This window comes from Helicobacter turcicus (genome assembly GCF_019711685.1).
GTDB classification, from domain to species: Bacteria; Campylobacterota; Campylobacteria; order Campylobacterales; family Helicobacteraceae; genus Helicobacter_D; species Helicobacter_D turcicus.
Window position 1 is genome coordinate 57672 of the sequence record NZ_JAIGYQ010000005.1, and the last position, 57671, is coordinate 115342.

The window sequence follows — 57671 nt, forward strand, 5'->3', positions numbered from 1 at the left end:
CAAAGCTTAACAAACAAAGTTTCATCAATTCCCCAAAAGCAGCATTCCAAGCCTTGCAAGATTGTATCAAAGAGGAATTACATAAAAACTTGCTCCAATCTGTAAGCTATGATTTCTCACAAAATACCTTTAGTAATGAAAGGTTTGACCCCCTTTATACCCCAGATAAGCACCCAAGGCAGAGCATTGAGAAGCACATGCTAGGCAAATATATAAGCAAAAATATCCCAAGTGATAATTATCTCTATGAAAAGGCTGTGTGTGATTCTAAGATTGAAGAGGAAATAACTTTAGACACGCTTAAGCTAAACGACTACCAAATACAAGTATTTGCCAAGCTCCCCAAGCTTAGTATCCCCACACCTTATAAAAGCTATGAGCCAGATTTTGCCTATTTGTTAAAAGACGCAAAAGGGCAAAAAATCTTTTTTGTCTGTGAGAGTAAGGGTTATGATAAAGAGAGCGATATACCCGCTCAAGAGCGCAAAAAGATTGATTATGCAGAAAAGTTTTTTGAAAAACTAGGCGAGAGTATGCAGAATAAAAATATCAAGGTATATTTTCATACGCGCATAAACAAGCAAAATTTACTACAAGTCTTAGAAGAAGTTTTACAAAGGAGCGACAATGATAGATAAAGACAAAGCACAAGCATTAGGATTTCACATTTTAGATTCTAAGAAAGCGCAAAACCCCCTTTATGAGAATCTTAAAAGAAACTTTCCCCAAACCATTAATGCCGATGGCGCAGTAAGCCTTAAGGCTATCGCCACACTTTTAGGCATAAGCGAGAGGGCAGATGTGCAAGGCTATGAGCTAACCTTTAGCGGCAAAGGCTTAGCAAATGCCCTCTACTCTACTCCTTGTGCTAAAGAGCTAAAACTAGAAGAGATGTTTTGCCCTACTTGCGATTCTCAAGATTCTAACCCTCATTCTGAGGCTTTAGCCGAAGAATCTCAAAATCAATCGCACACAAAGACAAATACTATTATTAAGGGGGATAACTTAGATGTGCTAAAGCTCTTAAAATCCGCATATAGCGAAAAAATCAAAATGATTTACATAGACCCGCCCTATAACACTAAGAATGATAATTTCATTTACCCCGATGATTTTAGAGAGGATTATCAAGAAATCCTTAAAGAAGTGGGCTTGTTGCTTGAAGATGAAAAGGGCAAATGGATAGAATCTGAAGAGCTAAAATTTTTCCGCAATATCACAGGGAGCAAAAGCCATAGCGGATGGCTAAGCTTTATGCTTCCGCGACTCAAACTTGCAAGAGATTTGCTAAAAGAAGATGGTGTGATATTTATCTCAATAGATGATAACGAACAAGCAAATTTAAAGATTCTCTGTGATGAGATATTTGGGGAGGAGAATTTTGTAGGGGATTTGATTTGGAATAATAAATATACAACTTCAAATGACACAGATATTTCTTATCAACACGAGCACATCTTGATATATTCAAAAGACAGAAGTAACTTTAAGTTGGGCTTATTGCCTAGAACAGAAAAACAAGATAAAGATTATAAAAATAGAGACAATGACCCAAAAGGTGCATGGAAACCAACACCGATTCACGCTAGAAGCGGTAATGCAAATAGCTTGTATAAAATTATTTTTCCAAATGGGATTGAGTGGCAGGCACCAACAGGGCGTTACCCTAGATATTCGGAGGAAACTCTTTTACGACTTTATGAAAATGGGGAGCTTTATTTTAATTCAAATGGTGGCATAGATAAAAAAACATATTTAAATGAAGTAAGGCAAGGCATTACTTGTGGCACAATGTGGAGTTATAATGATGTTGGACATACGCATGGAAATAATGAAGAGATTGCAGAAATTTTAGGAAAAGGTATTTTTAGCGACCCAAAAGGAACTATTTTATTGAAAAGAATTATAAGGCTTTCAACTTCTGCAGATTCGAATGAACTAATCCTTGATTTTTTCGCTGGCTCTGGCACCACCGCCCACGCAGTGCTAGAACTCAACGCAGAGGATAATGGCAATAGGCAATTTATCTTAGTGCAAATTGATGAGCCTATAAAAGAGGATAAAAGCAAAACAGCCTATGATTTTTGTAAAAATGAGCTAAAGAGTGAGAATCCAAGCATTAGCGACATTACCATAGAGCGCGTAAAAAGAGCGGGGAACAAAATCGCCAAAGAACACAAAGACTTCAAGGGTGATTTGGGCTTTTGCGTGTATAGTTTGTATGATAAACCTAGCCTAGTGTGTGATAAAGAGGGGCATTTGAAGCTACTTAGTGGCAGAGAGGGAGCAAGCCCTAGTGATATTGCTAGAAACCTTGCAATGCATGGTGGCAAGGGCTTAGAAAGTAAGCTAGAGTGCATTGTAGAATCTAAGCTATATAAATGCGATGATGTCTATTGTGTGGTGGAGTGTGATAAAGAAGTGCTAGAGATTCTAAAAAAGACCAAGAATGAATATATTTTCATAGACGGCTATGCTGCTTTAGAGCTAGAAGCATTTCTAAACCTTAAAAATAGCGCAAACATTGACTCACGTCTAAGGATAGTGTATTAGCAATAAAATAACATCAAGGTATAATTTTGCAAAATTATACCTTCTTCATTAATCTAATAAGCTAATTTCTATTTTTGCAATAATAAAGAAAAGAATTGTAACTTTTCTCCTTAAAGTGCTTTTTCTAAATGCCCATAAGGCTTTTACCTTATTGCGAGAAATAATTTATTACAAGCAATAAAAGATTTACAAATGAGGACTTAATTTTTTTAAATTTATTTGATTAGATAGACAAAAAGCCTTATGTAGTAGCAAATCTTACTTAAAGCCGCAGAATCTACACAACAATATTTGCTATAATAAAAGCATTTTATCCCAAAGGCACACAATGCAAGTATTTTTGTTTTATGTAGTTTTTATGCTCTCCTCTTTGCTTTATGCAAAAACTACGCATACCCCAAATACACAAACTTCAAATGCTCAAGTTATCCAAAAATTAGCACAACCTCCTAAAGATAAACCTATTGCAATTACGACTACTTCTAGCCCTCAAACTCAATGCCTAAGCCCTATTTTTAAAGACAATGAGGCTTATGTGGGCTTAAGCAATTGCGATAAGGCAGTTTCTGCACGTTATGATGTTTTTAGTCGTTTAGCGTGGAATATAAATCATACTTGGGTATGCCTTAGCACCCCTAATCAGTCCTACGTACAAGATACAAAACTAGTGCTACGCCCTTGTGTGCTTAATGACAACACGCAAAGTTGGGTAGTCAAAAATAATGCTTTTTATAGCCCTAATTTAGAATTTATAGCCGAGTTAAAAAATGGCTATCTCACTTTAGAATCTAACTCTTTAAAAGATATGCATGGAACGCAAAAAAATAATACAACAACTCAAGCAAAGCCTAGTCCTACATATGCATTGCATTCTATGCAGCAATGGCTTGATACCATAGCCACGCCACCAACTTTAAGCCAAAAAAGTTTTATCGCTTGGAGTTTTATCACCGCAGAAGGCTTTGATTTATACTATATACGTAATGACTTATCCATAAAAGATGAACCACAAGATTTATATTTTAACCCAGAAAATGGTTATATTGCGCAATATAATCCCGCAAATGCGCAAATGCTTTGCCTCACCTCCACACAAAACAAAAATCAAGATTGGAATTGGGTAAGTTGGGAAACGTGTAATTTCCACGCCCAAAACAATCCTGCAAATCCAAAAACTTGGAATCTTTTTATGCTTGCTGATAATAATGAGGCAGTGCTTAAGGATTATTTGGGTAATTTTTTACGTGTTACAAAATACGGGGTGCATTGGGGAGTGCCTTATAGTGCAAAGCCAGACTTTCTAGCTAAAGATATGGATAAAGACCAAACTTCATTTTTTAGATTCTCAAATGACATAACAAATTGGCAGAGATTTTTATATGCGAACTTTTCAGATTCTCTGCCTTATTGCCCAGCAAAGGGCACATTTTTGCAAGAAATCCCGCACAATACAACTCAAAATGGCTTTTTTACAAGCTTATTTAAAAACCCTAAAAGCCTAAGCAAAACACCCACATATACAGAACACATACAAAACACTACAACACTTCCTCCTAATTTTGTGTTAAATGAGGCATGGAGAAAGCGGTTATGGCAGATTGTAACTACCACTGATGGGGTTTTGCTCCGTGCGGGGGATTGCGGAGTGTGTTTATTGCATAGCTATCAAATCATTGCTGAAATGAATACATACACTAACACCCCTTTAGATTCTGGAGGCTTTTTCTTTGATACTGCTTTTGGAGTAAATCCTTTTTACTCCTTTAGAAATCGCTATCCGGATCTAGCTAGAGCTTTAGAGCCATATCAAGCCTCAAACATACCGCATGGGCTTCCACGCAATACAGCTTTTGCCTATGCAGAACAAATGTATCGCTCCATTGCCTTAAGCCTTTTCCCCGGGCATTTTTGGATAAGCTCTGATTTTGCTACCACAGATATACAAATACGAAGCGCATTAAGGGATTTGTTTGAGCAGCCAATAGGCACAATGTGGGTTATGCACATATTTTTTATTTCTCCTCAGGGTGTGCGCAGCGGGCATGCAATCCCTGCTCTCCGCACAAATGAAGGTGTGCAGTTTATTTCCACAAACTTACATAATGTTGATTATACGACTTTTAGGCAAGATTTAGAATATTCTTTAGCGCACAATTTGCCTCAAGCTTTAAATACCATTACACAAAATGGCACATTGCGAATTTATATGCTTTTTTCCTTGCAATTAAGAGAAGTGTATCATAACCCTCTTAGCGCGTTTGTGTCAAGCAATAATTGTAGTGGCGAGGGAGAAAGTAGAAGAGGTAGTGGTTCTTTACCTATAAGCAGTATGATTAATCAATGCGCTAGTGGTAGATGTCTAATACAATAGCCTCCAACTTAAAAAATACAATTACACTATTTAAAAGCAAAGGATTTAAAACATTCATAAAGAAATAATAATATAATTTCTCCGCTAGGTTGTGTTTTTTACACAATGGCTGAACTTAAGCTTTCAAGGATTTCAAATGGACAAGGTAACAGAGAAAAAGATCTTGAATTATTTAGAGAAAAAGACGCTCAATAAAAGTGAGTTGCACCAATACACTGAACAAATCGGCTATATGCTAAAACTAGGAACATCTTTAAGGAACATTTATGGTTTTTTACAAGAGGAATACAAAATCAAAACAAGTTATAGCAACTTTCACAATTTTGCTAAAAAGAATTTTAATTTTAGCAAACACAAGAGAAAAAAGGAATCTTAACCCAAAAAAAGGATTCTGGCATTTCTTGCTAGAATTATCCTAGTCAATTAACTTTCAAAATGCTCCTAGCAAATATTTCTCTAAAACTTTTACATTTAAAATTGCCAATTTTGTGCTTTTTCTAAAATTACTTTTGCACCCTGCTTTAGAAAAGATTCCGCTAAAGTTATTCCAATATATTCGCAATCCTTAATACTTGCGACCTCACTCTCTAAACTCTCTTTTAAAATCTCACTTCCATCTGGCAACCCAAGAATTGCACGTACTTTCAAACTTCCTTCTTGATAGCTTGCATTAATCCCAATAGGCACTTGACAACCACCATTTAGCGCACGTACAAAAGCCCGCTCACAATGCGTTTCAAACACAGCATTTTTGTCATTTAAAAAATTTAAAATCTCTACGCATTCGCTATCCTCTCTACACTCAATCCCAAGTGCTGCCTGCCCCATTGCTGGAATCATAAATTCCAAAGGTCTAATATATGGAATCCCTTTTAATTCTAAACGATTTACTCCCGCTTGCGCTAAAATAATCGCATCAAACTCCCCATTTTCAAGACGTTGCAAACGAGTTTGAACATTTCCACGTAAGCTTTGGCAATCTAAATCCTCCCTTAAAGCATTAATTTGCATCACGCGCCTTAGTGAAGTTGTGCCTACTCTAGCACCTCTTTGGAGAGATTCTAAGCTTTCATATTTAAAGCTTAAAAAACTATCACGCACATCTTCTCTCCTTGTAATCGCTGCTAATCCAAGCCCTTCTACAAAATCCACAGGTACATCTTTTAAGCTATGCACCGCTAAATCAATGCTCCCATCTAATAGCAACATTTCAAGTTCTTTTGTGAAAAGTCCTTTACCTCCAATTTTTGCTAAAGGAACATCTAAAATCTTATCACCCTTTGTTTTGACGATTTTTAATTCTACTAGAAGTGTAGGATATTGCGTCTCTAAAAGATTCTTAATATGATTTGCTTGCCAAAGCGCAAGCACACTTCCGCGCGTTCCAATGGTAAGTTTTTGCATTATTTCCCATCCCTATTCACTAATAATCTAAATGTATCTTTTGTCATTTTGTTGATCCATCTTTTTCAATCACTTCTACATCAATAACTTCACTTTGACTTTGTCTATTTTTTGAACTTTGTGATACATTAACATCCATTGTTTTTATAAAAGGCTTTACAAACATAAAACCTACTATACTAAATTGCATAAGGATTCCAATAATATCTGTAAGGGCACCGGGCAAAATCAGCAAAATAGCTCCCAAAATCCTAAAAATATTTGACCCTACAAAAGCCTCATAGCTTAGTTGCCTCTCTCTAACGCGCATTAGTGCATCACCTAAAAATAAGCGAAAATTCACCAAAATAAAAAAACCAAAAAATGCTGTGATAATAATCTCTAGCACAAAGCCTAAAACACCGATTATATCAATAACTTCATAACTTACAAACACTTCTAAGAAGAGATACAAAAAACCTAAAATTAATGGCATTTATCAACCAATGTCTTAATTTCTGCAACAAGTGCCACAAAATCTGAGATTTTTAGCACCTCTCTGCTTAAATCCCTACGCTTTATAATCTCAATTTCACCTTTTTGAAGCCCTTTTCCAACTACGATTCCAAAAGGCAATCCAATAAGCTCAAAATCTGCAATCTTAACCCCATAACGTTCTGCCCTATCATCTAACAAACACTCAATCCCTTGTGCTCTTAGTGCTGTATAGATTTTCTCACCCATTGCTAATTGTGCGGAATCTTTAATATTAGAAACCATAATATCAACGCTAAATGGCGCAGTTGCTGAAGTCCAAATCATTCCGCGCTCATCATGATGTTGCTCAATCACAGCAGAAAGCAATCTAGAAACCCCGATTCCATAACAACCCATAATAAAAGGCTGTGCCTTACCCATTTCATCTAGAAATGTCGCTTCCATAGCACTAGAATATTTTGTTCCTAACTGAAAGATATGTCCAACTTCAATTCCCCTTGTAAAATACAGCTTTCCACCATTGCTTTCTCCACACATAGGACACAAATCTCCTGCTTGCACCTCCACTAAATCCTTGTATTCTATCCCTTCAAAAGTGCTCAAATCCACGCCAACAAAGTGATAATCTAGCGCATTTGCTCCACAGATTAAATTACCTGCATCTTGTAATTCGTTATCAAAGTAAATATAAGGACTGCCTGTAAGATTCCGTAATGCAAAAGGTCCAATGAATCCCGGTATCAGTCCTGCTGCTTTAATCTCTTCTTCACTTGCTTCAATGAGTGCATTTGCCCCAGAAATTGCATTGAGTGCCTTTGTAGTATTAAGCGTATCACTTCCGCGTAAGAAAAAATACACAAGTGCGCTTTTGCCCTCATCAAAAATAGCCTTTTTAACCACGGCTTTTAGTGTCCAAAACGACGTGATTTTAAAAAACTCTGCTAAGGCTTCTATGTTTTTAACACCCGGTGTGTGAAACTTCGCAAACTCTGCTTGTGGGGCTTGAGTATTTGGCGCAATCTTAATACGTGTTGCAGCTTCTAAATTCGCTCCATAACTACAAGTATCACACACACAAATGGTATCCTCCCCACTCTTTGCAAGCACCATAAATTCCTTACTCCCACTTCCACCAATTGCTCCGCTATCAGCAAACACTACACGAAAATCAAGTCCCAAACGCGTAAAAATCCTACTATAAGTTTGTTCCATCAAATCAAATTCTCGCTTTAAATCCTCAAAACTTGAGTGAAAACTATATCCATCTTTCATAATAAACTCACGCGCACGCATAAGCCCAAAACGCGGACGCATTTCATCGCGAAATTTTAGATTGATTTGATAAAGGTGTAGTGGAAGTTGCTTGTAGCTTTTAACATTTGCCTTAACAAGCTCTGTAATCACTTCCTCATGTGTTGGTCCTAGCACAAAAACATTGTCTTTTCTATCACTAAAGCGCAGTAGCTCCTTACCATAGCGCTCAAAACGCCCACTTTCTTTCCAAAGACTAGCAGGAGTAACAAAACCTAAAGCCACCTCATTTGCTCCAGAATTATCCATTTCTTCTTTCACAATACTTCTAATCTTATCAAGCACACGTTTCCCAAGTGGTAAGAAATTGTAAATCCCGCTTCCAATTTGCTGTATAAATCCCGCACGGATTAGGTATTCATGACTTTTTAACACGACATCTTTTGGAGCTTCTTTAAAAGTTGGGATAAATGATTTTGAAAATCTCATAGGTTTCCTTAAGATTGAGATATAGCTCTATCTTGTGCGTATTCACATTTATAGGATTCTAACATTTTATCTTCAGATTCCTCACCAAATAAAAAACGCAGACTCTCTACCACACTATCGCCCTTTGGCGTATTAGAAACAGATTTTAGATTAATTGTTAAGCGGTGTAAAAATGTGTTAAATGCATTGTGCAGGGTTTTTTCAATATTTTTTTCATAATCTTTTGGCAAATAACCTTTTATAATTCCTTTTTGCAACTCTTTAAGTGCAGAATCCTTAGCTAAAGCGCGAATAGTCTTAATAAGCGGTTCAACATTTAACGTTTGCAACCAATTAAAAAACTCCTGTGTACAACGTCCTACAATCCCATAAGCAATCCTTGCTTGCTCTTCCCTTAGAGCTAAGTTTTTGCGCACAATATCTTCTAAATCATCTACCGCAAAAATTTGCACATTACCTTGCACATCCATAATATCATGAGCAATATCACGAGGCATTGCTAAATCAAACCAATAGCGATTCCAATCCTTCTTCACTACCATATCCAATGTAATAATCGTATGCGGTGCACCTGTGGCACTAAAAAGAAGTGGAATCGTATTGATATACTTCCCTATATCTTTAAAGCTCTCCACTCTAATCTTAGCATTTTGATTACCCTCAATAACACTTTTGCAGATATTTTCGGCATTTTGAAAATCACGATTTATTAAAATTACTGCACAATTTGCACTAGCTAAATGTTTCGCACAAATCGCGCTCATCTCTCCTGCGCCAATTACTAGTGCTTCTCTGCCTTCCAAACTTCCTAGAATCTCTTTTGCTTTTGCCACAGCCGTGCTTGCCACAGATACAGAGTTCTGCGAAATACTTGTAGAGTTTCTAACACTTGCTGCACAACGGAATGCAAAGTGAATTGCGCGCGATAAATACAGCCCACAACAGCCCGCTTCATAAGAAAACTTAAACGCACTCTTTAGTTGTCCAGCAATCTGCGTTTCTCCTACAACTAAGCTATCAAGTGAACTTGCCACACTAAATAGATGGTGAATTGCGCTAACATTTTCATAACTATCCGCATGTTCTTTTAGATTCTCTAGTGCAATTCCAGAAAAAACACTTAGCTTATCAAGCAAGAACTCCTCAGCTTTTGGAGAATTTTGAACATTCAAAATAAACTCTATACGATTACAAGTAGATAAAATCACTGCTTCTGTAATGAATTTATTGCTCACTAAATCTTTCAAAAACTCCGCAGTCTTAGGGTTTTTTATATCTAAACTTAACTTCTCACGCGTAGCAATATCCGTGTTTTTGTGAGAATAACTTAAAATATAATAATCCATACTTTCCGCCTAAAAATCGCGCTCTATCATTGTACGCATAATTTCTGCAAGTTTATCACAAGATTGATTAGTAATTGCTTCAACTCCCACTCTTCCTAAATGTTTTGCAAGTTCCACACTCTTTTTTATCGCACCACTTGTGTGCAATTCTCCTAAAATCCACTCTTGCTCATCTACGGATAAATCTTTGCCAAAAGCATTACGCAAACGCACTTTCCCCACCTCATCTAAAATGTGATACAAGTATAAATACGGCAACGTTGTCTTACCTTCTTTAAAGTCATTTAATGTCGGCTTTCCCAAAGTTTTAGAATCTGAAATGATATCAAGCACATCATCAATAATTTGAAAAGCCACTCCAAGATTACGCCCATAAATTTGGAATCGTTTTGCATTTTCTTCATCTTTACCAGCTAAAAATGCCGCCGCATAAGCAGTTGCTTCAATAAGAGCTGCAGTTTTATGTTCAATCATTGCTAAATACTTTGCCTCATCTGCATTAAATGCGCTTGATAGCACCACATCTTCCATCTCGCCAATAGCAAGTGTGGTAACTGCATTTGCCACAATGCGTGGAATCTGCGGATAATTAATTGCAAAACTAGTTAGCTCACTAAAAGCTTTAGAATACAGCACATCGCCTAACATAATGGCATTTTTATCACCAAAAAGCGCATTGACAGAAGGCTTATTACGTCTTGTAGTAGCTTCATCAATCACATCATCATGAAGCAAACTTGCACTTTGAATCATCTCAATAATCGCACACAAATGCACACACTCCTTGCTATCCCCAGCAATAGTTAGAGCAAGTTTTGAACGTAACATTTTGCCACTTTGGAGACTCTTACTAAGCTCTAAAACCAAAGGCGATTTTAACTCTTCTAAAAACTCCTGCACTTTTGCTTCAATACGCGTTAAAGCCACCATTTGGAACTTTCCTTTCGTCTATGATATTAAAATCTCGACTGCCCTCATAAATATAAAATTTTAACGTTGCAATCTTTGTTGTACGATGATAATCTTTAAAACACAGCATAAAAAATGGCTCTCTTGTGTAATAGCGCTGGTCTGCTTTCCATAAAGGAATCTCATAACAAGTGCGCTGATAATCTTGATAAAGAACAAATTGATGCGGAAAGGAATCATAATTTAAATGCACAACCAAGCCTTCATTCTTTAGCAAAGTCCAACGAAAGAACAATGTCTTTTGTGAATCATCTGCTTGAAGTGTCAAAACATAAAATTCGTCTTTTTTAAGCTCTACAAAACGTTCTGCTTTCCACTCTGGCGGGGCAAAAAGCAATGCAATTCCACATAATGCGCTAAAGAGTGAAACAAAAATTAGCGTTAAAACAATGCGCATTTAGCTATTCATTTTGCGTAAGAATATCTTGCATTGAAATAATAGCTAAATCCTGCGTTTTGTGATGAATTTCATCAGCACTTTCCTCGCTATTTTGGAGATATGCAAGCTCTTCTTCCCACATTTCACCAAGCCGCTTTTCTAGCAAAACTTCCATTGCTGCTTGACGCTCAAGCATTCTTGTAAGTTCTCTTGTCGCAAGTCCGCGTGAAGCATTAAAAATAATATCTATCCACTTATCTTGCGGCAAACCTTCTAAAATATGTTCCATTTTTACTTCCTTAAAATAATTTTAATCGTATGGACACTGCATTTTGGTGCGCGTCTAAACCTTCTGTATGGGCTAGGATTCCACATTCTTTACCCAATTGCATAATTCCTTGTTTTGAGAAAGAAATTATAGAACTTTTTTTCATAAAATGCTCTGTTGAAAGCGGAGAGAAAAACTTCGCACTACCACCTGTTGGCAAAGTATGGTTAGGTCCTGCAATATAATCCCCAATAGGCTCAGGAGTATTCTCTCCAATAAAAATTGCCCCTGCATGTTTAATCTTTGGTAAAATCTCCAAAGGATTATCCACAAACACCTCTAAATGCTCCGGAGCAATTTTATTCATTAATTCTAAAGATTGCTCTAAATTTTGTGTAACAATGATTGCACCGCGCTCATTAATGGATTTTGACGCAATTTCTTTACGTGGCAATGTTTTTAAAAGCCTATCAATCTGCTTTGCTACCGCTTGTGCAAAGCTCTCATTTGTTGTAATTAGAATCGCACTTGCCATCTCATCATGTTCAGCTTGCGAGAGTAAATCCCACGCGACATACTCAACATTGCCCTCTGCCTTATCTGTGCTTTCATGCAAGATTCCAATCTCGCTAGGTCCTGCAATCATATCAATATTTACTTCACCAAAAACAAGTTTTTTAGCTGTTGCAACATAGATATTTCCCGGTCCTGTGATAACATCAACCTTTTGGATTCCATCTTGTCCGCTCACCCCATAAGCAAGCGCACCAACTGCACTTGCTCCACCAATCTTATAAGACTCTTTGATTCCACATAAATGCATCGCTGCTAATAGAAGCGCGTTTGGTTTATTTTCTGGAGTTGGTGTGCAAACTACAATTTCTTTTACCCCTGCAACAAGAGCTGGAATCACATTCATCAAAAGTGAGCTAGGATACGCAGCCTTACCTCCCGGAATATAAAGTCCAGCGCGATCAACCGGTGTTACTTTTTGCCCTAAAATGTTACCATTGTCTTCAAAGTCTAACCAAGTTTTTGGTTTTTGTTTTGCATGAAATGCGTAAATACGTTCATAGGCTAGTTGCAATGCATTCTTTAATGCGGAATCTAAATTGCTGTATGCGCACTCCATCTCCTCTTGTGTGATTTTAAGCTCTAAAAAGCTTTTTGGATTCCAATTATCAAAACGCGCCACTTGCGCAATCACTGCTTCTTGTCCCTGCGTTTTAATCGCATTTAATAGCTCTTTAACGCGCCCTTCTACATTATTAATATCCATAGCACCACGCATTAAAAGTGCATCAAAACTTTCTTTAAAATTACTTTCACTACTTTTTAATAGAGTAATCATTTTAATCCTTTTTATAGGGGATGTATTTTATCGCTTTAATGTTTAATTTAATTTTATAAGCAAATATGCTTTGAAAAAAATGCTACGCCCAAAATTCTGCTATACTTTGCGTTTTAGTTTTTTAAAAAGAGTAGTAATGAAAATCTATGATAGCCACAAGAAAGAGAAAGTGCAATTTGAACCCATAATCCCTAATGAAGTGCGCATTTATGTGTGCGGACCTACCGTGTATGATGATTCACATTTAGGGCACGCAAGAAGCGCAATTGTATTTGATTTACTCCGCAGAGTGTTAATAGAGAATGGCTATAAAGTTACCTTTGCTAAAAACTTCACCGATATTGATGATAAAATCATTAACAAAGCCACCCAAAGCAACTGCTCAATTGAAGAAATCACACAAACTTACACAAAACGTTATTTAGACGAAATGGAAGCTTTAGGCGTAATGCGAGCGGATATTGAGCCAAAGGCAACAGAAAATCTTGAAGCAATGTGCATAATGATTCAAACTCTACTTCAAAAAGGCTATGCTTACCAAACACAAAATGGCGATGTGTATCTCTCCGTCAATAAAGATAAAGCTTACGGAAACTTAAGTGGGAGAATCGCAGAGCTAGAATCCCAAAGTCGTGTGCAAAATAGTGAGCAAAAGCACGATAGTAAAGACTTTGCCCTTTGGAAAAGCTATAAAGGAATCGGTGATGTGGGTTATGATTCCCCTTTTGGCAAGGGGCGCCCAGGTTGGCATATTGAATGTAGTGCAATGATTAAGAAACATCTAGCCTTAGAAGGTGAGTATGCTATTGATATTCATGGGGGTGGGGCAGATTTACTCTTTCCTCACCATGAAAATGAAGCTTCCCAAACGCGTTGCGCAGAAGAACAAACACTTGCAAAGTATTGGATGCACAATGGCTTTGTTACAATTAATGGTGAAAAAATGGCAAAATCATTAGGAAATAGCTTTTTTATTAAAGATGCACTAGCAAACTATGATGGAGAAACTTTGCGATTCTATCTTTTAAGCACACATTATAGGGCTGGATTAAATTTTGCAGAAGAAGATTTACTTGCTAGTAAAAAACGCTTAGACCGCCTTTATCGCCTAAAAAAACGTCTTGCACTATTACCCAAAAAAGAAATTTCAACTGCGCTAGATAATGCTTTTAAAACAACTTTTTTGGAAGCTTTAAACGATGATTTAAACATCTCAAAAGCCCTAAGTGTGCTTGATGATTTCATCACCACAGCAAACGAACAACTAGATTCTAAGCAAAACGATAAGACACCACAAATTAAAGCGAATCTTGAACTTGTTGCAAAAGTTCTAGGAATTGGCACTAAGGATTGTTTTGAGTATTTTAAATTAGGCGTTAGTGATGCACTAAAAACAGAAATTGAAGAACTCATTGCAAAACGTGCAGAATTTAAGAAAACAAAGGATTTTCAAAATGCTGATAAAATCCGCGAGGAACTGCGCAAAAAAGGGATTGAGATAATGGACACACCAAATGGCTGCATGTGGGAGAAAATTTAATTAAAATCTAAAAATATGGATTTTAAAACTAGAATTTGAGGAAATACTTTGGAACATCTTGATTTAATTGGACTTTTTATGATTGCTCTTTTAGGGGGCTTTGGACACTGCATTGGAATGTGCGGTGGAATTGTTTTAGCATATAGTGGAAAACTAACAGATAATACCATTACGCAAAAAAGGCAACTCATCGCCTACCACACACTTTATAGTCTAGGACGCATTACTACTTATGTGCTTTCAGGAGCGATTGTAGGGACACTTGGAAGTATGTTTAATATTAATGGCACACTGCGTGGCGCACTTTTTGTATTTGCTGGAGTCGCAATGATTCTAGCAGGACTCTCACTCTTTGGTAAAATCACCTTTCTAACGCGCCTAGAACATTCTATCCAAAACTCCAAATGGTATCAAAGTAGATTCCAAAAAGCCCTAAGTCTAAAAACACCTTTTAGTTTATATCTACTAGGAATTCTAAATGGCTTACTACCTTGTGGCTTTGTGTATGCCTTTCTCTTTAGCGCAGCGGGATTTGCTAGCATTCCAAAGGCAATGCTTATTATGTTAATTTTTGGGATTGGAACGCTACCATCACTCTTTCTTTTTGGTTTGCTTGCAAACACAGCATTTTATAAGCCTAAATTTAGGAAGATTTTAATGAATGTTGCCGCTATTGCAATTATTATTTTTGGAGGATTAATGGTGCAAATAGGAGTTAAGTTTTTGCAAAACCCACAGATGGGCAATAAAGCACATATGAAAATTGATGCAACAAATGCTAGTAATAGCAGCACCGGCATACACGGCGCAAAAAATATGGAATCTAAAATGCACTCCCATTAAGTATTTCATTTTCTTGTGCAAAATCTTTATGGAATCTTTTTTAAAATTTATCGCAAAAGGCTATTATTTAAGCCAAAATTGCTTATCATTACGCTTTGTGTAAGTTTAGCTTTGGAGTTACTATGAATCTTTCTAGGCTTATCCGCCCACTTTTTCCAACAATAATTGTTGGCATTGAAATTGACCATAAAATCTGTAATGTCGTGGCACATTTCTATAAGAGTGGGCAGCTTGTCTCTAGCCAAAGCAAAGAATTTCGCGCAAATCCGGGTGAGCTTCCTATGCAAGCAGTGCGCTTTATCCAAAAAATCCGCGCAAAAGATCCTTTTACTTACATTTCCGTTCTTCCCTGCTCCATTATACAAGGGGTTTTAAACACTGACAAAGAAGAGGAATTTAAAAACTTCGGTGTGAATTGTGCTGAAGTTGCTTATAAACGCTTTGATAATAACTGGTCAGTATTTGTCGCAAATGAAGGAATTGCGGAGACTAAAAAGCGCTTTTTAAAACTAGGAGCGGATTTTGTGATTTCTCCTTTTTTAGTGCTTTACCGCCTTGCTAAAGACACTTTTCAAGATAGCTGTAAGCTCTATGTACTTTTTCAACACTCTAATATTACAATGCTTATAACTAAGAGAAATTGTGGTGCGCTTTTTGGTGGATATTATGTGCTTGAGAGTGAAATTGACTCAGAGCTTACAGTAGTTAGAAATTCTTTAAGTGAAGATGATGATGACATTCAAAAAACTAACATTGAAAAAGACTTACAAGATGAGCTAAGTGATATTGAAGAAGTAGATTTAAGCAACGATGCAACCGATGATGAACTTATTGAAGTGCTAAAAAATAATGAAGAAGATGACGAAAAGTTACATACAGAGAGTGAAAATAGTGAGGATTTAGACGATTTCTCGCGTGTTAATACCGCTGCAAAATTTATACAATCTGCACTCAATGAATTTTATAGCAATTCTCTATACAATAGCGAATTTATCAGCGAAGTAGTGATTTTTAATCCGCACAATATTAGACAAGAAACGCTCCAGCAAATCCAGCAAATCACAATGCTTGAAGTAAGTATCTTTAGTTGCGACATTGCACAAGAGCTAGCTAATTTAGGTTATGACTCCTATCAAGTGTTTGAAGCTAAGGGGGAAGTATGAATTACAGCTTTACTCAACCTGGCAAAAAAACATTCTTAAAGAAAGTTTCACGCATCTGGTGGGGTTACATCTTATTAACTCTTTTTATTTTTATGGGATTTGTAGTGATTTTGAAAGTACAAGGGCATTATATGCAAAAAAATACACAAACTGCTTCTCAAACACAAAAAATCCTACTAGATGAGATTAAAAAACTACAAGAGCAATTAATACTTGAGCAAGAAAAAGTGCAATTTGTAGAATACATCACACACCAAAATGAGCTTTTAAAAGAGAGTGTAGAGAATCTTTTTGATTTGATTCCCGAGCAAATCACACTTAACAAAATCCAAATGGAACAATACCAACTAACCCTTTATGGCACAACACCATCAAAGCAAATTTATACTTTCTTGCTAGAAGTACCTTTGCGCTCAATTTTTCACCAAAGTCGTGCGGATTTTTATATGTTACCTAATGGTTGGTATAATTTTGTCTCTATTAGCAAACTTGAGGAAACTGGGCAATGAAAGCATTTTTCGCACAAATTGACTGGATTCGCAACACTTTTTTCTTTGTATTCTACTTCTTTTTGGTAGCCATCATTTTCTTAAGCGTAATCCAACCCGCCCTTAATACCTTTCGTCAAACCAATGTAAAATACCGCAAAGAAGTTTATGTTCAAAAGCAAATCCAAGCGCAGCGAGATGCAGAACTTAAAAATCTCCAAGACTATCAAGCACAAAACGCACAAACTCTAGGATATTTTAAGCACAAAATTACACAAAACGAAATTGAAGAAAAATTAAAAATTATCTTTGAAAATGCTGGTGTTGTTGCAGATGGCGATCCAATGCAAGAGGGTAAATATTTCAAACAACGTTACATTATTAGTGGAAAACTAGAAAATATCGCTAAACTTAAAGATGCGCTTATCTTAACAAAAACGCTCCCCGGAATTGCGCGTTTTAATTTTCCAATTCACATTGAACGAGAGAAAGATAGCATTATCTTTTCTTTTCGTTTAGATGCATATTTCAACTAAGAAATAACGTAATCTCATCGCCTAAAAAATAGTCTTTTGCGAACACACGCTCACCCCTTTGAATCAGTAGGTTTTCATATAAAAGCAACTCTAGATTCTTTTGGTTTGAAATCTTTTTTATCTCCACACCCACACAAGAACGGAATCCCAAAAACAAATGTTCTAATTTTCTATTTTCTTCTGTTAGAATCTCTTTTTGCTCACTAAACTTCTCTAAAAATTTCTCAATACTATTTGGCATACTTGTGCGCACACCATCAATGCACCCAATCGCTCCAGCTCCAATTCCTATATAATTGCCCCCTTTCCAATAATGCAAATTGTGTGCAGAGATTTTCCCATAATTACTCACCTCATAGTGCAAAAATTTTCCTAAATGCGATTTCACAAAATGTCCAATACTTGAAAACCCACCAAATTCTCCTGCTAAACGCTTTTGAGATTCCATATACACCTGCTCTTTTTCCTTATAAAAGCGACTCCCCAAATCCAAGCTTAAATGATAAGCAGAAATATGCGTCAAAGGAAGCTCTAAAGCAGTTTTTAATTCCCTCTCTAAAAGAGATTCTGAACATAAAGGTGTGCCATAGATTAAATCAATACTTAGATTCTTAAAACCAACATTTTGCGCATAATCAATAGCTAAAAATGTGTTTTTATTATTGTGTTCGCGTTCTAAAAAAGTGAGTTTTTGCACATCAAAACTCTGCACTCCAAGACTTAAACGATTTACCCCAAAAGCTTGCATAGCACGCAACCACTCTAGACTTAGATGATTAGGATTTGCCTCAATACTAACTTCTGCTCCACTTTTTAAAAAAGGCAAAAACTCTCTAAAAACATCTACATACAAATACGATTCCACAGCACTTGGTGTCCCTCCACCAATATACACTGAAACAATTTGCACTTCTCTACCCTCTTGCAAACTCTTTAGTTTATCACGCAAATACACAGCCAATTTTTGCATATAAAGTGGCTTTAGATGGTTCTTGTCAATTTTAGAATTAAACGCACAATACCCACATTTACTATCACAAAATGGAATATGTAGGTATAGACTTAAATTCTCACTTTGCATTTTTGATTTGTTTAACTTCTTCTAAGCGACTACTTAAACTCTCAAACCACTGACTATATCGCTCTAATTGCTCTTTTTCTTTATCATTTGGTTGATTCAAAATTAAAAGTGCGCGATAGCCCCTTTTAAACTCCTCTACCATCCACTCTAATCGTAAAAACTCTTCTGGACTTAAGCTCCCGTCTTTTAAAATTCCAAAAGCATTTTCTTGATTTTCTTTAGAGTTTTCTAGGAATTTTTGGATATTCAAACGTTGTCTTGATTGGTTCTCAACTCCATAAGCTAAACGATTATAAGGATCTTCCTTTAATGCTTCTAGGGCAAGCGTGTGTGCTTCTTTAAAATTTCCTTTTTCTAGCTCTCTGTTTGCCTCTCTGCCTAACTGATAAGATGAGGAAAAATATACGATTCCAACTAGCGCGCATAATAATGCAACTCCAATACCTAAAAAACGCATACGTCCTCTTCCATTTTTTCTTTCACAAAAGCCCTTGCCACTTCAAGCTCCAAAGATTCTAACGTTAAAGGTTCTTTAATGATAAATACTGCCTTGCTAAAAGGCTTTGGAATCCTAAATTTATCCCAACTTTTAAACTCCCACGCATTGCTAAAAAAAATCCTAGACACTACCACAGGAACATTTGTCTTTTGTGTTAAAAGCACCACACCATCTGCAACACTATGATAAGGACCACGCGGACCATCAGGAGTAATTGCAATATACTCTCCGTTCTCTATTTTTTTAATAGCATGATACAAGGCTCGGATTCCCCCCTTTGAACTAGAACCCCTTAGCACACCAATACCAAAGTAGCGCACGACATTGCTAATAATTTCACCATCAAAATGTTTGCTAATTAGCACCCAAACTTTTTTTTCACGCACATATTTTTGAAATAAAAAAGGCTGTAACAACAACTCTCCATGCCAAAAGACAACCACAAAAGGCTCATTTTTGCTAATTTTCTCTAAAGTTTTTGGGGAGATTCTAAACTCAAAACGTACAAAAAATACTAAAAAACGAATAATTCCAACAAGAAAAAAAGGTAAAATCTTCGCTAAAACTTTGTGTTTAAACTCTCTAACCCCTTCTTGATTTACCACATTAACCTACACTAACTCGCCCATTAGTTGCGCACCTTTAACCTCTGTGATTTTTACATCACACATAGCACCAATGAGATTTTTATCTGTTCGTATCCGCACGAGTTTATTTGTGTTACTGCGACCCTCTAACCATAGGTTTTGCACATCATAGTTTTCTACTAAAACTTGATGGATTTTTCCAATTTGCTTTGCATTATCCTCTGTTAGAATTTCTTTGTGGCGATCCTTTAGACGATTTAAACGTTCCTTTGCAATATATTCATCTACTAGATGCACCTGCTCTTCTTCTAGCCAATGATGTGCTTCAGTGTGAGGACGACTTGAATAAATAAAACTATACATCGTATCAAAACGTACTTTTTCAAGCATATCTAAAGTATCTAAAAAATCCTCCTCACTCTCTGTTGGAAAACCTACAATAATATCTGTGCCAATGCTAAGCTCTGGGACTAGCCCACGCATTTTCTCCACACGATTTAAAAACCACTCTTTGCTATATCCACGTCTCATCTTGCGCAAAATCTCATTAGAGCCACTCTGTAAAGGCATATGAATGGCTTTACAAATTTTTGGATTCTGCGCAAACTCTAAAATAAAGTTATCATCCATATGCAAAGGATGAGGTGAAGTGAAACGGATTCTCTCTAACCCATTAATCTGCGACATTTCATTAAGTAATTGTGTAAAATCTATCGCCCTATGTGCGCTTGAAAAACGCTTACCATAATTATTTACATTTTGCCCAAGAAGCAAAATCTCCTTTGTCCCACTATCCACCAAACGTCTTGCTTCCTGCAAAATCAAATCTGCTGGAATTGAAATCTCATTACCCCTAGTGTGCGGCACAATACAATAGGTGCATTTTTTATCACAACCTATAGAAATATTAATCATTCCTTTAAGCGCAGAGTGTTGGTTTTGACTAAAAACATAAGTGCTATCATCATAATCAATATCCACCCAAGCCACACGCTTTTGATGAATAATTTGAGAGATTTTTGACACATTGCGGGCACCTAACACAAAATCCACCGCTTTAGAACGTTTTAGAATCTTATCACCTAAATGGCTTGCTGTGCAACCGCACACACCAATCTTTGCGCCTTGTTTTTTAATCTTTACGTATTGACCAATCTCGGAGAAAAGTTTTTTTTCAGGTTTTTCACGCACAGAACAAGTATTAATTAGAATTAAATCCGCCTCTTTTGGATTATCTGTTAAACTATAAAACTCCTTTTCCTCAAGCTCTGCGATCATATGCGCACTATCACGCTCATTCATAGCGCAACCAAGTGTTTCAATATAAAGTTTTTTGGACATACTTATAACACATGGATCTCATACATATAATCACCCTCGTCCAATCCATAGCGCACTTCTCTAAAGTATGCACGCTTACCCTTTTTCTCAAAATATTCCAACAAAGCTTGCATATCTTTGTGGGAATTTTCTTTATCGCAATAAAAAATGTCGGATTTCTTTTCCTCTAGCATCTCTTCTAACTTCTTTACTGTAATTTTTGCTGGTTTTTCATTAATGTGTGTGCGTGCTAACTTAATATCCATTTTTTACCCTTACTTTATTTAGAAAATTAGAAAAATGGGCTATTATAATGACTTTTTGCTTAAAAAACAATTTTAATTTGTGTATTCCACACAAGAGTTTATTATTCAAGAAATTCCATTTTGGATTCTATAAATTTTTAAAGAGATTGAAAGAAAGTTACATTGAGTAAGCCCTTATAAAGAAAATTTCAATTAAAATGCGAAGTTTGTTAAAATTCTTCACCCGCAAATTTTTAAGGATATATTTTGGAAAAAATACTAGACATTATTGAAGGAATTGCTTATGAAAAAGGGCTACCTATAGAAAGCGTAACAAATGCAGTCAAAGATGCCGTGATAAAAATTGCCAAAGAAAGTTTAGATTCTACAATCAATTACGATATTGAAATTGATAAAAAGAACAAAACCCTACATTTATACCAAGTTATCAGCGTTTGTGAAAATTCTGACGATCTAGACGCTAAAAATGCAATTCCTTTAAGTGATGCTAAAAAACACGACAGCGAAATCAAAGTGGGCGATGAATTGCGCTATGAGCTAAGTTTAGAGGATATGAGTAGAAGTGCGGTTAATGCCCTATTTAAAGAGCTAGAGTTTAAAATCCAACGTCTAATCGAAACACAACTTTTTGATAAATACAAATCTCAAATTGGAAAAATTGTCAGCGGAAATGTTGTGCGCACCGATCATCTAGGCAACACTTATATTGAAATTGATGAAATTAGAGCAATTTTACCGAAAAAAAATCGTATTAAAGGAGAAGAATTTAACATAGGGCAGGTTGTAGGAGCAGTATTAAAACATGTTGGAATTGACCGCCAAAATGGTATTATGATTGAGCTAAGTCGCACCACGCCAAAAATGCTTGAAGAGTTGCTAAAACTAGAAGTTCCAGAGATTAAGGATGGCGATGTTGAGATTGTAAATTCTGCTAGAATACCCGGCGAGAGGGCAAAAGTTGCCCTAAGAACAGATTCTACAAAAATTGACCCTGTGGGTGCTACCGTGGGCGTAAAAGGTGTTAGAATTAACGCTGTTTCAAAAGAATTAAAAAATGAAAGTATTGATTGCATAGAATACTCCACTCAACCTGAAATCTACATTGCGCGCGCACTTTCACCTGCCCTTGTAATTAGCGTCGCCATAGAGGATAAAAAAGCAATTGTTAGTATCACAAGCGAACAAAAACCAAAAGCAATTGGTAAAAGCGGAATCAATATCCGCCTAGCCTCAATGCTAACAGGTTATGAAATTGAACTAAAAGAAATCAACAATGGGACACAACAAAACACAAGCAACAATGCTCAAGAAGTGCCAAAAAGCAACAATATTGATATTCTCTCTTCACTTTTTAAAGAATCGTGAAAGTAGAGTTTAGTGCTTTTAAAGGTTTTTTAGGTAGAATCGCAGATTTTTTAAGTGTGTTTTAAAATTATAGAAATAATTAGGATTTTGGAGTTTTAAATGATTGGTTTTATGCAAAAGCACAAAAAATACTTAATAATCACCATTTGGATTAGTTCCATTGCATTTTTGGGTGCTGGATTTGTAGGTTGGGGAACTTATAGTTTCTCAAGCACAAGCAATGCAGCAGCCATTGTGGGCAATCGCCAAATTACCATTGATAGACTGCAACGTGAGTATGCAAGACTTTATAATGTGTATAATCAACTCTTTAATGGCACTTTAGATAACGAACAAGCTAAAAAACTAGGGATTGAAGAACAAGCTCTAAACACTCTAATCTCACGCGCTTTAATGCTAAATTATGCACATGATATGGGCTTACGCGTTAGCAAAGAAGAAATTATCCACACACTTACTACAATGGATGCTTTTCAAAATAATGGAAAATTTGATGAGATTATCTATAAACGCTTATTAGCTGACAATCAAATGCGACCAAAAGATTTTGAAGAGGAACTAAGTGAAGGAATTTTACTACAAAAACTTGACGCACTCTTAGAGATTCCACTCACTCCATTAGAAATTCAGGCTATTGGTGAAGCAGTATTTAGTGAAGATCATTTGAGAATCCAAATCTTAAATCAATCTACAATCACTTTTAATCCCACAGAAGAAGAGATTAGAAAATACTGGGAGGAAAATAAAGACATTTATCAAACAGAGCGTGGCTATGAAGTGCTAAAAGTCTCTGTTAATTCTGATTCCATTTTAACAGACGATGAAGCACTAAGAAAACATTATGAAGATTTTAAAAATCAATTCTTAGATGAGAATGGGCAATTGTTACCTTTTGAAAAAGCAAAAGATAAAGTTACCGCACATTACAAATCCTCCCAAGCAGAAAAAGAATCCTTAAAAGAATATATTTCTTTGCGCAAAGGCGAGAATAAAAAAGCAGAATCATTAGTGATTTATGAGGGTGATTCCAATTACGATACGGAGTTTTTAAACTTACTAAGCCAAGCCAAAGAACAAGAAACTCTAAAACCAATCAAAACAAAAGAAGGATTTATCACACTTAAAGTCCAAAAGATTATTCCAAGCGAACCAAAGAGCTATGAAGATGCTAAAAAAGATGCAACAGAAGATTTTACAGCGCTTAGAAAAACCCAACTTTTAGAAGAAAAAGCGACTGCGCTACTTGCGGATTTTAAAGGCATTGACATCGGCTATGTTTCACGCGAAAATGAGAAAGCATTAAATGGATTAAATATGCAAGAGAGCCAAGATTTTATCGCACAGCTTTTTAGAAAAAATGAAGCAAAAGGTTATATTTTATTAAAAGATAAAGTAATTTTATACGAAATCCTTGACCAAAGGTTAAAAAATTCTGATATAATCACGCAAAATTTAGACTTCCTAAAACGCAATGGGGAGCAGGTGAAGTCTAGACTTGTAGAAATTGCCTTTATGGAACATTTATTAAATCTTTATAAAATTGTTAGAAAAATCTAAGGCACAAGACAATGGAAGAGAATTATAAAAGGGGTAAGGATTTGGAGCAAACCATCTTAGGAATTGATGTCGGTTCTACGAAAATTTGTGCAATTATCGCAAATTGCAAAGATGGGATTCCGCATATCATCGGAACTGGATTTCACAAATCATCTGGACTAAAAAAGGGTTCTATCACAAATATTGAACAAGCAAGTCGTGCAATTAAAGATGCGCTAAATGATGCAAGACGCGTGGCTGGGACAAATATCAACAAGGCAGTAATTTCTATCTCTGGGGCTTATACAAAAAGCACGGATAGTTCGGGAATTGTAAATATTCCAAACAATGAAATCGGAATCAAGGAAATTAATCGCGTTATTCAAACTGCACTTTATAATGCTTCAATTCCCAGTGAATATGAAGTTATCCACATTCTACCTTATAACTTTAAACTTGATGATCAAGATTTTATTGACGACCCTATGGGAATGAGTGGCAGTCGTCTGGAAGTCTCTGTGCGTATTATCACCGCGCAAAAATCAAGTTTAGGTAATCTTAAAAAAGCCATTAGAAGTGCTGGTGTTGAGATAGAAAACATTGTGCTAGCTTCTTATGCATCTTCTATTGCCGTGTTAAGTGATGATGAAAAAAATCTAGGTGTTGCTTGCATCGATATGGGTGGAAGCACTTGTGAGTTAATGATTCATGTGGGTAATTCCCTGCGCTATAATGATTTCTTAGGTGTTGGTTCAAACCACATCACAAATGATTTAGCAATGGCTTTGCATACACCACAAGGAATTGCTGAACAAGTCAAGGTTAAATACGGTGGCTTCCCAAAAACTATTGAGGATACAGAGAATCTTATTGAAATCCCAAGCATTGGTGGAGAAGATAGTGGCAAACATCAAGTTGCCCTAGCAACCGTGCATAATGTCGTGTATGCGCGTGTTGAAGAAACACTAATGATTCTAGCAAAATCACTAGAACGTAGTGGGCTAAAAGAGCAATTAGGCAGTGGCGTGGTGCTAACAGGAGGAATGGTGCAACTTGATGGCATTAGAGACTTAGCAGCAGCATTATTTAATATGCCCGTGCGCCTTGCAAAACCTGTAGAAGTTGATGGACTATTCACAGACTTAAAAGGACCAGAGTGTTCAACTGGAATCGGACTTGTCCTTTATGCCTCTGGAAAATATACAAATTACGAAATTGATTCTGAAAAAAGAATCCGTTATTGTAATGAAAAATTAGAAGATGAAACCTTACATTTTCACAAAAATATCCCTTTAATAAACCCTTTGCAAGATAAACCACAAAATATCACAAGTCCGGTAAATAGTGTGCCAAAAAGTGCAGCAGACATTAAGCAAGACTTAAGCAACATAACAGAAATTAAGAAAATTCCTGTGCAAAATGGTAATATGCTTAGTCAGCTATGGAATAAACTCACTCAAATGTTTTAAAGATTAAATTTTAGAAGGAGTAAAAACAATGTTAAATATTCAAGAAGCAAGTTTAAATGTTGGAGCAAAGATTAAAGTTATCGGTGTTGGTGGTGGCGGAAGCAATATGATTGAACATCTTATTCAAACAGGAACACATGAAGGAATCTCTCTTGCAGTTGCAAATACAGATGCGCAAGCAATTAGCACTTCAAGTGCACCTGTTAGAATCCAACTAGGAGCAAGGCTAACAAAAGGTCTTGGTGCTGGTATGCGTCCACAAGTTGGAAAAGACGCCGCACTTGAAAGCTATGAAGAACTAAAGCAGTTTTTAGAAGACACTGATGTTGTGTTTATCTCTGCGGGACTTGGTGGCGGAACAGGAACGGGGGCTGCACCAGTAATTGCAAAAGCTGCAAAAGAAGTAGGGGCACTCACAGTATCTATTGTAACAAAACCATTTCGTTGGGAAGGTGGAAAACGTGCAAAACTTGCTGAAGAAGGTTATAGAGAGCTTAAAGCCGAAAGTGATTCCATTGTCGTTATTCCTAATGAAAAACTCCTTACTATCATTGATAAAAATTTAGGCTTAAAAGACAGCTTTAGAATTGTTGATGATGTCCTTGTTTGTGCAGTCAATGGAATGAGTGGTGTAATTTTATCACATGGGGCAAACGATATTAATGTGGATTTTGCTGATGTGCGCACTGCAATGAGCCACAAAGGAATGGCTCTTATGGGGATTGGAGAATCTACAGGTGCTGATGCTGCTAAAGAAGCAGTTAAAATGGCAATTGAATCTCCATTGTTTGATAATATGTCTATTCATGGTGCAAAAGGTGTGCTTGTGCATTTTTATATTAGCCCAGAATATCCGCTTGGTAGTATTTCTGATGCTATGGATATTGTTAATGAGAATGTAGATGAAGATGCAGATGTTATCTTTGGGACAACAACAGACGCTAATGTAGAACGTGATAAAGTTAGAATCACAATCATTGCCACAGGTTTTGACCGCACTCCAACAGAATCCACTCCAGCACAAACGCAAACACAAAGCAATAATGATTCTACATTAAAACTTGTCAATCCAAAAGATATGAGTCAAAGAATAAACCAACAAGAAACCCTAAGTGCCGCTAGAAAAAAAGTAAGTGGTGGAGAATTTACAAACGACGAAGTTTTGGATATCCCTGCCTTTTTGCGTCGCCAAATGGATTAGGAAGCATAAGCGTAAAAACGCTTATGCATGTAGTGAATTCATATAGAAATCAACAGACTTAATTCCTTCTTTTTTTGCCCACTCTAAAGACTTTGAGACAAATTCCCAATTGATATGGCTAAAGAATTTCTCCAAATATGCTGGACGCGCATTTCTGTGGTCAATGTAATAAGCATGTTCCCACACATCTACAACAAGTAGCGGAACAGCACCTTCTGTTATAGGAGTCTGTGCATTACTTGTTTGCTTAATTTCTAGCTTTCCATTGTTATACACAAGCCAACACCAGCCAGAACCAAATAACGTTGTTGCGGAATTTAAAAATACTTCTTTAAACTTCTCTATACTTCCAAATGTTGTATTTAGAGCCTCCTCTAACTCTACACTCCTAGTGCTAGTATTAGGACTAACACAATCCCAATAGAAATCGTGGTTATAGATTTGTGCAGCGTTATTAAATACCCCACCTTGTGCTTTTGTTACAATCTCAAAGAGACTTTTATTTTCAAATTCAGTTCCACCGATGAGATTATTTAAATTATTAACATAAGTTTGATGGTGTTTTCCATAGTGAAATTCGCAGGTTTCTTTGCTAATAAATCCCGGAATCTCCGTAAATGGTAATGTGCGTAATTTAAACATTGTATTCCTTTAAAAATGTAATCCAAAACCAAAAAGTTTTGCAAAAAGATTCTAACGCACAAACACAAAATTTACACTTTAAAGCCCAAAATTAATTTGCAAATTCTACTTTTTGCATCACAAATTTTCGCACAATGCATAATATATTAACATTCATTGCTAACGTAACATTCCATATTCTTATATTCTTTGAATCCCATTTTTATTTGTAAATTCTTTTAATGCGTCAATCTCTCCTGAAATGTGCTTTATGATTTTCTTTAATTGGATTGTTGCTTTTGTATCTTGTGTGAAGTTAAGTTTAAATACTAATGTTTTTTCATAAATAATATCTTAGACACATAGACTTAGATTTTTTTACTAAATCCTAAATTTTTAACTAAAAAATTATTGCGTGAAACAATGTATTCTCTAAAAATTTTAAAATTTCTATTCCTATCAAACAATCTTAAGCATTCTTTACAAAGGATTTTATTTCTCCAACTAGCTTCTAAACTTCTATGCATTCTTGCTAAAACAAGATGTTTCTCAAATTCAACACGCAAAAGTGAGATCCTAATTTTAAAGCTTTGACACTCTTTTAATAATACCTCTATGCTCTCTTATAAAGACTTCTCTCTATTTTAATGATGCAATTCTTTGCCTATAATCTCCGCTAAAAACATAACTCCCAGCTACTACAATATCTACCCCAGCTTCTCTTAAATCTTTAATATTTACATCACTCACGCCACCATCAACTTCAATAAGACATTTTGGATTCCGTATTTCAATCCTATCTTTTAAAAGCTTAATTTTCTCTAGCACATTTGGGATAAACTTCTGCCCACCAAAGCCGGGATTTACGCTCATTACAAGCACCATATCAATGTATTCTAACAAATAATCAATACACTCAATTCCTGTATGTGGGTTCAACACCACAGCAGGACGGATTCCAAAGTTACGAATCTTTTGGGTTAGACGATTTGCATGTTTTTCCTCTTCAATGTGAAAAGATATAAATTCTGGCTTAAAGGGTGCGAATAAATCCACAAAAAAACTATTATTTTGCACCATTAAATGGATATCAAGAGGTTTTGTGGCTGCCTTTGCTACGGATTTTACTACCACTGGTCCAAGCGTTAGATTTGGCACAAAATGCCCATCCATTACATCAATATGCACTAAATCACAATCTGCGGCACAAATTGCCTGCACTTCTGCTTCTAATTTTCCAAAGTCTGCTGAGAGAATACTAGGGGCTACTTGCATAAGATTCCTTACTTTAAATAAAAACACCAACAAATCCTAGAATTGTAGCAAAAAACGCACTAACTTTACTTAGTTTCCAAAGTAAATTAGGTTATAATAGCAAAATTTTTATAGGAGTTAGCCCTTGTTTAAACCCCACACAAGCACAACATTACAGCAAGATTTGGAATCTATTTTTACAAGCATTAAACAAGCGAGTTTAGACATTTATGCTATGCTACAAAAAAACTTAGGTGAATACACAGAAAGCACCAATGTTACGGGAGATACGCAACTACAAGCTGATGTGCAAGCAGATATAATTTTACAAGAAGCTTTCAAAAATATTGTTTGCATAAAGCAAATTTGTAGTGAGGAACAAGAAAATGCGATTCCACTCCACAAAAATGGCTTATATTCCATTGCGTATGATCCTCTAGATGGTTCATCTTTAATGGGAGCAAACTTAAGTGTAGGTAGTATTTTTGGAATCTATGCGGGTGATTTTCTCCCTCAAAACCTCGTAGCAAGTGCGTATGTTGTGTATGGAATGGTAGTTGGAATCGGATTTGCTTCACTTCTTAAAGAAGGCGTGGATTACTTTACCTACAATGGCAAGGAGTTTGATTTGCAAAAATGCTTAAGACTCTCCAACAAAGGTAAGCTAAATGCCACAGGTGGCACACAAAAAAACTGGAGCAAGGCACACAAAATGAAGATAGAATCCCTTTTTAATGCAGGTTACCGACTACGTTATAGTGGCGGCATGGTGCCAGACTTGCATCATATTTTGGTAAAAGGCGGTGGGCTGTTTTCTTATCCTGCAACAAGTGATGCACCAAATGGTAAGCTTAGAATGCTTTTTGAAGTCTTTCCCTTTGCTTTCATCTTTGAGAGGGCTGGAGGTAAGGCAGTTTTTATAAGCGAGTTGGAATCCAAAACCACTGCTACACCACTTTTAGAACTCCAACCTAAGCATTTACACGACACCACGCCTTGTTATTTTGGAAGCACTTGGGAGATAGATTTTGTTAGCCACTAAAGTTGAAATTGAAAGCGCACTAAAAGCCCTAAAAGAGTGCCAAAAACGCGAGGGTGTGACAAGTTGTATTTTATGCGCACATGCACAAACTTGTAACCAAAAAGAAGCATTTGCTAATAAAACACAAGAAAATCTAAACCAAAAACAAGAAGCACTCAAAGCTTGTCAAAAATCTATGGGCTTAAGTAGTTGTGGAAAATGCGCAAAAATCTTAGAATGCACCATTAGAAACAGCTATGTGAGTGCTGTATATTTAAGTATGAACAAAGGAAATGGAGGAAGCTTTGAGTTCTAAATTTTATATCACATCACCAATTTACTATGTCAATGATATTCCACACATCGGACACGCCTATACAACAATTATCGTTGATTCTCTAGCAAGATTTCACCGCTTAAAAGGCGATTTTGTATTCTTTTTAACCGGCACAGATGAACACGGACAGAAAATTGAGCAAAGTGCACAAAAAAAAGGACAGAACCCAAAAGATTATGTGGATTGCATTGCTGAGCGCTTTAAGAGTCTTTGGAATGAATTTGAAATAAACTATGATTATTTCATTCGCACCACAGATTCCACGCATCAACAAAGTGTGCAAAATGCGTTTTTAAAAATGTTTCAAAAAGGTGATATTTATAAAGGCGAATATGAGGGAAATTACTGCATTTCTTGTGAGTCATTTTTCTCAAAATCCCAACTTGTTAATGAAAAAAATTGCCCAGATTGCGGCAAAGAAACAACACTTTTAAAAGAAGAAAGTTATTTTTTTAAACTCGGTGCTTATGCAGACAAACTTCTAAAATTCTATGATGAGAATCCAAATTTCATTTTGCCAAAATCCAAACGAAACGAAGTAATAAACTTCGTAAAAGCTGGCTTAGAAGACTTATCAATCACACGCACAAGTTTTCATTGGGGAATTAAACTTCCAAAAGAGCTTTTAGAAAACGATAAAAATAACCAAAAACATGTAATGTATGTGTGGCTCGATGCACTTATAAATTATCTAAGTGCATTAGGATTCCACAATGATTTACCAAACAAAATGGATTTTTGGCCTGCGAACTATCACATTGTTGGCAAGGACATTTTACGATTCCATGCAGTTTATTGGCCAGCGTTTTTAATGAGTCTTGAATTGCCTCTTCCACGCCATATTGCCGCACATGGCTGGTGGACAAAAGATGGATCGAAAATGAGTAAAAGTGTAGGTAATGTCGTTAATCCCAAAGAAGTTGTAGAAGCTTATGGGCTTGATGCTTTTAGGTATTTTGTGTTGCGTGAAGTGCCTTTTGGGCAAGATGGAGATTTCTCTCAAAATGCGCTAATTGAACGCATCAATGCAGATTTAAGCAACGACTTAGGAAATCTTCTAAACCGTCTTTTAGGAATGAGTGCAAAATATTTTAATAACACTTTAGAGGCAGATTTATCGCAGTTACAGGCTAACTACAATGAGGAGTTAGCGCAAATTCAAATAATCCTAAATAGCCTAGAATCACAAATGGAGGAAGTGCAGATAAACCGCTATTTAGAAGAACTTTGGAAGCTTTTTAGTCTAGGCAATGGGATTATCGCTAAAAAAGAGCCTTGGCAACTTATCAAAAATGGTAAGCGCACAGAAGTGGCACAATTATTGCTACTACTTGCAAATATCTTACTAAAAGCTGCACTTTTCTTGTCGCCTTGTATGCCAAGAAGTGCAGAGAAAATTTTAAAGGTATTTGGACTTAGCGTAAGCACAGAGTATTTTAGACGATTTATCCTACAAGGAGAGCTTTTGGATTCCGTAGTTTTAAAACCAATTCCAGTGCTTTTTCCACGCATTGAGGAGAGATTACTGCAAGATCCAAAAACAGAATCGGAAACAAAATCTAAGGATTCCAAAAGTGCAAAACTTGATCCTTTAGAAGTTGCAAACCCTATTAGCAAAGATGATTTTACAAAAATTGATATTCGCATTGGAACGATTATCAGCGCAGAAATCCTACCAAAAAGTGAAAAGCTCTTAAAACTTCAAGTGGATCTAGGTGAAGCACGTCCACGTCAAATTCTAGCTGGTATCAAGGCTTATTACACACCAGAAGAGCTCCTTGGTAAGCAGGTATGCGTATTAGCAAATCTAAAGCCTGCAAAGCTTATGGGAGAACTAAGCGAAGGAATGATTCTAGCTGCAAAAGACAGCAATGGACTTGCATTTATTACGCCACAGAACAAAAGGAAAGATGGAAGCCAAATTAGCTAAAGGAATAGTATGAAGGGAATACAGATTGGTGTTAATGAGATTGTAGAAATTGCTTTTGGAACACTACTAAACAAACCTAGTATTTCTTTTTTTTGTCAGATTTGCGACCAAAGCAGTAGCATACGCAAGGGGGATTTATTTGTTGTAACTAACAAAGACAGCTCACAAGCGCAAAAAGACATCAAAGAAGCTGTGCAAAAGGGTGCATTTGGAATCCTTTTTAGTGGGAATATCGCAATGAGTGATAAGGAGGTGGCATGGATTAGCGTGGAAGATTTGGAGCAGTCTTTAATGCGAATTTTACGCCACTATCTGCTTATAAACAATAAGATTCTATTTCTACTAAGCAAAGATGAATACGAGATTGCCACACAAATTATCACACACAAGAAAACATTAGAACACTTTTGTGGAAGCTTAAGTGGGCTTATCCATAATGTAATTCAAAGTGATGCGGCATTTTTTCTCTACTGCAACACAAGCCTAGATTTAAGCACATTGCCGAAAAATCAACAAGAAATCAAAGCACTCTCTCAAGAAAAAATTGACGAGGATAAGCTTCCTTTTGCGCTAAATTCTTATTCTCTCTTTGGAATCAAACTTTTTTATAAAAGCACAGATTATGAGATTCCGCTTCCAAAACTCTTTATCCAGCCATTAGCTCGCGTCTTACGACTCTGCGAGGATTATTCTATTAATGTCCAACTAGAAAATTTTACCGCTTTGGCTAATTTTAAACCCCTTTATTTAGATGAACGAGGCGTGATTGCAAAACCCGGAACAACCAATAAAGTTTTGCTTGCTTGTGGGGATTCCAAACTTTATGAACAATATTTAGCTTACTTTAGTATGTATGCAAAATGGGCGCATTTAACACTTTTTGTTCCGAAGATTTATCATGAGCTTTATGCGCCCTATGCAAAGGTTATTCCTTATGCAGATAAAAAGACCCTTTTTGCTGCACTTGTAAATGAGAAATACAACTTTGCACTAATTTTAGGCACAAATACACACACTCTAGAAGCGCAATTTACACACCAAATCACAGAAGCAAATTTGTTTAACTACACAAAGGAATAATATGAAAATTGCAATCCCTGTTTTTGATGAAAATCTACAAATTTTTAACAACACTGGACATACACCCTTTTTTGCTATTTTTGAGCAAATTGGAAGCGGAATGTTTAAAAAAATTGACTTTGTTGAGTTACGCAAGAATCCGCGCGGTGATGAAAGTGCTAATACTGGATGTTCACACAAAGATAGTGATATGAGTGAAGAAGAACGAGTTGCACACAAAAACGAACATAATGTGCTAGGAGAGATTATTCAAGATTGTGCCATTGTTCTCGTCAAAAAAGCATGTCAAAATACAGCAAAAGTCTTTAACGAACGTGGAATTAAAGTGTGTAAAATAGATGTAAGCTGTCAAAGTGCAAAAGACGCACTCAAATTCATTAAACTTTAATGCAGAGAGATTATCTCTCTGCTAAAATTTGCATTTTAGAATTTTTTAATTCTATATAAAGCTCCTTTTCTCCACTAAATCTGTAACTTGGAGCTTTGTAATCTTCATAAAAAGAAATCCTAAATAAATGCCTGTTTTCATCATTGGGATAAGGTGAAATATTAATTTTAGAAAATACAATTTCTTTTCTCTCGTTTTTTGCAAAAATTCTGCGTTTATTTTGCACAAACTCATCATATTTCATTCCATCAAAGCGCGTAAAATCCTCACTATAAAACCCCAAATATTTATCCACATTACTCTCTTTCCAAGCATTTTTCCATGCATATAAGTCTGTTAGCAAAATGCTTAAATCCTCTTTTTTAACTTCCTTAGCATTATTCTCAAAAGTTACTAGCAATGCTTGACGATAATCAATTATTGCATCCACACTACTTAACTTATCATTTTCAATTACGATACAACCACGTGTATTAAGCTCTTTGCGATTCCCATCTAGCGGTCTCCCATGAATCCAAATTCCATAACCTGTGCGCTTTTGTAGGCGATCATAAAGATTAGGATAATTTGTAGCAAATGCAAGCGGTCCATAGTATTGATCAAGATTTACCAAACGTGCATTTAACGAATACACTCCAATGGGAGTCGCTAAATCTCCTTCTTTTTCCTTATTTCCACCCTTTGAACCCACTAAACTTTCCACATTTAACTTCTCATTCCATTGATGATTTTCCAATGCATAAAGCCTTAGCGTTGGCGCATTTTTAGTCGCTATAAAAAGATATTTTAAATCTTCATAGTATCCAAAACGGGTGTCCTGTTCTTTTAATGCTTCATTCCAAAAACTACGTGTTTGCATAATGGAATCTATTTTTTGCTCAATGGCTTTTGTGCCACCTTTTTTGTAAAGTTCCACCCACTCCAAATCACTTGCATACGCAAGACCGACCATTAAACACAAACTAAAAATTTTAAAAATCTTCATACTCTAACCTCATTTTAATATTCAAAATTATACCCCATTTTTTTTAGACTTTCACGCTCTTTACTCCAGCTGGGCACAACTTTTACAAAAAGTTCCAAAAACACCTTTTGATGCACAAAATTTTCAATACTTAGCCTTGCTTCCTTACCAATGCGCTTTAAACTCGCACCTCCCCTGCCAATTACCATTCCCTTTTGACTCTCTTTATGCACAACAATTGTCGCTTTAATATGATGAATATTAGGTTTCTCACGATAAAATGTGATTTGCACATCACTCTCATAAGGTAACTCATCACTAAGATTTTCAAACACAGCCTCGCGGATTAACTCTTTAGCAATCTCTTTTGTCGTATTTGGACTTAAAATTTCTGGGTCATAATAATAGGGATTTTTTGGCATAAATTTTACAAGCATTTCTATCACACATTTCAAGCTTCCTAGATCCTTAATAGAAACAGGAATTAATGCCTCATAAAAATCTTTGAATTTCTCATATTTACTAATTGCCCTAAATAGCATATCTTTGGATACAGAATCTGTTTTTGTAAGTAACAAAATATGCTTTTTATTTTGAACCATCTCCAAAAACTCTTCATAATAACTAATTTTATCGCTAACAGGGGCTAAAAATAGCAGAAAATCACAATCTCTCAATGCCTGCATTGCTTCTTTTAACATATACTGATTAAGCAATTTTTCTTGTTTATGAATCCCTGGAGTATCTACAAAAACAATTTGTGTATCTCCCTCTGTCAGCACAAGATGCATACGTTTGCGTGTAGCATTTGCTTTATGAGAGACAAGGGCAAGCTTTTCTCCTAAAAGCGTATTTAAAAAAGTGCTTTTCCCTGCATTTGGACGCCCCAAAACTGCAACAAATCCAGCTTTTGTATTCTCCAAATGCTTCCCTATAAAATATAGTGTGCAGTATCAGAATCCGCTACTAGAGATTCTAACTTCTCTTTCACAAGTATTTCTGTGATTTCCACTTCTTTTCCCTTGTAATTCTCCGCTTCAAAGCTAATCTCCTCAATCACTTGTTCTACAACCGTATGCAAACGTCTTGCTCCAATATCCTCTGTCTTTTCATTTGCTACTTGTGAATAATGCGCAAGCGCACGAATTGCCGTATCACTAAAGCTTAAATGCACATCTTCCACGCTAAGCAGTGCTTCATACTGACGCAAAATAGAATTTTTAGTTTGTGTTAAAATCTTATACAATGCTTCCTCGTCAAGACTATCAAGCTCCACACGTAAAGGGAATCTCCCTTGAAGTTCAGCAATTAAATCACTAGGTTTGCTCAAACTAAATGCTCCTGCTGCAATAAATAAAATATGATCGGTTTTAATACTACCATATTTGGTATTTACCACACTACCCTCAACAATAGGAAGCAAATCACGTTGCACACCCTCTTTACTAGGATCTTGACGTTGCCCACCATTACCACTTACTGCAACCTTATCAATCTCATCAATGAAAATGATTCCACTATTCTCTGCACGCTTTAACCCCTCTTGCTTAATAGCTTCCAAATCCAACAACGCTTCACTTGCTTCAACTTTTAATAATTCCTTAGCTTCCTTAATTGTAACTTCTTTCTTTGGGCTATCTTTTGGGGAAGCTATAAAAACCTTAGCAATAGTTTCTTGCACTTTTGCAAACTCTGCTGGCATATTTCCATCTTCAATTTCAAAAGTTCGCTTTGGTGCTTCTACTTCAATTTTTAAGTGATCCATTTCGCCATTTAATACCTTTTGTCGCATTTTATTTGCAGCATTTTCATACTCTTCAACCTTCTGCTCACTAGCTCCCTTTGGCAGAGGTGGAATGAGTTTTTCCACGATTTTATCTAGCACATATTTTTCAATATCTTGTGTGCTTTTATTGCGATGCTCTTCTTTAACAAGATTAATAGAAGAAACCACCAAATCACGCACCATAGATTCCACATCACGCCCCACAAAGCCTACTTCTGTATATTTGCTAGCCTCAACTTTAATAAAAGGTAATCCCATAATCTTTGCCATTCTGCGCGCAATTTCAGTTTTTCCAACACCCGTTGAACCAATCATTAAAATATTTTTTGGCATCACCTCATCTTGAATCTCTTTTGGGAGCTGTAAGCGACGATAGCGGTTACGCAAAGCAATTGCCACAACTTTTTTAGCATCCTTTTGTCCAATAATATATTCATCTAAATAACTCACAATTTCTTTTGGTGTCATTGCAAATAATTTTTCCACATTTTTTCCTAAAGTTCTAAAATTTTGATATTTTGGTTTGTATAAATACAAAGTTCGCCAGCAATTTTTAGCGACTGCTCCACAAGCTCTTTTGGTTCTAAAGCACTTCCAAAACGATCAAGTGCCCTTGCAGCTGAGAGTGCGTAGTTTCCACCACTTCCAATTGCTGCAATTTTTCTATCTTCTGGTTCTACAACATCTCCTGTCCCACTTAAGATAAAAATGCGCTCTTTATTAAGCACAATCATCATTGCTTCTAAACGCCTTAAATACTTATCTTTACGCCATTCTTTAGAAAATTCCATGACAGATTTTAGTAAATCACCCTTTTTATTCTCCAAAATCCCTTCAAACATATCAAAGAGACTAAAGGCATCTGCTGTGCTTCCTGCAAATCCACTTAGGATTTTCCCATGATAGAGTGTGCGGATTTTTGTCGCATTTCCTTTTAAAATACAATTCCCAAAAGTAACCTGTCCATCTCCACCAATCACTGCCCCTTTCTCGCTTTTGTAAGCTAAAATTGTAGTTGCATGAAACATTATTGTGCCTCAATATCTACTTTTAACACTGCGCAGATTCCATGTCCTAGCTTAATCTCCACTTCATAAATACCTGTGGATTTAATCGGATTTTTTAGCTCAATTGTCCTTTTATCTATTGCAATGCGATGTTCCTTTGCTAGAGCCTCTGCAATATCTTCTTTGGTGATTGCACCATATAAAGAACCATTTGCGCCCACTTTTTGGACAATTTTTAAAGTTACTTCTTCAATTTTTTTTGCCGCCATTTCTGTTAGAGCTTTTTCTGCTGCTGCCATTTCTTCAGCCTTTTTTTGCTCCGCCTTATAGCGATTAATCACAGCATTTGTGGCGAAATCTGCTAATCCCTTAGCAATTAAAAAATTCTTTCCATAGCCATCTTTAACTTCGCAAATATCGCCTTTTTTTCCTAAGCCTTTCACATCCTGTAGCAATAAAACTTTCATACTTTCTCCAACAATCAATAATAAAGGCGGATTTTATCCACTTTTTATTCAATTTGAGTTTAAACCAATAAAAACGACTTTAAAACAAATTGAATTAATACATATTGTATTTTTAAAAATATAAATTAATTTCCCAAAAAAGATTTCACAAACAACATCTTAAAATCACTAGCTAATCTAAAAAACATTAGAGAATTCATTTAAAATTTACTTTTAATAAAGTTAAGAGGAGCTAAATTTATTCTGTCCTAGCATCCGCTAATACAAATGCATGTAAGACTCTTGCGCCATTAGATTCCAAACATTCCTTTGCTTCAAGTAGTGTTAAGCCGCTTGTTACAATATCATCAACTAGCACGATTTGCTTATCTTTCACAGCCCGTTTTAAAACGAATTTTCTAGGATTTTTTTTTCTAAATTCCAGAGTTTTTCCTGCATAGCTTACAGAATTACTCGCATAAATTGTCCTATACATCGGCTTTAAACCCACTTCTTTTAAATGGTGTAAGAAAATTGCATTATGCGCATAGCCTTGCTTACTAATCCTATCATCAATCCCCACAGAATAAGCATTATAAGATACTTTAAGTTGTGTTTTTAGGTAATCTAGCGCAAGTTTTGCTAGTGCATTATAAATCTTGTTTCCTACCACAGCATACTTTGCATGGAGTAATTCTGCCACACTAGTGTATTCAAAAAACCCATACACCTTAAAGCCTTGCAAATCCCTACAAGTTAGTCCCAAAGCAACAAGTCCTAAGCAATCTTTACATAGAATCTTAAACGAAAATCTTCCACAAAATAGACAGCGCATTAACTTTTAATAAAATCCACAATTTTCTTGGTTATGGAATCTTGTGGCAATTTTGCATCAAGCACAAGCGATTCTATATTTAAACGTTCCATTACTTGTTTCAATCGTGCCTGAAGCTCCAAAAGATAGGCAATACCTCTTTGCTCTATCTTATCTTTACCTTTTTTGCTTAGACGAAATTCTAGTGTCTCCCTATCAAGCTCTAGAAAAATCACTTTATTAGGTAATGTATTATCCATTACAAAAGCATTATAAGATTCCAATATTTTAAAATCAAAATCCCTTGCATACGCAATTCCAGAGATTAAACTGCGGTCGCTAATAAGCAATCTGTCCAAATTTGGCGCAATTACACTTGCAAAATGTTCTGCTCTATCAGCTAAAAACAACAACATTTCTGCTTTAGGACTTTTTATCTCACTCTTTAGCAAAATCTCTCTAATGCTACTCCCTAAAGGTGTTGCTCCAGGCTCAAAGGTAAAAACTGCATCTTTAAACACTCTCTTTAATTGCGCAATTTGTGTGCTTTTTCCTGCTGTGTCAATCCCTTCTAATGTAACATACACTGCAACTCCCTATTTTGTATTAAAATCTCTTATCCAAACTCATCATATAGTCTTTCACACTCTTTGGCACAAGGTGTGCAACCTCTCCGCTGTGCGTAAGAATTGAGCGCACAACCGTAGAACTAATAAACGCATTTTGCAAAGAAGGCATTAAATATATCGTCTCTAGCTCCCTATTTAACGAAGCATTTGCATACCCCATTTGCAATTCGTATTCAAAATCACTTACCGCCCTAAGCCCTCGCACAAGAATCTTTGCACCCTGCTCTTTAGCAAATTCTGCAATAAGATTCTCAAAAGGATGCACACAAATTTTTGAAGCAATATTTTGTGATTCCATAATCGCTAGATTTACCATTCTAGCACGTTCTTCCAAACTAAAAAGGGGATTTTTACCGCTAGATTTTGCCACAGCAATGATTAATCCATCAAAAAGCTTACATGCACGTTCAATAATATCTAAATGCCCATTTGTAATAGGATCAAAGGTGCCGGGATAAATAGCAATTTTTGGCATTACGTATAACTCCAAGAAAGTTCCCTTCCTGAAAAAAGTGGCACGATTCCATCAAACTCTCGTGGAATCTGTGTGGGTTTTTTTTCAAGGTTTATAACTTTTGCACTCTTTGGTAAGCTATAAATATGTTGAGCATTATCACTTATAAAACTTTGAAGATTCTCTAATCTCTTATGTTTCTCAAACAACTCTGCAAGTCCAAGAAGCACTAAAGGCGCACTAAAGATTCCAGCCGCTCCTTTGCCATTTTCTTTATTCTCTTTCAAATGTGGTGCAGAATCACTCCCAAAAGAAAATTTAGAATGCGCACTAAGTGCGACTTGAAGCAGCGCATCACGATCTTTTGGGGTTTTAAGAATGGGTTTGCAAAAGCAATGTGGATTTAGTCCACCGCCAATAACATCGTCTAAACTTAAAGTAATGTGGTGCAAAGTAAGTGTTGCAAAAAGATTAGAATATTTCTCCACAAGTGCAATGGATCTGTGGTCGCTTAAATGCTCAAAAATTATCTTTAGACGTGGAAAGGATTCTGCAAGCTCTGTAAATACTGAATGAAACTCTGCCTCTCTCTCTAAAGAGAATCCATTGCTCTCACCATGAATGCTCAAAATTAGCCCAAGTTCTTGTATGTATTCTAAAATTTGCAAAATCTTATTATCTAAAACTTCACTAACACCGCTTTGACTGCCTGTTGTTGCTCCTTTTGGATAGAGCTTTACAAACCTAATTCCAACTTCCTTTGCCCTTTGTAAAACACTTCTATCAAGACCCTCTGTGAGATACAGCGACATTAGAGGCATAAAATTATAATCTCCACATGCATTTTGGATTCTATCTTTATAGCTAAGTGCTAGTTCTACACTATCAATTGGAGGATTTAGGTTTGGCATCACAAGCGCACCACTAAAATATTGCGCAGTATATTTTGCAACACTCTCTAAAAGTGGCGTATCACGTAGATGAAGATGCATATCATAGGGAGATTGTAGGCTAATTGTCTCCATTGCACTCCTTTATTTGCTCTAATAACTCTAGCAAGGCTTTTTGGTATGTCTTACACGCCTCTTCACTTTTAGCTTCAAAGCGCGTTACAAGTGCTGGTGTTGTATTGCTTGCACGGATTAACCCCCAGCCCTTTTCAAAAATCACGCGCACACCATCAATGGTGATAATTTCCATAATTTTTGGAAAATTTATAGGCAATGCGTTAGGATTCTCTAGCATTTTTTTTAGACGCTCAACAATAATAAACTTCGCTTCTTCTGTAGTTTCAATCTTAATTTCATCAGTAGAATAAAGCTTTGGTAATTCCTCTAGCACTTTATCAAACTCTAACCCTTCAGAATTTAGAAGCTCAAGCACACGCAATGCCGCATAAGTGGCATCATCAAATCCAAAGTAGCGGTCGTTAAAGAAAATATGCCCACTCACCTCAAACGCCATGTGTGCATTAGTTTTTTTAAGTTTTACCTTAAGATTACTATGCCCAGTTTTATACATTATTGCGGTGCCAATTTTATCAATACTCTCATACATATTTAAAGAGCACTTCACCTCACCAATAACCACCGGTTTTGGAATCTTTTGGGCAAAAATAATTGCTAACTCATCGCCTTTATAAACCTTATTGCCCTTTGGCGTATATTTCACCACCGCAAGCCTATCGCCATCGCCATCAAAGGCAAATCCGATTCCACCAATTTGTTGGACACTCTTATGCAAAAAACTAAGATTATCTTCTTCACTAGGATCGGGATGATGGTTTGGAAAATTTCCATCTGGCTCTAAAAACAGCCCCTCATAAGAAATTCCTAATTTATCCAAAATCTTAGTAATGCTAACTCCTGCAACTCCATTGCCACAATCAATGCTAATTGGAATCTTAAAATCCTTTAAGTGTGCAAATTCTTTACACATATACTCCACATACAAATCTAACACATTTAATGCCTTAACTTTAGATTTAGATGGAATCTTTTGAGCGACAAAATCAAAATCAAGCGCATAAAAATCTCTCTGAAGAGCATAAATCTCTTCCCCAAAAAAAGGCTCTTTTAAAAGCGTAATCTTAAAACCATTATATTCTGGTGGATTATGCGAACCTGTAATCATCACGCTTCCATCTAAATTTAAGTTGTCTTTAAAGTCGCAGTATAAAGCAAAATAGCCAACAGGTGTTGGAATCTCCCCTAAATTATAAGGCGTAACGCCACTAGCCAACACACCATCACAAAACCACCCAAAAATCTCATACGAATGCACACGTGCATCAAAGCCAACCCCTAAAGTCTCCCCACCGCGCTTGTGCAACTCCTGTCCTACTAGATAGCCTATACGCACGACATTTTCCCGAACTAAATCCTGTCCGTAGATTCCACGAATGTCATACTCTCTAAAAATTGCTAATTTTTCCATATTCTCCCCTTTGCTTAGAATTTTCCAATTTCTCCGCTTTAGATTCTAACCTTTTTTCTAATGCTTTTTGCAATGCCAAACCTAACACTTCCTCTCCTGCAATATACAATTTGTGCGCTTCTTTTGCATACAAAATCAAATTTTGTGCCAAAAATTCCTTGCTCTGTGGTAATTTAAACACTGCAAAATCTGAAAAATTCCCAACCTTTAACTCGCCTAATGGCAATACAGAATCCAAAAATACATTGCGTGTTACACTTAGCAGCAATTCTCTTGCTAACGTTTCTAAAGGTCTATTTGCATAAGCAAAAAGTGCAATTCTTAATTCATCAAGCAAAGAGAGTGAGTCATTAGAACTTTTGCCATCTGTGCCAAGACAGAGTAGAATCCCATCTAACGTGCTTAAATCAAGAAATTTATTATTAAGCAAACGATTAGATTTTGGACAAGTGATAATCCTTGCCTTTTGCTCCTTAATTTTTGCTAAAATCTTGTCATTTGCCTCCAAACAATGCGTAAAATACACATTTTTCAAACCACTAAATGCTTCCAAAAAACTCTCTGTGCTATAAAAAGAACACATTGTTTTTTTAAAAAATCTCTCATAAAAACCTTGAAAATAGCCACTACTTGATTCTAGCCACTCTCTCTCTGCTTTAGATTCCAAAAAATGCGCACTCACTGGTAAATTCTCTTTTTTTGCCACTTCTAAAACTTTTTCTAGTAGTTTTGGATGCACAGAATATGGCGAATGCACCGCAATTGCAGGGATAAAGTGTGTGCTTTTTTTTGCTTTAGAATCATTAAGTCGCACTAAGAAATTTTGATACAAAACATCCAATGCTTCTATGTTAGAACCAATGGCTTCATTAAAATACATCACGCGCAAAGGAGAATTTGCTAAAATCTCTAAATCTGCACCATAACTAGAAATCGCTCCTACAAAGCCCACTCCGCTTTTTAAGCATTCTAAGATTCCATCTTGCATTGCAGTTTGCAAGTCCTCCCCCATCAAATGCTCACGTTCTAATAAAACACTATCTAACCAATCTCCAAAATCCCCAAAGTGCAAAATTCCAACGTTTTTACTAAACTCTAAATGCAAATGCATATTTGCTAGAGCAGGTGTTATCGCGCAAGAAGCAAAATACTCATTTTTAGATTCTGCATATTTAGCACACAATTCTACATAATCGCCAATCTCTAAGATTCCTCGCGTATCAAAACAGATTCCACCCTTTTTAATAACACTAAACTTTTCATCACACAATACGACAAAATCTGCACCAATAATTTGCATTATTTATTCTCTGTTGCAGCAGCATTAAGTGGTGTATTTAAATTAATATCAAGCTTATTATAGGGAATCTCAATGCCCTCTGCATCAAAGCGCATTTTGACTTTCTGAAGTAAATCAAGTTTAGCACTAAGCACTTCTCCACTATGCACCCAAAAACGCGCCATAAAATCTACACTACTTGCATTTAATACATCAACCCCAATAAGAGGTTTAGGATCTTTTAATACGATTTCTTCCGCATCAAAAATCTCTTCTAAAATACGTTTTGCCTTATCTAAATCACTTGTATAAGATACGCTAAAGATTAAATCTAAGCGACGTGTTGGATTTGCATTAACATTGATAATCGGCGCAGAAACAACCATAGAATTTGGCAAAATTACAAGTTGATTGTCCAAAGTTGTAATTTTTGTTTGAAATAAATTGACTTCCTGAACTCTACCTGTAATAGAATTAAGCGTAACAACATCTCCTTTTCTGAAATGCTTTAACACGACAATTAAGATTCCACTTGCTAAATTTGACAAGGAATCTTTAAGCGATAAACCAATTGCTAAACCGGCTGTCCCTAATACTGCAATAATAGAAGTTGTTTTTACTCCAAGATTTGTAAGTGCTGTAATAACTACTAACACCAATACCCCTGCAAACACCACATTTTTTAAAAATCCGCTTAACGTTTCATCTTTTGTTGCCTTGGCAATAAGCTTTGCAACATATTTTGAAAAGGCTCTAGCAATATAATAACCAATAACAAGAATAAAGAAAGCGCTCACAATATTTGGTAAAAAATCAAAAAACCAAAAAATAAATTTATCCCAAATTAGCAAAAATTTTTCTTCCATATTTAATTCCTTATTTCTAAAATATAATCTCTTTACCGCCTACAAACACACGCTTAACCTGCCCATGAATAATGGAATCATAATAAGGAGATTCCGTATCATCTACTGCACTTGTTGCTTTTGGGTCAAAAAGAACCAAATCCGCATCATAGCCCTGCGCAATCAATCCCTTTTGTGTAAAACCTAGCACATTTGCAGGATTAAAGCTTAAGATTCTACTAAACTCACTCAGTGTCAAATGCTCTGTTTTAACCAAAAGCGTATAACAAAGCCCCATAAAATTAGCAATCATATCCACACCAAATGCTGCTTCCTCAAATGCTAAGTCTTTTTGGGTAAGAGATTTTTCAGACTGCAACGAAGTAAGCAATGCAATATCACCTTTTTTCAAGCTTTCAACTAACTGCTTACGTGTGGATTCCGACTTTAGAGGGGGCTTAATTTTAGCAGCTGTATTGTAATTCCTACAAAGATTTTCTGTAAGTAGCAAATGGTGGATAGAAGTTTGCAGATGTAATTGAACCTTTTGGTCTCTCTTCTTGCTTAACGTGTTTTTAAGTTGTTGGATAATCTCTACACTACGTTGGGAGGCAATTGCTAAAAATACTGATTTAACTCCCATAAAACGAGCCATCTCGCTCATTTGTGCAACTTCTTTTGTTTCACTTAATGTTGGAATTGCTGGCAATCCTAACAACGATGACAGCTCACCATCATTCATTGCGCCATTTGCGCTTAGTGACTCATCTTCACACGCAAAAAACATTGGCACATCAAACATTTCCGCAAACTCACACGCACGCCTTAGTAGATTACCATCCGTGTTGGATTTAGCAAAAATCCCTTTTGCGCCCTTTTTATAAAGCAAAGCAAGCTCATTTAGCTTTTTAGATTCCACATTAACAGCTTCAGCAATTCCTATAATCTCTGCTCTTAACTCTTCTTTAATGGCATTTAAAAGTTCTAAGCCAAGCTCACTGCTTAGAGTTGGTTTGCAATCTGGAAGTAAAAGTGCTTGTGTAATTCCACCCATAGCAGCCTTATGTGAGAGTTTTAGCAAATTCTCCTTGCTTAAGATTCCATCGCTAACGCGCGTATTTAAATCAATTGCGCCAGGCAATAAAACGAGATTTTCCGCATCTAAAATCTCTTCATTATCTTGTGGCAAAATACTTCTACCAACTTGTGTAATCTTGCCCTCTTTAATACGTACATCGCCTCTTTGCTCTCCATTTGCATCACAAACCATTGCTCCTTTAATTATCATACACGCCCTTACTAAAAAATTTGGCAATTATTGCAAATTTCAAGCTAAAATTTAATAAATTTAAGATTTTTATCCCCTAGTTTCTAAAAAATAAAACTACTTCAGCAACTCTTCCAAAATCTCCATATAAAACAAATATATCGGATTCTATCCACTCTAAGAAAACAAGTTTTATATCAAGGTTAGTATTTATGCCTACTTTTTAGATTCTAACTCTTAATCCTCCAAATAATATTCCACCGTGGAGACAACACGTACATTTTTAATATAAGGTGTATTTTTATCGCGATTAGAGATACTAAACTGCCCTTGTGTTGCCTTTTTTATCTTACCAAGCTGACTCTCTGAATCTTTAGCGAATTTCATTGCTGCTTCCCTTGCATTAAGCGTTGCTTCTTCAATCATTTGCGGCTTAATAACATTTAGTTCTGTATAAACATACTCCACATCATAATCATCAATCTTAATGACAAGACCATCCATTCCAAGCTTCGCAATTTCTTCTAGTGCCTTTCTGCCAAGCACAACATCTTTTGTATAAAGTAAAACACTTCCCACTCCAGCATAACGATAAGTTACATTCTGACCACTGCCATACAAATCCCCAAGCTTATCATTAACAATAGGCGGTGTAAAAGTAATATCCTTTTTGTTTAAACCAATTTGTTCTAAAAATGCAAAAACTCTTTGCGCATCGTTTTCTAAATCCTTATACAATACATTCAAATCATTACTAGCGCGCGTAAATTTAATCGGCAATATCATCACATCTGCTTGCACTTCCTTTTCGCTTAAACCTTTCACAATAACGCTACGCTCCCCAGCCTTAAAACCTTTCATTACCTTATCTGCGCTAAAACCTAACACAATACTACTCACAATCAAAGCCACACTTAAAAGCAATGCACTGATTTTATCCATCATTTGTCCTTTTCATAAATTAAAAGATTTTGGATTCTATATTTTTATATTTTATCCAAATTTTCCGTGTATTCTACCTAGAAAAACCTAACTTAAACTTGAGTTTCTAAAGCTTTAAATTCAAAGTGGTATCCCCGACGCGATTTGAACGCATGACCTCACGATTAGGAATCGTGTGCTCTATCCAACTGAGCTACGAGGACAATAACAAGAGTTACATATGATAGCGCCTCAAAAGAGGCAAAAAGAGAGGATTATTTTTTGCCTTTTTTAGCAACAGCAACCGCGTCCTTAAGACCTTTTCCAGCTTTAAACTTTGGAACAAATTTGTCTTGAGTTTTGTATTTTTTAGTTGTTCCAGGAACTGTTCCTTCTTTACCTTTTTGAAGAACTGCTTCAAATTTACCAAAACCTACAAGCTCAATGCTCTCTTTTTTGGCAAGTGCTTTTTCAACAGCCAATGTAAAAGCACTAATTGCCTTCTCGGCTTCTTTTTTTGTTTCAAATTCTCCGACTTGCTTTACTAAGTCAACAAACTCTGATTTATTCATTTTGAACCTCCAATTTGGATTTAGTTTAAAAACGCGCTATTTTAGCATACTATTTGGGATTTTCAAGACTTTTAGACGAAAAAATCCCTAAATTTATTGTATTTTTATTTTTTTTACAAATATTTCAACTAGAACCTTATAATAGACTTATTAAGGAATTTTCAATATAATATTCACACTTAAATATTAGCAATCAAGGAGAAAAGATGGCATTAAAAGTTGCCGTGAATGGAACAGGACGTATTGGTTTGTGCGTGAGTAAAATCTTGGGAGAACGCACAGATTTAGAACTTGTAGCAATTAACACAACAATGCCTATTGATACGCTTGTGCATCTATTACGTTATGATTCCGTGCAAAAAAACAGCGACATTGAAAAACTAAGTGAGACCACAATTCGAATCGGAAAACAAGATAATATTCAAATTATTAGCACACGCAACATTGAAGAAACAAATTTTGGCAACCACGGCGCAGAACTCGTTATTGAATGCACTGGTGCTTTTAACGACATTAACAAAGCAAATGCGCACCTCTATGGTGGAATTAAGCGCGTCGTAATCTCTGCCCCTGCAACAGATACGCCAACTTTTGTTTATGGCGTCAATCACAATGCTTACAAGGGTGAGGCAGTAATTTCTAATGCAAGTTGCACCACAAACGCCCTAGCACCTATCACAAAAATCTTGCATGATAATTTTGTTATCCAAAGTGGCTTAATGACAACCATTCATAGCTACACAAATGACCAAAATTTACTAGATTCCAAGCACAAAGACCTACGTCGCGCAAGAGCAGCAGCGTTAAATATGATTCCAACCTCAACAGGTGCCGCAAAAGCCATTGGACTTGTAATGCCAGAACTCAAAGGCAAACTCAACGGCTTTTCAATTCGCGTCCCAACACCTGATGTGAGTATGGTTGATTTAACCTGTATTACACAAAAAGAAATCAGTAAGGATTCCATTAATGCGGCTTTTGAAGAAGCTTCCAAAACAACTTTTAAAGATTTAATTTTAATAGATAACGAAAAACGTGTTTCAGGAGATTTTATCGGTAGCACTTATAGCAGTATTTTTGTACCAGACTGCACCGTAGTTGTCAATGGCAATCAATGTAAAGTTGTCGCGTGGTATGATAATGAATGGGGTTATTCCACGCGCCTAGTAGATATGGCAAACTATGTAGGGCGAAGCATTTAATGTTTTATTTATCAAATACTTTTCAAGAATTTTCACAAGATTATTCTAATCTTTTTGAGAAAGATAACTTAGATTTATTTTTTCAAAAAGTATTAGTAGAACGCAATAGTCAATTAAGCGGTTATTACGACCTGCCCTTTAAAGATAATCAAGAGATTTTTGACTATTTAGAACACAATGCAAAATTTTTAGATTCCATTACTAATATCATCGTTGTTGGAATCGGGGGAAGCTCACTTGGTGCAAAAGCTATTGATGCCTTACTCTCACATCAAAATAATCGCAAAAAAATCAAACTGCACTTTTTAGAACATACCGATCCTATTATAATACAAAAAGACCTACGCCGTGTGAAATACGAAGATACACTTTTTATTGTGATTTCAAAATCTGGACTTACCATTGAAACTACATCACTATTTAAATACATTCTAGCACGCTTTTGCTTACTAAAGAGTGATAGGAAGCACCATTTAGTAGCCATTACCGATTCTAACTCTCCTTTACACAAATGGTGTCAAAAAGAACAAATTCAAAACATCACAATCTCTCCAAACATAGGCGGAAGATTCTCTGTTCTTAGTGCTGTTGGCTTACTACCTCTAGCAATTTTAGGCTATGATATTCAAGGCATCTTACAAGGTGCAAAGCAAATTAGTAATAACTTTTTTATAAAGCGTGAGGACGATATTCTAAAAAAAGCACTTTTTCTGGCTAAAAACGAAACGAAATACCCTATTAATGTGCTATTTTCCTACAGCACCGTGTTTCGCCATTTTAATGCTTGGTATGTGCAACTTTGGGGGGAATCTTTGGGCAAACTTGATACTTATCAACAAAAGCGCGGATTAACGCCTATTGCACTTATTGGAAGCATTGACCAACATTCTTTCTTGCAGTTAATTATGCAAGGACCGGCAAATAAGACTGTGACTTTTTTAAACGTAGAAAACCTTTCTCAAAAGCCCCTATATATCCCAGATATTAGTCTTGATGGCTTAGAAATGACTGATTTTGTAAATCAAACTTCTTTTAACCAACTTCTCAAATTACAATGCACTTCAACAAAAGAAAGCATTATGCTACAAAATGTGCCAGTGGATTCCATTATACTTGACACTCTTAATGAGCAAAGTGTCGGTGCACTCATATTTTATTATGAATTACTCACTTCTTGCGTGGGGATTTTGTTACAAATTGATACATATAACCAACCCGGTGTTGAGTTTGGAAAAAAGATACTAAGAGAAAAATTTACACACTCTTAAACTTTTTTACATTTTTTTTACCATTTTATACGCTACTTGCTACAAAAAATCTTACAATTAATACAAATCTAAATACAAAGGTTAGCTATGGATTTCATTCAAAACATTAAAGACAAAGCAAGGGCGAATCCAAAAACTATTGTTCTTCCAGAAACAGAGGATTTACGCACATTAGAGGCAGCGCACACTGTGCTAAAAGAAAAAATTGCTAAGATTATTTTAATCGGCGATGAAAAAGATATAAAACAGCGTGCAACAAAAAAAAACCTTAACTTGCAAGAGGCACTTTTTATTAACCCAAGAAGTTGCGATGCTTTGGATTCCTATGTAGAATTATTTGTAAAACTCCGCGGACACAAAGGATTAAGCGAGTCTTCAGCGCGTGCACTTTTATTAGAGAATCCACTCTACTTTGGCGTAGCTTTAGTAAAATCCAAAGTCGCCGATGGAATGGTGGCAGGAGCGATAAACTCTACTGCTGACGTTTTACGCGCATCTTTGCAGATTCTAGGAACTAGACCGGATTCCAAACTCGTATCCGCATTTTTCTTAATGGTTGTTCCAAATTGTAACTATGGAGAAAATGGAATCTTTATTTTTGCTGATAGTGGTTTGGTTCAAAATCCAAATCCCCAAGAACTAGCTTCTATTGCGATTGATTCTGCAAAGAGTTTTGAATCTCTTGTTGGCAAAGAAGCTGTTGTTGCAATGCTTTCACACTCTACTAAAGGGAGCGCAAAACATCCCGATGTGGATAAAGTAATTGAAGCCACACAAATTGCTAAAGCACAAGCCCCAAATATTGCCCTTGATGGAGAGTTCCAACTTGATGCGGCAATTGTGCCAAGTGTTGGTAAATCTAAAGCCCCAAATAGTGCAATTGCGGGGCGAGCAAATGTGCTTGTATTTCCAGATTTAGATGCAGGAAATATTGGTTATAAACTCGTTCAAAGACTAGCAAATGCAGAAGCTTATGGACCAATCACACAAGGTATTGCTGGTGCAGTAAATGACTTGTCACGAGGTTGTAGCAGTGATGACATTGTAGGCGTAGTTGCTATCACCGCATTGCAAGCACATCAAAACTAAAGGAGAAAAAATGGATGTTTTAGTTATTAATTGTGGAAGCTCTTCACTTAAATACCAACTTATTAATACAGACACAGAAGAAGTCTTAGCTTCAGGGCTATGTGATAGAATCGGCATCTCCGGTGGGCAATTTAGCTACAAACCAAAAGGTGGAGAAAAAACCACTCAAGATGTGGATATGCCAGACCACGAAGTAGCAGTAAAACTCGTGCTAAACGCACTTGTTAATCAAAAAGATGGAATCTTAAAATCTTTAGATGAAATCAAGGCGACAGGGCATAGAATCGTGCATGGCGGAGAACATTTTACACATTCAGCATTAGTCAATGATGAAGTTATTAAACATATTGAAGAATGTGCAGACTTAGCACCACTGCATAACCCAGCGCATTTGCTTGGAATTCGTGCTTGTCAGCACTTAATGCCTAATAAACCTATGGTTGCAGTCTTTGACACTGCATTCCACCAAACAATGCCACCACGTGCATATATCTACGGAATTCCCAATGAATATTACGAAAAATATAAAATTCGTCGTTATGGGTTCCATGGCACAAGCCATAGTTATGTTTCCAAGCGCACTGCAGAATTTTTAGGGATTCCACTTGAAAACTCTAAAATCATCACTTGCCATTTAGGTAATGGCTCTAGTATTTGTGCGATTGAAAATGGAAAAAGTGTAGATACAAGTATGGGTTTAACGCCACTTGAAGGACTTGTAATGGGGACTAGAAGTGGAGATTTAGATCCTGCCATTATTGATTACATTGCACAAAAAGAAAATCTAAGCACTAAAGAAGTATTAAATATTCTTAATAAAAAATCAGGTGTTCTTGGAATCTCTGGATTATCAAGTGATTTTAGAGATTTATTAGCAGCTGATGAGCAAGGCGACTTAAAAGCGCGTTTTGCTAGAGAAGTTTTTGCCTATCGCGTAGCAAAATACATAGGTGCTTACACAGCAGCTCTAACAGGAGTAGATGCGATTGCATTTTGTGCAGGTGTCGGAGAAAATGCGAAATTCATTCGTGGAAAAATTGTTTCACATTTACAATTCTTAGGAATCACTCTAGATGAACAAGCAAATCTAGATACAGTTGGCAAAGAAGGTATTATCTCTACAAAAGATTCCAAAGTCAAAGTCTGCGTAATTCCAACCAACGAAGAACTAATGATTGCACGCGACACAAGAACCTTAGTTTTAGGTAAGCATCTATAATTTAAAACCTTGAAGTTTAAACTTCAAGGTTTTAAAATCTTTTTACTATCCAAAAACTTTTAAAATCCTCATCATATAGCACTTGACTTTCTATGACTTAACTTAAAATTAAGCTATTTTTAAATGCAACAGCATTAGAATTCCACACTCTAATTAGCCTTAGGTTAAGGCGCACTTGCAAAATTCTCTTCTTAGTTTTTCTCAAATTCTTGCAGTGATTTTTCAATATTTAAATTTAAAGGTATTTGTTATGTTATCTTCATGGAAACAAAAATTTCTTGTGAATTTTTGGGATACAGGACGTGCAATGATGATGCTTGGCGTATTATCCGCAGTGTATTTTGGAGTTTTTGGTGGTGTTTGGGCTGTAACCGGAGAGATGACGCGCTGGGGAGGAGAGTTTTTGGAACTTTTTGGCGCAGATTTAAGCGGATATTCTTATTACCAAAAGCAGAACTTAAATGGAACGCCACTCACACGCACAGATGGCGTTATGCTAATTGGTATGTTTTTAGGCTCTCTTGTGGCAGCATTTTGGGCAAATAAAGTAAAATTTCGTTTGCCTGCAAGCAATATCCGTATTTTTCAAGCAATTGTTGGTGGGATTCTATCAGGATTTGGCGCAAGACTAGCCTTTGGTTGTAATTTAGCAAATTTCTTTACAGGGCTTCCATATTTTTCCTTACACACTTGGGTTTTTGCTATTTTTATGGTGCTTGGAATCTTTATTGGTGTCAAAGTATGCAATATGCCCTTTTTCAAGCCAAAAGCACAAATGTTAAAAGCCTGCAGCCCAAATGGTTTAGGAATCGTCATAGATAAAGGACGAAAAAGTCGCCATTTCCTTTATGGCAGCATTATTTTTATTCTCTCTTTAGTATGGTTAGTTAGTCTAATTTTAGATTCCCCAACACTTGATGTCAAAACAAAATCCACCCTTCTAAGTCTTGCTTTAATCTTTGGTTTTGCATTTGGTTTTATTATTTCAAGAGGGCAAGTTTGCTTCACTTCATGTTTTAGGGATTTGTTTTTATTTGGACGTGATATTGCTACAAAAGGAGCAATTTATGGAATGCTCATTGCAACACTTATTGCATTTGCATTCATTTTGCAAGGACATGGAATAAAGATGATAGAAATTAGTCTTGGCGTGGTGCTTGGAGCATTTTTATTTGGTTTTGGAATCGTATTTGCAGGTGGTTGTGAATGTGGTTGGACTTATAGGGCAGCTGAAGGACAAATCCATTTTGTCATTGTTGGAATCGCAAATTTTGCCGGAACAGCAATTTTAGCCCTTAGCTACGATTTATTCCCAGATTCTATAAAATCTGGAGTCAAAATCAACTTACTAGACACCTTTGGGCAGCTTGGCGGCTTAGGCGTAAATGCCCTATTGTTTGGAATCGCACTTTTATTTGTGCTATATTTTAAACGCTACTTCTTTGCAAAAAAAGGATTTTAATGGAAATCACTTACACGCTAAATTTACAAGGCGAGGCTTGCCCTTATCCAGCAATTGCAACTATGGATGTTCTTCCAAAACTCCAAAGTGGCGAAGTTTTGGAAGTTCTTTGTGATTGCCCACAAAGTATTAATTCTATCCCACATGATGCAAAAAATCGTGGATTTGAAGTGCTTTGTGTTGAACAAGATGGACCAACAATTCGCTTTGTCATTAAAAAACCTTAAAATTTAGCGAGTTTAACTCGCTAAATTTTTCACCTAATTTGCTTTACTTTATTGCATTTCTTAGCTATAATTTTTAACATTTCAATTTTAAAGGAAAACAATGAAAAAGCTACTAGTTACAGCATTCGGCTCTCTAATTTTATCAAGTGCTCTTTTTGCAACAGGTCTAGATGAAAAAAGTATTCAAATTGGCTTTGAAGGATATAAAACTCCTACAATGGCAGGAACAAAAGGTATATTTAGCACAGCGAAATTTAATTTCAAAAAAGACGATTCCACGCTTGCTAAGCAACTTATTGGCGCAAGCGTGATCCTCTCTCCAAAAAATATTGACATGGGTGGTGAAGAAAATCAAGTTATCACAGACAATGTTGTTAATGCGTTTTTTGGGACATTGAACAACAAAAACGATATTAAAGTGGAAATTGTTAACGTCATTGAGGGTGAATACAAAGGCGCAATCAGTGCGAAAGTTACCATTAACCGCCAAAGCACAATCGTGCCACTAAACTATGAAATCTTAGGCAATAAAGACTTCCAAGCTCAAGGAAGATTAGACCTCTCTGCATTCTCCAATACACCAAAAGCTTTAAAAGCTCTTAGTGATGTCGCAGCTGGACACTTAGGCATTAGCTGGAATATTGTAGATATTACCGTTAAAGGTAAGCTTAAATAATTTAGATTCCTTTATGGAATCTAAATCTAGCGTATATGCAATAAAATTCTGTGTTACCCTCTAAGAAGTTTTAGATTTTAAATATTAACCCTTAAATCCGTAACTGCAAGATTTGTATTAATCTTTTTAATTTATATGCTACAATCGGGGGACTTACTCTTTAATGAGGAAAAATGATGACCTTAAAAACAAAAGTAACTTTGGTGGTAAGTTTAGTAAGCATTGTTGGATTTACGATTTTTGGAGTTTGGCAATACTTAAATGTCAAAGAAGTCCAACTTGAAATAAGCTATAGAGACTATCAAGGCAAAATAGATTCCGCATTGTTAGTTTTAGACTCCTATTTGCTAGAAAAACAACAAATTATTAATGGTTTAAGTAAGCAAATCACTAAGCATCTGCATGATGAAGAGAGAATCACAAATGAATTAGAATTAAGCGAAATTGTGGGTGGATTTAACCTAATGTATTTTGGAGTGGAATCCACAGGAAGAATGCTAAGAAGTAATCGCAACAATGTCTATCCAAGCTCTGGCTATGACCCTAGAAAACGAAGCTGGTTCTCCATAACAAAGGAAAAACAACAAAACATTATCCTAAGCGATGCATGGATGCAAGCTAGTAAGAAGATTCCTGTTTTTGGCTTTAGTGCGCCAATTTTTATGGATAATACATTTTATGGTGTTGTCAGTGGCGATATTGCCCTAAAACCACTTAATGCTTACATTAAAAAGCTTTTTGAAAAAGAAACTGCCATTGCATACGCAGTTGATAGTCAGCAAAATATTGTTGTATCCCCCAATGAAAATGAGATTTTCACACAGAATGAAATCTCTAAATTTCTCATAGCACAAAAAGATTCCAACCGATTCTTTACACTAGGAGATAAGCTAGGTGTTTGCAAAATCAACACACAAACTAACTGGAAATTCTGTCTTCTAGAAGATAAAAATATCCTTTATCAACCCATTAATGCTATGATTTCTTCTTTGATTATTAAAATGCTAATTTTTGCTGTATTTTTAATCGTCATAATTAATATTGCAATGTCAAAGCTTCTAAGCGGTGTAAATCCTATTAAAAATTCCATTTTAGAATTTTTTGATTATTTAAATGGCAAAACACAGACCATAAATCCTTGTAAGATTAAAACAAACGACGAGCTAGGAACACTTGCAAAAGCACTCAATGAAAATATTTTAATCACTAAGAAAAATTTGGAATTTGAACGCGCCTGTGTGGAAAGCTCAATTGTAGTTTTAGAGAATATGCAGAATGGAAATTTCTCAAGCATCAACGAAAAGGAAACCAATAATGCACAACTTAACATGCTAAAAAATCATACAAACTCCACAATATTAGCTGTTAAAGAATCCCTAGAGACTATCACAAAAATCCTAGAAGTCTTTCAAGGAAATGATTTCACATATAAAGCAAATCTAGAAAATAAGCAAGGTGCGTTTTACCAAACATTAAGCGGAATTAACAATTTAGGCTCTTATATCCAAGAAATGCTACAAGAACAAAGCTCCACCGCAGACAAACTCAACACTTCTTATAAATCCCTACAAAATATTGTCGCGCAAGTTAAAGAAAGCTCACAATCGCAATCTCTATCTGCGCAACAATCTGCACAAGCAATCTCTGCAATGACAGATTCTATTCAAAATACCGCTTCACGCTCTGAAGAAATTACACAACAAGCTAATAATATTCGTGGAGTTGTAGGGACGATTAAAGATATTGCAGACCAAACAAATCTTTTAGCACTCAATGCCGCTATTGAAGCAGCAAGAGCTGGAGAACATGGAAGAGGCTTTGCAGTGGTTGCAGACGAAGTAAGAAAACTCGCAGAAAGCACACAAAAAAGCTTAGGAGAAATTGAAGCTAACATTAATCTTCTTGCGCAGTCTATGAATGAAATTTCTTCAGCAATCCAAGAGCAAACAGGTGGAATCACTCAAATTAATGAGTCTATCCAATTGCTAGAAGATAAAATTCAAGAAAGCAAACATGTTATTGACTCTTGTGAGCAAGTTTCGCTAGAAGTTGGAAGCTTTGCAGACAACATTAAAGCACATTTGCAAAGCAAAAAATTTTAGTTACCAACTTACCAATTAGTCAAACTAGATAATACTAATTACACCCGAGCAATTGCATAAAGCTGCACAACTCCTACACAATTAGTATTATCCACTACTACCAACTCTTTAATTTTATGCTCTAGCATTAAAGATTCCGCTTCTGTTACCATTGTATTTAAATCAATAGTTTTAGGATTTTTTGTCATTATTTCTTCAGCTTTTGCATTAAATTTATCTGCACCTAGAGCGCGTCGTAAATCGCCATCTGTAATAATCCCCAGAAGTTTCTCTCCCTCACACACTAAGCATATTCCAAGTTTTTTAGAAGTCATTTCAACAATCAATGCCTTAAAGTTAGAATCTGGCTTTACAATAGGTAAATCCTCACTCACCATAACATCTTTAACCCGCGTTAAAAGCTTACGTCCTAAACTACCACCGGGATGAAAAAGCGCAAAATCCTCTGGCTTAAAATTCCTTGCATGCATTAAGGCAACCGCAATTGCATCTCCCATTGCTAAAGTTGCTGTTGTAGAGCTTGTTGGGGCAAGTTGCAAAGGGCAAGCTTCTTTTTGAACGCTAATGCTTAAAAAATAATCACTCTCTCTTGCTAAAGTAGAATCCTTTTTTCCACTTAGTGCAATCAATGGAATCTTACGCGCTTTAACAGATGGAATCAAACGTAGAATCTCTTCACTCTCGCCAGAATTAGAAATCGCAAGCAATGCATCTTTTTTTTCTAGCATTCCTAAGTCCCCATGTAATGCTTCAGCAGGATGCAGAAAAAAGCTAGGAGTGCCAGTGCTTGCTAAGGTTGCGGCAATTTTTGCGCCGATATGCCCAGATTTTCCCATGCCGCTTATGATTAATCTCCCCTTTAACCCTAAAATACAAGCAATTACTGCGTTAAAATCTGTATTAATTAATTCTTTTAAACCCAAAATTGCATTAGCTTCTAAATCAAACACTTCCTTAGCAATTTGAATAAAATCACGCATACACACCCCTTATAATAGAATCGCGCCCATAGTGCCACCAATAATTAATGGGATATTATACATTAAAAATGTCGGCACACAAGTATCCCAAATGTGGTTATGCTGTTTATCAATATTCAATCCAGCCGTTGGTCCAAGTGTGCTATCGCTTGCAGGACTACCCGCATCTCCTAATGCGCCTGCAATTCCAACAAGCAAAATAATCGCCGCAGGGGAAAATCCAAGTGCTAAGGCTAATGGGCAGTAAATTGCCGCGATAATTGGAATCGTCCCAAAAGAAGTTCCAATTCCTAGTGTAATAAACAATCCAACAAGCAGCATCATAAAGGCACTAAGCATTTTTCCACTTGAAAATGTCGCTACGTAATCCACAAGTGCACCAATTGCACCCGTTTCTTTTAGCACTGCACCAAACCCCGCTGCTATAAGCATTACAAAAGCGATAAATGCCATCATTTTAAAACCATATTCTATCACTCTATCAATCTCATTCCACTTAATCCCACCAAAAACAATCATCACAATAAGCCCACACAATCCCCCAAGTGGAAGGGAATGCATCCAAAGTTGCACCACAAACGCCACAACCGCTCCAAGCAATGTGGCAATATCTTTTTGACACATCACTGGCTTCTCTAACACT

Annotated in this window: 58 protein-coding genes and 1 tRNA gene (2 of these 59 cut by a window edge); 26 read left to right on the forward strand and 33 right to left on the reverse strand. The window is 36.1% G+C overall.

What is annotated here, in order from left to right:
• The 4 genes from K4G57_RS04620 to K4G57_RS04635 all read left to right on the forward strand — a co-directional run.
• Positions 1-638, forward strand: partial view of a restriction endonuclease gene (locus K4G57_RS04620; RefSeq protein ID WP_221532045.1) — the 3' portion only. Its footprint begins 2305 nt before the window's first position; only the last 638 of its 2943 coding nucleotides appear in the window; its start codon lies beyond the left edge, outside the window; the stop codon is at positions 636-638.
• On the forward strand, positions 628-2553 hold the full coding sequence (locus K4G57_RS04625) for a site-specific DNA-methyltransferase (RefSeq protein WP_221532044.1): 1926 nt from the start codon (positions 628-630) through the stop codon (positions 2551-2553). The genes K4G57_RS04620 and K4G57_RS04625 overlap by 11 nt, the downstream gene beginning before the upstream one ends.
• A 328-nt stretch (positions 2554-2881) precedes the next feature.
• Complete coding sequence (locus K4G57_RS04630; RefSeq protein WP_221532043.1) at positions 2882-4924, forward strand: DUF1561 family protein; 2043 nt, start codon at positions 2882-2884, stop codon at positions 4922-4924.
• A gap of 136 nt (positions 4925-5060) precedes the next feature.
• Complete coding sequence (locus K4G57_RS04635; protein WP_221532042.1) at positions 5061-5300, forward strand: hypothetical protein; 240 nt, start codon at positions 5061-5063, stop codon at positions 5298-5300.
• A 95-nt stretch (positions 5301-5395) separates the two neighbouring features.
• Here the strand turns inward: K4G57_RS04635 and hemC are convergent, their stop codons facing one another.
• The 8 genes from hemC to hisD are packed head-to-tail and all read right to left on the reverse strand — an operon-like array spanning position 5396 to position 12858.
• On the reverse strand, positions 5396-6328 hold the full coding sequence (hemC, locus tag K4G57_RS04640; protein ID WP_221532041.1) for a hydroxymethylbilane synthase: 933 nt from the start codon (positions 6326-6328) through the stop codon (positions 5396-5398).
• A gap of 43 nt (positions 6329-6371) precedes the next feature.
• The gene (locus K4G57_RS04645) at positions 6372-6803 is read right to left on the reverse strand and encodes an FxsA family protein (protein ID WP_221532040.1); all 432 of its coding nucleotides are present in this window, start codon (positions 6801-6803) and stop codon (positions 6372-6374) included.
• Positions 6794-8545 carry a proline--tRNA ligase gene (locus tag K4G57_RS04650; RefSeq protein WP_221532039.1) on the reverse strand — a complete coding sequence of 584 codons (1752 nt, stop codon included), beginning with the start codon at positions 8543-8545 and terminating at the stop codon, positions 6794-6796. Before K4G57_RS04650 ends, K4G57_RS04645 begins: the two co-directional genes overlap by 10 nt.
• An 8-nt stretch (positions 8546-8553) precedes the next feature.
• Entirely contained in the window at positions 8554-9891 is a 1338-nt protein-coding gene (gene hemA, locus K4G57_RS04655; protein WP_221532038.1) for a glutamyl-tRNA reductase, read from the reverse strand.
• 9 nt (positions 9892-9900) lie between these two features.
• A complete protein-coding gene (locus tag K4G57_RS04660; protein WP_221532037.1) occupies positions 9901-10821 on the reverse strand; it encodes a polyprenyl synthetase family protein in 921 nt (306 codons plus the stop codon).
• Complete coding sequence (locus tag K4G57_RS04665) at positions 10799-11257, reverse strand: hypothetical protein (RefSeq protein WP_221532036.1); 459 nt, start codon at positions 11255-11257, stop codon at positions 10799-10801. Before K4G57_RS04665 ends, K4G57_RS04660 begins: the two co-directional genes overlap by 23 nt.
• A 4-nt stretch (positions 11258-11261) precedes the next feature.
• Positions 11262-11528: a DUF2018 family protein gene (locus tag K4G57_RS04670; RefSeq protein ID WP_221532035.1), complete on the reverse strand. Its 267-nt coding sequence runs from the start codon at positions 11526-11528 to the stop codon at positions 11262-11264.
• A gap of 10 nt (positions 11529-11538) precedes the next feature.
• On the reverse strand, positions 11539-12858 hold the full coding sequence (gene hisD, locus K4G57_RS04675; RefSeq protein WP_221532034.1) for a histidinol dehydrogenase: 1320 nt from the start codon (positions 12856-12858) through the stop codon (positions 11539-11541).
• Between the two features lie 136 nt (positions 12859-12994).
• Here hisD and cysS point away from each other — a divergent pair, with 136 nt between their 5' ends.
• The 5 genes from cysS to K4G57_RS04700 all read left to right on the forward strand — a co-directional run bounded on the left by cysS (position 12995) and on the right by K4G57_RS04700 (position 17428).
• The gene (gene cysS / locus K4G57_RS04680; protein WP_221532033.1) at positions 12995-14398 is read left to right on the forward strand and encodes a cysteine--tRNA ligase; all 1404 of its coding nucleotides are present in this window, start codon (positions 12995-12997) and stop codon (positions 14396-14398) included.
• Between the two features lie 48 nt (positions 14399-14446).
• A complete protein-coding gene (locus tag K4G57_RS04685) occupies positions 14447-15241 on the forward strand; it encodes a sulfite exporter TauE/SafE family protein (protein WP_221532032.1) in 795 nt (264 codons plus the stop codon).
• A gap of 122 nt (positions 15242-15363) precedes the next feature.
• On the forward strand, positions 15364-16404 hold the full coding sequence (locus K4G57_RS04690; RefSeq protein WP_221532031.1) for a hypothetical protein: 1041 nt from the start codon (positions 15364-15366) through the stop codon (positions 16402-16404).
• A complete protein-coding gene (locus K4G57_RS04695; RefSeq protein ID WP_221532030.1) occupies positions 16401-16913 on the forward strand; it encodes a hypothetical protein in 513 nt (170 codons plus the stop codon). The genes K4G57_RS04690 and K4G57_RS04695 overlap by 4 nt, the downstream gene beginning before the upstream one ends.
• A complete protein-coding gene (locus K4G57_RS04700; protein WP_221532029.1) occupies positions 16910-17428 on the forward strand; it encodes a hypothetical protein in 519 nt (172 codons plus the stop codon). The genes K4G57_RS04695 and K4G57_RS04700 overlap by 4 nt, the downstream gene beginning before the upstream one ends.
• Here the strand turns inward: K4G57_RS04700 and hemW are convergent.
• The 5 genes from hemW to K4G57_RS04725 are packed head-to-tail and all read right to left on the reverse strand — an operon-like array spanning position 17421 to position 21181.
• Complete coding sequence (gene hemW, locus K4G57_RS04705; protein WP_221532028.1) at positions 17421-18509, reverse strand: radical SAM family heme chaperone HemW; 1089 nt, start codon at positions 18507-18509, stop codon at positions 17421-17423. The two genes, K4G57_RS04700 and hemW, sit on opposite strands and share 8 nt — an antisense overlap.
• On the reverse strand, positions 18499-18966 hold the full coding sequence (locus K4G57_RS04710) for a hypothetical protein (protein WP_221532027.1): 468 nt from the start codon (positions 18964-18966) through the stop codon (positions 18499-18501). Before K4G57_RS04710 ends, hemW begins: the two co-directional genes overlap by 11 nt.
• On the reverse strand, positions 18954-19613 hold the full coding sequence (locus tag K4G57_RS04715; protein ID WP_346727935.1) for a lysophospholipid acyltransferase family protein: 660 nt from the start codon (positions 19611-19613) through the stop codon (positions 18954-18956). Before K4G57_RS04715 ends, K4G57_RS04710 begins: the two co-directional genes overlap by 13 nt.
• 6 nt (positions 19614-19619) lie before the next feature.
• Positions 19620-20936, reverse strand: a complete 1317-nt coding sequence (gene miaB, locus K4G57_RS04720; RefSeq protein WP_221532026.1) for a tRNA (N6-isopentenyl adenosine(37)-C2)-methylthiotransferase MiaB — start codon at positions 20934-20936, stop codon at positions 19620-19622.
• A 2-nt stretch (positions 20937-20938) separates the two neighbouring features.
• The gene (locus K4G57_RS04725; RefSeq protein ID WP_034289499.1) at positions 20939-21181 is read right to left on the reverse strand and encodes an HP0268 family nuclease; all 243 of its coding nucleotides are present in this window, start codon (positions 21179-21181) and stop codon (positions 20939-20941) included.
• A gap of 246 nt (positions 21182-21427) precedes the next feature.
• Here K4G57_RS04725 and nusA point away from each other — a divergent pair, with 246 nt between their 5' ends.
• From nusA to ftsZ, 4 genes are all read left to right on the forward strand, one after another.
• A complete protein-coding gene (gene nusA / locus K4G57_RS04730; RefSeq protein ID WP_221532025.1) occupies positions 21428-22546 on the forward strand; it encodes a transcription termination factor NusA in 1119 nt (372 codons plus the stop codon).
• Between the two features lie 99 nt (positions 22547-22645).
• Positions 22646-24103 (forward strand): peptidylprolyl isomerase, encoded by a 1458-nt coding sequence (locus K4G57_RS04735; RefSeq protein ID WP_221532024.1) that lies wholly within the window; start codon positions 22646-22648, stop codon positions 24101-24103.
• Positions 24104-24144: 41 nt separating this feature from the next.
• Complete coding sequence (ftsA, locus tag K4G57_RS04740; RefSeq protein ID WP_221532098.1) at positions 24145-25551, forward strand: cell division protein FtsA; 1407 nt, start codon at positions 24145-24147, stop codon at positions 25549-25551.
• Positions 25552-25579: 28 nt separating this feature from the next.
• Positions 25580-26752: a cell division protein FtsZ gene (ftsZ, locus tag K4G57_RS04745; RefSeq protein ID WP_221532023.1), complete on the forward strand. Its 1173-nt coding sequence runs from the start codon at positions 25580-25582 to the stop codon at positions 26750-26752.
• A gap of 21 nt (positions 26753-26773) precedes the next feature.
• Here ftsZ and K4G57_RS04750 read toward each other — a convergent pair whose 3' ends face one another.
• Both K4G57_RS04750 and rpe read right to left on the reverse strand, forming a co-directional pair.
• On the reverse strand, positions 26774-27394 hold the full coding sequence (locus K4G57_RS04750) for a superoxide dismutase (RefSeq protein ID WP_221532022.1): 621 nt from the start codon (positions 27392-27394) through the stop codon (positions 26774-26776).
• A gap of 618 nt (positions 27395-28012) precedes the next feature.
• On the reverse strand, positions 28013-28648 hold the full coding sequence (gene rpe / locus K4G57_RS04755; protein WP_221532021.1) for a ribulose-phosphate 3-epimerase: 636 nt from the start codon (positions 28646-28648) through the stop codon (positions 28013-28015).
• 124 nt (positions 28649-28772) lie between these two features.
• Here rpe and K4G57_RS04760 point away from each other — a divergent pair, with 124 nt between their 5' ends.
• The 5 genes from K4G57_RS04760 to K4G57_RS04780 are packed head-to-tail and all read left to right on the forward strand — an operon-like array spanning position 28773 to position 33383.
• Positions 28773-29669, forward strand: coding sequence for a class 1 fructose-bisphosphatase (locus K4G57_RS04760; RefSeq protein ID WP_221532020.1), 897 nt, complete (start codon positions 28773-28775; stop codon positions 29667-29669).
• Positions 29656-29964 (forward strand): hypothetical protein, encoded by a 309-nt coding sequence (locus K4G57_RS04765; protein ID WP_221532019.1) that lies wholly within the window; start codon positions 29656-29658, stop codon positions 29962-29964. The genes K4G57_RS04760 and K4G57_RS04765 overlap by 14 nt, the downstream gene beginning before the upstream one ends.
• Positions 29942-31915, forward strand: coding sequence for a methionine--tRNA ligase (gene metG / locus K4G57_RS04770; RefSeq protein ID WP_221532018.1), 1974 nt, complete (start codon positions 29942-29944; stop codon positions 31913-31915). Before K4G57_RS04765 ends, metG begins: the two co-directional genes overlap by 23 nt.
• Positions 31916-31924: 9 nt before the next feature.
• Positions 31925-32995: a hypothetical protein gene (locus K4G57_RS04775; RefSeq protein ID WP_221532017.1), complete on the forward strand. Its 1071-nt coding sequence runs from the start codon at positions 31925-31927 to the stop codon at positions 32993-32995.
• A 1-nt stretch (position 32996) separates the two neighbouring features.
• Complete coding sequence (locus tag K4G57_RS04780; RefSeq protein WP_221532016.1) at positions 32997-33383, forward strand: NifB/NifX family molybdenum-iron cluster-binding protein; 387 nt, start codon at positions 32997-32999, stop codon at positions 33381-33383.
• Positions 33384-33393: 10 nt separating this feature from the next.
• Here K4G57_RS04780 and K4G57_RS04785 read toward each other — a convergent pair whose 3' ends face one another.
• The 16 genes from K4G57_RS04785 to K4G57_RS04860 form a co-directional block, all read right to left on the reverse strand.
• On the reverse strand, positions 33394-34368 hold the full coding sequence (locus K4G57_RS04785) for a L,D-transpeptidase Cds6 family protein (protein WP_221532015.1): 975 nt from the start codon (positions 34366-34368) through the stop codon (positions 33394-33396).
• 14 nt (positions 34369-34382) lie between these two features.
• Positions 34383-35270: a GTPase Era gene (gene era, locus K4G57_RS04790; RefSeq protein WP_221532014.1), complete on the reverse strand. Its 888-nt coding sequence runs from the start codon at positions 35268-35270 to the stop codon at positions 34383-34385.
• Between the two features lie 8 nt (positions 35271-35278).
• Positions 35279-36601, reverse strand: a complete 1323-nt coding sequence (gene hslU / locus K4G57_RS04795) for an ATP-dependent protease ATPase subunit HslU (RefSeq protein ID WP_221532097.1) — start codon at positions 36599-36601, stop codon at positions 35279-35281.
• A gap of 26 nt (positions 36602-36627) precedes the next feature.
• Complete coding sequence (gene hslV, locus K4G57_RS04800; RefSeq protein ID WP_221532013.1) at positions 36628-37161, reverse strand: ATP-dependent protease subunit HslV; 534 nt, start codon at positions 37159-37161, stop codon at positions 36628-36630.
• A complete protein-coding gene (gene rplI / locus K4G57_RS04805) occupies positions 37161-37607 on the reverse strand; it encodes a 50S ribosomal protein L9 (RefSeq protein ID WP_221532012.1) in 447 nt (148 codons plus the stop codon). Before rplI ends, hslV begins: the two co-directional genes overlap by 1 nt.
• A 238-nt stretch (positions 37608-37845) precedes the next feature.
• Complete coding sequence (locus tag K4G57_RS04810; protein WP_221532011.1) at positions 37846-38421, reverse strand: ComF family protein; 576 nt, start codon at positions 38419-38421, stop codon at positions 37846-37848.
• On the reverse strand, positions 38421-38987 hold the full coding sequence (gene tmk / locus K4G57_RS04815) for a dTMP kinase (protein WP_221532010.1): 567 nt from the start codon (positions 38985-38987) through the stop codon (positions 38421-38423). Before tmk ends, K4G57_RS04810 begins: the two co-directional genes overlap by 1 nt.
• A gap of 19 nt (positions 38988-39006) precedes the next feature.
• Positions 39007-39504, reverse strand: coding sequence for a pantetheine-phosphate adenylyltransferase (gene coaD / locus K4G57_RS04820; RefSeq protein ID WP_221532096.1), 498 nt, complete (start codon positions 39502-39504; stop codon positions 39007-39009).
• The gene (gene pyrC / locus K4G57_RS04825; protein WP_221532009.1) at positions 39504-40508 is read right to left on the reverse strand and encodes a dihydroorotase; all 1005 of its coding nucleotides are present in this window, start codon (positions 40506-40508) and stop codon (positions 39504-39506) included. Before pyrC ends, coaD begins: the two co-directional genes overlap by 1 nt.
• The gene (locus K4G57_RS04830; RefSeq protein ID WP_221532008.1) at positions 40495-41919 is read right to left on the reverse strand and encodes a phosphomannomutase/phosphoglucomutase; all 1425 of its coding nucleotides are present in this window, start codon (positions 41917-41919) and stop codon (positions 40495-40497) included. Before K4G57_RS04830 ends, pyrC begins: the two co-directional genes overlap by 14 nt.
• A complete protein-coding gene (gene mqnF / locus K4G57_RS04835; RefSeq protein WP_221532007.1) occupies positions 41897-43219 on the reverse strand; it encodes an aminofutalosine deaminase family hydrolase in 1323 nt (440 codons plus the stop codon). The genes K4G57_RS04830 and mqnF overlap by 23 nt, the downstream gene beginning before the upstream one ends.
• Positions 43219-44064, reverse strand: coding sequence for a mechanosensitive ion channel family protein (locus K4G57_RS04840; RefSeq protein ID WP_221532006.1), 846 nt, complete (start codon positions 44062-44064; stop codon positions 43219-43221). Before K4G57_RS04840 ends, mqnF begins: the two co-directional genes overlap by 1 nt.
• A gap of 16 nt (positions 44065-44080) precedes the next feature.
• Complete coding sequence (locus K4G57_RS04845) at positions 44081-45331, reverse strand: amidohydrolase family protein (RefSeq protein WP_221532005.1); 1251 nt, start codon at positions 45329-45331, stop codon at positions 44081-44083.
• A gap of 216 nt (positions 45332-45547) precedes the next feature.
• A complete protein-coding gene (locus K4G57_RS04850; protein ID WP_221532004.1) occupies positions 45548-46252 on the reverse strand; it encodes an SIMPL domain-containing protein in 705 nt (234 codons plus the stop codon).
• Positions 46253-46378: 126 nt separating this feature from the next.
• Positions 46379-46455: transfer RNA gene (locus K4G57_RS04855), tRNA-Arg, on the reverse strand.
• A gap of 51 nt (positions 46456-46506) precedes the next feature.
• On the reverse strand, positions 46507-46803 hold the full coding sequence (locus K4G57_RS04860; protein ID WP_221532003.1) for an HU family DNA-binding protein: 297 nt from the start codon (positions 46801-46803) through the stop codon (positions 46507-46509).
• Between the two features lie 206 nt (positions 46804-47009).
• Here K4G57_RS04860 and gap point away from each other — a divergent pair, with 206 nt between their 5' ends.
• The 8 genes from gap (at position 47010) to K4G57_RS04900 (ending at position 56048) form a co-directional block, all read left to right on the forward strand.
• On the forward strand, positions 47010-48005 hold the full coding sequence (gene gap / locus K4G57_RS04865; protein ID WP_221532002.1) for a type I glyceraldehyde-3-phosphate dehydrogenase: 996 nt from the start codon (positions 47010-47012) through the stop codon (positions 48003-48005).
• Positions 48005-49273 (forward strand): glucose-6-phosphate isomerase, encoded by a 1269-nt coding sequence (locus K4G57_RS04870; RefSeq protein ID WP_221532001.1) that lies wholly within the window; start codon positions 48005-48007, stop codon positions 49271-49273. Before gap ends, K4G57_RS04870 begins: the two co-directional genes overlap by 1 nt.
• An 87-nt stretch (positions 49274-49360) precedes the next feature.
• Complete coding sequence (gene pta, locus K4G57_RS04875) at positions 49361-50362, forward strand: phosphate acetyltransferase (RefSeq protein ID WP_221532000.1); 1002 nt, start codon at positions 49361-49363, stop codon at positions 50360-50362.
• A 10-nt stretch (positions 50363-50372) separates the two neighbouring features.
• Positions 50373-51581, forward strand: coding sequence for an acetate/propionate family kinase (locus K4G57_RS04880; RefSeq protein ID WP_221531999.1), 1209 nt, complete (start codon positions 50373-50375; stop codon positions 51579-51581).
• A 250-nt stretch (positions 51582-51831) separates the two neighbouring features.
• Positions 51832-53043: a selenium metabolism membrane protein YedE/FdhT gene (gene yedE / locus K4G57_RS04885; protein WP_221531998.1), complete on the forward strand. Its 1212-nt coding sequence runs from the start codon at positions 51832-51834 to the stop codon at positions 53041-53043.
• The gene (gene yedF / locus K4G57_RS04890; RefSeq protein WP_221531997.1) at positions 53043-53270 is read left to right on the forward strand and encodes a sulfurtransferase-like selenium metabolism protein YedF; all 228 of its coding nucleotides are present in this window, start codon (positions 53043-53045) and stop codon (positions 53268-53270) included. The genes yedE and yedF overlap by 1 nt, the downstream gene beginning before the upstream one ends.
• 100 nt (positions 53271-53370) lie before the next feature.
• The gene (locus K4G57_RS04895) at positions 53371-53946 is read left to right on the forward strand and encodes a hypothetical protein (protein WP_221531996.1); all 576 of its coding nucleotides are present in this window, start codon (positions 53371-53373) and stop codon (positions 53944-53946) included.
• Positions 53947-54122: 176 nt separating this feature from the next.
• On the forward strand, positions 54123-56048 hold the full coding sequence (locus K4G57_RS04900; RefSeq protein WP_221531995.1) for a methyl-accepting chemotaxis protein: 1926 nt from the start codon (positions 54123-54125) through the stop codon (positions 56046-56048).
• Between the two features lie 38 nt (positions 56049-56086).
• On the opposite strand, the gene K4G57_RS04905 is transcribed toward K4G57_RS04900, so the two are convergent.
• Both K4G57_RS04905 and K4G57_RS04910 read right to left on the reverse strand, forming a co-directional pair.
• Positions 56087-57028 carry a KpsF/GutQ family sugar-phosphate isomerase gene (locus K4G57_RS04905; protein ID WP_221531994.1) on the reverse strand — a complete coding sequence of 314 codons (942 nt, stop codon included), beginning with the start codon at positions 57026-57028 and terminating at the stop codon, positions 56087-56089.
• Between the two features lie 9 nt (positions 57029-57037).
• Positions 57038-57671, reverse strand: partial view of a Na+/H+ antiporter family protein gene (locus tag K4G57_RS04910; RefSeq protein WP_221531993.1) — the 3' portion only. Its footprint extends 668 nt past the window's final position; the window shows 634 of its 1302 coding nt (coding positions 669-1302); its start codon lies off the right edge, out of view; the stop codon is at positions 57038-57040.

What these genes read in the sequence shown, in the direction of transcription:
- K4G57_RS04625 (WP_221532044.1), top strand. Translation starts at nt 628, where the DNA reads ATGATAGATAAAGACAAAGCACAAGCATTAGGATTTCACATTTTAGAT.
- K4G57_RS04630 (WP_221532043.1), top strand. Translation starts at nt 2,882, where the DNA reads ATGCAAGTATTTTTGTTTTATGTAGTTTTTATGCTCTCCTCTTTGCTT.
- K4G57_RS04635 (WP_221532042.1), top strand. Translation starts at nt 5,061, where the DNA reads ATGGACAAGGTAACAGAGAAAAAGATCTTGAATTATTTAGAGAAAAAG.
- hemC (WP_221532041.1), bottom strand. Translation starts at nt 6,328, where the DNA reads ATGCAAAAACTTACCATTGGAACGCGCGGAAGTGTGCTTGCGCTTTGG.
- K4G57_RS04645 (WP_221532040.1), bottom strand. Translation starts at nt 6,803, where the DNA reads ATGCCATTAATTTTAGGTTTTTTGTATCTCTTCTTAGAAGTGTTTGTA.
- K4G57_RS04650 (WP_221532039.1), bottom strand. Translation starts at nt 8,545, where the DNA reads ATGAGATTTTCAAAATCATTTATCCCAACTTTTAAAGAAGCTCCAAAA.
- hemA (WP_221532038.1), bottom strand. Translation starts at nt 9,891, where the DNA reads ATGGATTATTATATTTTAAGTTATTCTCACAAAAACACGGATATTGCT.
- K4G57_RS04660 (WP_221532037.1), bottom strand. Translation starts at nt 10,821, where the DNA reads ATGGTGGCTTTAACGCGTATTGAAGCAAAAGTGCAGGAGTTTTTAGAA.
- K4G57_RS04665 (WP_221532036.1), bottom strand. Translation starts at nt 11,257, where the DNA reads ATGCGCATTGTTTTAACGCTAATTTTTGTTTCACTCTTTAGCGCATTA.
- K4G57_RS04670 (WP_221532035.1), bottom strand. Translation starts at nt 11,528, where the DNA reads ATGGAACATATTTTAGAAGGTTTGCCGCAAGATAAGTGGATAGATATT.
- hisD (WP_221532034.1), bottom strand. Translation starts at nt 12,858, where the DNA reads ATGATTACTCTATTAAAAAGTAGTGAAAGTAATTTTAAAGAAAGTTTT.
- cysS (WP_221532033.1), top strand. Translation starts at nt 12,995, where the DNA reads ATGAAAATCTATGATAGCCACAAGAAAGAGAAAGTGCAATTTGAACCC.
- K4G57_RS04690 (WP_221532031.1), top strand. Translation starts at nt 15,364, where the DNA reads ATGAATCTTTCTAGGCTTATCCGCCCACTTTTTCCAACAATAATTGTT.
- K4G57_RS04695 (WP_221532030.1), top strand. Translation starts at nt 16,401, where the DNA reads ATGAATTACAGCTTTACTCAACCTGGCAAAAAAACATTCTTAAAGAAA.
- K4G57_RS04700 (WP_221532029.1), top strand. Translation starts at nt 16,910, where the DNA reads ATGAAAGCATTTTTCGCACAAATTGACTGGATTCGCAACACTTTTTTC.
- hemW (WP_221532028.1), bottom strand. Translation starts at nt 18,509, where the DNA reads ATGCAAAGTGAGAATTTAAGTCTATACCTACATATTCCATTTTGTGAT.
- K4G57_RS04710 (WP_221532027.1), bottom strand. Translation starts at nt 18,966, where the DNA reads ATGCGTTTTTTAGGTATTGGAGTTGCATTATTATGCGCGCTAGTTGGA.
- miaB (WP_221532026.1), bottom strand. Translation starts at nt 20,936, where the DNA reads ATGTCCAAAAAACTTTATATTGAAACACTTGGTTGCGCTATGAATGAG.
- K4G57_RS04725 (WP_034289499.1), bottom strand. Translation starts at nt 21,181, where the DNA reads ATGGATATTAAGTTAGCACGCACACACATTAATGAAAAACCAGCAAAA.
- K4G57_RS04735 (WP_221532024.1), top strand. Translation starts at nt 22,646, where the DNA reads ATGATTGGTTTTATGCAAAAGCACAAAAAATACTTAATAATCACCATT.
- ftsZ (WP_221532023.1), top strand. Translation starts at nt 25,580, where the DNA reads ATGTTAAATATTCAAGAAGCAAGTTTAAATGTTGGAGCAAAGATTAAA.
- K4G57_RS04750 (WP_221532022.1), bottom strand. Translation starts at nt 27,394, where the DNA reads ATGTTTAAATTACGCACATTACCATTTACGGAGATTCCGGGATTTATT.
- rpe (WP_221532021.1), bottom strand. Translation starts at nt 28,648, where the DNA reads ATGCAAGTAGCCCCTAGTATTCTCTCAGCAGACTTTGGAAAATTAGAA.
- metG (WP_221532018.1), top strand. Translation starts at nt 29,942, where the DNA reads ATGGAGGAAGCTTTGAGTTCTAAATTTTATATCACATCACCAATTTAC.
- K4G57_RS04775 (WP_221532017.1), top strand. Translation starts at nt 31,925, where the DNA reads ATGAAGGGAATACAGATTGGTGTTAATGAGATTGTAGAAATTGCTTTT.
- K4G57_RS04780 (WP_221532016.1), top strand. Translation starts at nt 32,997, where the DNA reads ATGAAAATTGCAATCCCTGTTTTTGATGAAAATCTACAAATTTTTAAC.
- K4G57_RS04785 (WP_221532015.1), bottom strand. Translation starts at nt 34,368, where the DNA reads ATGAAGATTTTTAAAATTTTTAGTTTGTGTTTAATGGTCGGTCTTGCG.
- hslU (WP_221532097.1), bottom strand. Translation starts at nt 36,601, where the DNA reads ATGACACCAAAAGAAATTGTGAGTTATTTAGATGAATATATTATTGGA.
- hslV (WP_221532013.1), bottom strand. Translation starts at nt 37,161, where the DNA reads ATGTTTCATGCAACTACAATTTTAGCTTACAAAAGCGAGAAAGGGGCA.
- rplI (WP_221532012.1), bottom strand. Translation starts at nt 37,607, where the DNA reads ATGAAAGTTTTATTGCTACAGGATGTGAAAGGCTTAGGAAAAAAAGGC.
- K4G57_RS04810 (WP_221532011.1), bottom strand. Translation starts at nt 38,421, where the DNA reads ATGCGCTGTCTATTTTGTGGAAGATTTTCGTTTAAGATTCTATGTAAA.
- coaD (WP_221532096.1), bottom strand. Translation starts at nt 39,504, where the DNA reads ATGCCAAAAATTGCTATTTATCCCGGCACCTTTGATCCTATTACAAAT.
- pyrC (WP_221532009.1), bottom strand. Translation starts at nt 40,508, where the DNA reads ATGGAGACAATTAGCCTACAATCTCCCTATGATATGCATCTTCATCTA.
- K4G57_RS04830 (WP_221532008.1), bottom strand. Translation starts at nt 41,919, where the DNA reads ATGGAAAAATTAGCAATTTTTAGAGAGTATGACATTCGTGGAATCTAC.
- mqnF (WP_221532007.1), bottom strand. Translation starts at nt 43,219, where the DNA reads ATGCAAATTATTGGTGCAGATTTTGTCGTATTGTGTGATGAAAAGTTT.
- K4G57_RS04840 (WP_221532006.1), bottom strand. Translation starts at nt 44,064, where the DNA reads ATGGAAGAAAAATTTTTGCTAATTTGGGATAAATTTATTTTTTGGTTT.
- K4G57_RS04845 (WP_221532005.1), bottom strand. Translation starts at nt 45,331, where the DNA reads ATGATAATTAAAGGAGCAATGGTTTGTGATGCAAATGGAGAGCAAAGA.
- K4G57_RS04850 (WP_221532004.1), bottom strand. Translation starts at nt 46,252, where the DNA reads ATGGATAAAATCAGTGCATTGCTTTTAAGTGTGGCTTTGATTGTGAGT.
- K4G57_RS04860 (WP_221532003.1), bottom strand. Translation starts at nt 46,803, where the DNA reads ATGAATAAATCAGAGTTTGTTGACTTAGTAAAGCAAGTCGGAGAATTT.
- gap (WP_221532002.1), top strand. Translation starts at nt 47,010, where the DNA reads ATGGCATTAAAAGTTGCCGTGAATGGAACAGGACGTATTGGTTTGTGC.
- K4G57_RS04870 (WP_221532001.1), top strand. Translation starts at nt 48,005, where the DNA reads ATGTTTTATTTATCAAATACTTTTCAAGAATTTTCACAAGATTATTCT.
- pta (WP_221532000.1), top strand. Translation starts at nt 49,361, where the DNA reads ATGGATTTCATTCAAAACATTAAAGACAAAGCAAGGGCGAATCCAAAA.
- K4G57_RS04880 (WP_221531999.1), top strand. Translation starts at nt 50,373, where the DNA reads ATGGATGTTTTAGTTATTAATTGTGGAAGCTCTTCACTTAAATACCAA.
- yedE (WP_221531998.1), top strand. Translation starts at nt 51,832, where the DNA reads ATGTTATCTTCATGGAAACAAAAATTTCTTGTGAATTTTTGGGATACA.
- yedF (WP_221531997.1), top strand. Translation starts at nt 53,043, where the DNA reads ATGGAAATCACTTACACGCTAAATTTACAAGGCGAGGCTTGCCCTTAT.
- K4G57_RS04895 (WP_221531996.1), top strand. Translation starts at nt 53,371, where the DNA reads ATGAAAAAGCTACTAGTTACAGCATTCGGCTCTCTAATTTTATCAAGT.
- K4G57_RS04900 (WP_221531995.1), top strand. Translation starts at nt 54,123, where the DNA reads ATGACCTTAAAAACAAAAGTAACTTTGGTGGTAAGTTTAGTAAGCATT.
- K4G57_RS04905 (WP_221531994.1), bottom strand. Translation starts at nt 57,028, where the DNA reads ATGCGTGATTTTATTCAAATTGCTAAGGAAGTGTTTGATTTAGAAGCT.